The following is a 54982-nucleotide window of genomic DNA, read 5'->3' as shown; positions in this document are numbered from 1 at the left end:
ATCAGCGACGTCCGCGCGTCGTTCTCCAACTTCGGCACCTGCACGGACATCTTCGGCCCCGGCGTCGGCATCACCTCGGCCTGGATGACCAACGACACCGCCACCAACACGATCAGCGGCACCTCGATGGCCACCCCACACGTGGCCGGCGGGGCGGCACTGTGGCTGGCCACCCATCCGAACGACTCGCCGGCCGCCGTGGCCGCCGCACTGGTGGCCAACTCCACCTCGAACAAGATCACCAACCCGGGCACCGGTTCGCCGAACCGGCTGCTGTTCACCAACCCCGGCAATGCCAACCCGGGCGCCCCCGCGGTGACCAACCCGGGCAACCAGACCGGCACCGTCGGATCCCCGGCCAGCCTGCAGCTGACCGCCTCCGGCGGCACCCCGCCGTACACCTGGTCGGCCACCGGGCTGCCCACCGGCCTGTCGATCAACGCCTCGACCGGTCTGATCTCCGGCACGCCGACGACCGCGGGCACGTTCGCCGTGAGCGCCACCGCGACCGACTCGGCCGGCCAGAGCGGGAGCACCTCGTTCTCCTGGACGATCAACAACCCGGGTACCGGATGCGCGCCGGTGACCAACGGCACCGACGTGCAGATTCCGGACCTGGCCACGGTGACCAGCACGATCGTCATCGCGGGTTGCTCGGGCACCGCATCGGCGACGAGCACCATCGAGGTGCACATCGTGCACACCTGGCGGGGCGACCTGGTGGTCGACCTGCTGGCCCCGGACGGCACGGTCTACAACCTGCACAACCGGGCCGGCGGCAGCGCCGACAACATCGACCAGGTCTTCACCCGCAACCTGGCAACCGAGACGGCCAACGGCACCTGGACCCTGCGGGTCCGCGACGCCGCGTTCCTGGACACCGGATTCCTCAACAGTTGGACGCTGGACATCTGACCGGGTAATTCACCAGCTGTGCCGGCCGTCGTCCTCTCCTCCACGGAGGGCGACGGCCGTCACGGTGCTCCGCGCAGGTTCCTGGTGACCGCGGCCCGCGCGGCCAGCTCCGCGTCCGGCGGGTAGTCGACGCCGACCAGAATCAGGCCGTGCGCCGGGGCCACGGCGACCGTGCTCGGCCGTTCGGTCATGGCCAGCAGGGACGCCGGCCAGGCCGGCGGCTTGCGCCCCTCGCCGACCGTGAGCAGCGCGCCGACCAGGCTGCGCACCATGGAGTGGCAGAACGCGTCGGCCGACACGTGCGCCTCGATCACGTCGCCGGCCCGGCGCCAGTCCAGCCGTTGCAGCTCGCGCACGGTGGTGGTGCCCTCGCGCCGCTTGCAGAACGCCACGAAGTCGTGCTCGCCGAGCAGCATGGCCGACGCATCGGTCATCGCCGCCAGGTCCAGCGGGCGCGGCCAGGACACGACGTGCCGGCGCAGCAGCGGCTGCGCCCGCCAGGGGGTGTCGGTCAGCCGGTAGACATAGTGCCGGCGCAGCGCCGCGAACCGGGCGTCGAACTCGGCCGGCACCGGGCGCACGGCGGTGACCCGGACGTCGTCCGGCAGGGCCCGGCCCAGCCGGTTGGTCAGCGGCTCGGGCTCGGTCTCCGCCGGCAGGTCGGCGTGCGCCACCTGGCCGCTGGCGTGCACGCCGGCGTCGGTGCGCCCGGCCACGGTCAGCCGGACGTGCCGGCGCAGCACGTTGGACAGCGCGTACTCGATCACCCCGCAGACCGTGCGCCGGCCGGGCTGTCGGGCCCAGCCGGAGAACTCGGTGCCGTCATAGGCGATGTCCAGCCGGAACCGCGCGAGCCCGCCACCCCCATCCGGGGTGGCGGGCTCGCGGTCAGCGGTGTCGAACGCGCCGGTCAGGACTGGTCCTCGTCCTCCTGCGACGGCGGCAACGAGAACCCGGCCTGTTCCGCGTCCTCCTCGGTGGCGAACCACACCTCGGCCACGGTCCGGTCGTAGTACTCGGTGTCCGGCAGGTGGTAGAGCATCGAGTCGGCGTTGCCCTTGATCGGGAAGCCCTCCGGCTGCGAGCCGTCCTCGAGGGCGGCGTGGCTGCCCTGACCGTACGGGTGCTCGTCGTCGGAGACGCTCTCCTCGACCTCGACCGACTCGTCCACCGCGGCCGGCTCGACCGCGGCGTCGGTGTCCACGTCGGACTCGGCCGGCTGGGCGGCGGTGTCCTTGGCCTTCTTCTCGTCCTTGGCGAACCGGGTCTTGCGGGCCGCCTCGGCCTCGGCCGTGACGGTCTTCTCCTGGACCAGCTCGATGATCGCCATCGGGGCGTTGTCGCCCTTGCGCGGCATCGTCTTCACGATCCGGGTGTAGCCACCGTTGCGGTCGCCGTAGAACGGTCCGATCTCGGTGACCAGGCGGTGCACGACCTCCTTGTCCCGGATCACCCGCATGATCAGCCGGCGGTTGTGCAGGTCACCCCGCTTCGCCTTGGTGATCAGACGTTCGGCGAACGGGCGCAGCCGCTTCGCCTTGGTCTCGGTGGTGTGGATCCGGCCGTGCTGGAACAGCGACGTGGCCAAGTTGGCCAGCATCAGCCGCTCGTGGGCCGGCGACCCGCCGAGACGGGCACCCTTGGTTGGGGTGGGCATCGATACTCCTTGTGGAAATCACCGCTCCGGACCGTCCACTGTGGACAGCGGTCAGAGCTGCTCCGTCTCTGCGTAGTCCTGGCCGTCGTCGTGGTGGGTGTCGGTGCTGACGTCCGACCACCCGTCGCTGCCGTAGTCGGTCGCGGCCGCGGACGGGTCGAACCCGGGCGGGCTGTCCTTGAGCGCGAGGCCGAGGCCGACCAGCTTCATCTTGACCTCGTCGATCGACTTGGCACCGAAGTTGCGGATGTCGAGCAGGTCGGCCTCGCTGCGCGAGACCAGCTCGCCGACCGTGTGGATGCCCTCGCGCTTGAGGCAGTTGTACGAGCGCACGGTGAGGTCGAGGTCCTCGATCGGCATCGCGTAGGCGGCGATGGTGTCCGCCTCCTGCGGCGACGGGCCGATCTCGATGCCCTCGGCGTCCACGTTCAGCTCGCGGGCCAGGCCGAACAGCTCGACCAGGGTCTTGCCGGCGGAGGCGACCGCGTCCCGGGGCGTGATCGACGGTTTGGTCTCCACGTCCAGGATCAGCCGGTCGAAGTCGGTCCGCTGCTCGACTCGGGTGGCCTCGACCTTGTAGGTCACCCGCAGCACCGGCGAGTAGATCGAGTCGACCGGGATCCGGCCGATCTCGGCACCCGCCTGCTTGTTCTGCACGGCCGGCACGTAGCCGCGGCCGCGCTCGACCACCAGCTCGATCTCCAGCTTGCCCTTGCCGTTCAGGGTGGCGATGTGCAGGTCGGGGTTGTGCACGGTGACGCCGGCCGGCGGCACGATGTCGCCCGCGGTCACCTCGCCGGGGCCCTGCTTGCGCAGGTACATGGTGACCGGCTCGTCCTCCTCGGAGCTGACCACCAGCTCCTTGAGGTTGAGGATGATGTCGGTGACGTCCTCCTTGACGCCGGGCACCGTGGTGAACTCGTGCAGCACGCCGTCGATGCGGATGCTGGTCACCGAGGCGCCGGGGATGGAGGACAGCAGCGTGCGCCGCAGGGAGTTGCCCAGCGTGTAACCGAAGCCGGGCTCGAGCGGCTCGATCACGAACCGCGAGCGTGTTTCGTTGACCGGCTCCTCACCGAGGGACGGTCGCTGTGAGATCAGCACTGTGTCGTTCTTCCTTTACCTAGGGGCGCCCGCCATATGACGCCACCGGGATGTGCACCCCGCGTCCGTCCACGGTGGACGGACGCGGGTCGCGACTCACTTCGAGTAGAACTCGACGATGAGCTGCTCCTGCACGGGCACGTCGATCTGCGCCCGCTCGGGAACCTGGTGCACCAGGATCCGCAGGGTGTTCGGGAGGACCTGCAGCCACCCGGGGATCGGGCGGTCGCCGAAGGTCGCCTTGGCGACCTCGAACGGCAGGGTGTTCGCCGACTTCGGCTTCACGTCGATGATGTCGAACTTGGACACCTGGAAGCTCGGGATGTTCACCTTCCTGCCGTTGACCACGAAGTGACCGTGGCTGACCAGCTGGCGCGCCTGCCGCCGGGTGCGGGCCAGGCCCGCCCGGTACACGACGTTGTCCAGCCGGCGCTCCAGCAGCTGCAGCAGGACCTCACCGGTCTTGCCCTTCTGCCGGGTGGCCTCTTCGTAGTAGCGGCGGAACTGGCGCTCGAGCACGCCGTAGGTGTAGCGGGCCTTCTGCTTCTCCTGGAGCTGCAGCAGGTACTCGCTCTCCTTGACCCGGCCGCGGCCGTGCTGGCCGGGCGGGTAGGGGCGGCGCTCGAAGGCCTGGTCGCCGCCGACCAGGTCGACCTTCAGCCGGCGCGAGATCCGGGTCGCGGGGCCGGTGTAACGAGCCATCGTTTGTTCTCCTCCCCGTAGCCCTAGACCCGGCGCCGCTTCGGCGGGCGGCAACCGTTGTGCGGCTGCGGGGTCACGTCCTGGATGGTGCCGACCTCGAGGCCGGCGGCCTGCAACGAACGGATCGCGGTTTCCCGGCCGGAACCGGGGCCCTTGACGAACACGTCGACCTTGCGCATGCCGTGCTCGGCCGCCTTGCGAGCGGCGTTCTCGGCGGCCATCTGCGCGGCGAACGGCGTGGACTTCCGGGACCCCTTGAAGCCGACGTGGCCGCTGGAGGCCCAGCTGATCACGTTGCCGTTCGGGTCCGTGATCGAGACGATCGTGTTGTTGAACGTGCTCTTGATGTGCGCGTGGCCATGCGAGACGTTCTTCTTTTCCTTGCGCCGAACCTTCTTGACGGCGCCAGTGCGTGACTTCGGTGGCATGTTGTGGGTTTCTCTCCTGAGCTTCAGCGCGAGGTGGAAGACGTGGTCTCGTGGTCGGATCCCGACCCGCTGCGCCGGATGCGGGACCCGGCGTCCAGGTAGAGCTCACGAAGTGCCTGCGGACGCGGGCACTTGGGAGCGACCTGCATGGCCACGAAGGGCCGGTTCCGTCGCCGTTGCGTGACGATGGCGACGACACTGCCGCGGGTCTTGCTCACTTCTTCCCGGCCTTCTTCTTTCCGGCGACCGTCTTCTTCGGGCCCTTGCGGGTGCGGGCGTTGGTCTTGGTCCGCTGACCACGGACCGGCAGACCGCGGCGCCACCGCAGGCCCTCGTAACAGCCGATCTCGATCTTGCGTCGAATGTCGGCGTTCACCTCGCGGCGGAGGTCACCCTCTACCTTGAAGTTCTCCTCGATGTAGTCACGCAGCCTGATCACGTCCTCGTCGGAGAGGTCGCGGGCGCGCAAGTCCGGGCTCACCCCGGTGGCGGCCAACAGTTCCTTGGCTCGGGTACGGCCGATGCCGTAGATGTAGGTCAGCGCGATCTCCATCCGCTTCTCGCGGGGGAGGTCGACGCCAGCGAGTCGTGCCATATCTCCTCTAAATGGTTCGTTCCAGGTCTGCTCCCACACCGTCCCGGGCCGACTCTGTTAGCCCGGGCCCCGGCCTGGACTCCGGGGGTGAACCGGACCCGTGTGGTCCGGCAGGTATTGGGAGGTCCTCTGTAGTTGTTTCTGGTGCGTCGGCCGCGACGTGCCGGCGATCAGCCCTGGCGCTGCTTGTGGCGCAGGTTCTCGCAGATCACCATGACCCGCCCGTGACGGCGGATCACCTTGCACTTGTCGCAGATCTTCTTGACGCTTGGCTGGACCTTCACGTCCTTGGTCTCCTGCTTGGGCGCGGGGTCACTTGTAGCGGTAGACGATTCGGCCGCGGGACAGATCGTAGGGCGAAAGCTCCACGACCACCCGGTCCTCGGGCAGGATGCGGATGTAGTGCTGACGCATCTTGCCGCTGATGTGCGCGAGGACCCTGTGCCCGTTCTCCAACTCGACGCGGAACATCGCGTTGGGGAGTGGCTCGACCACGCGACCTTCGACCTCGATGGCCCCGTCCTTCTTGCCCATGTCCTCCGCGTTTCGTGACGTTGTTCAGGTACTGTTCCATGGTGGTCAGCGCGCGCGACGCCCAGCGTTACCCAGTTGGGTGATACGCACGACTGATCCGGCGCAACGGGTGCGCCACCGATCTAGTGTACGCGTGGCGTGCGGGTGACCCCAAATCGGGGGGGTCAGCGACCGGCATCGGCGAAGCAGTGGCCAGCCGTGGTGCCGCCCGGTCCGGACCGCTCAGCAGACCGCGCCGACTCCGGGGTCACTCATCCGGGGCGGTGAGCACCCAGGGGCCGTCCTCGGTGATGCCGACCGTGTGCTCCCAGTGCGCGGCACGAGAGCCGTCGGTGGTGACCACGGTCCAGCCGTCGGCCAGTTCGTCGGTGCTCGGCGAGCCGAGGGTGAGCATCGGCTCGATGGCGACCGCCATGCCGACCCGCAGCCGGGTGCCCTTGCCCGGGCGGCCGTAGTTGGGCAGAAACGGCTCCATGTGCATGGCGGTGCCGATGCCGTGGCCGCCGTACTCCTTCACGATGCCGTACCGGCGGCCGTGTTCACGTCCGGCGGTGCGGGCCGCGGTCTCCACCGCGTGCGAGATGTCGGTGAGCCGGCCGTCCGGGCGGATCGCCGCGATGCCGGCCAGCATGGCCCGCCTGGTCGCCTCGGACAGCTCGAGATCGGCCGGGCCGGCGGTGCCGACCGGGACGGTGACCGCGGCGTCGCCGTGCCAGCCGTCCAGGATCGCGCCGCAGTCGATCGAGATCAGGTCGCCGTCGGCGAGCACCTGGCTCCGGCTCGGGATGCCGTGCACCACCTGCTCGTTCACCGAGGCGCAGATGCTGGCCGGGAAGCCCTGGTAGCCCTTGAACGACGGCACCGCGCCGGCGTCCCGGATGGTCTGCTCGGCCAGCTCGTCCAGCTCGGCCGTGCTCACCCCGGGCCGCACCGCGTCGGTCATCAGGGCCAGCGCCTTGGCCACCACGAGACCGGCGCCGCGCATCGCGGCCAGCTGGTCGGTGGACTTGATCTCGATCATGCGGGCACGCCAGTGCCGGAGCCCGCCGAGCAGTCCACCGCGAGTCACTTCCGGTCGCGCAGCGCGGCCAGGAGCCGGTCGGTGACCTTGTCGACCTCGCCGACGCCGTCCACGGTGACCAGCAGGTCCTGGTAGTAGTCCAGCAGCGGTGCGGTCTCCGACCGGTACACCTGCTGCCGGTGCCGGATGACGTCCTCGGTGTCGTCCGCCCGGCCCCGGGCCATCAGCCGGCTGACCAGGACGTCCTCGTCCACCTGCAGCTCGATCACCGCGTCCAGCACGTCGTCGGTCTCGGCCAGGATCTGCTTGAGCAGGTCGGCCTGGCTGACGTTGCGCGGGAACCCGTCGAGCAGGAAGCCGCGCACGGTGTCCGGCTGGGCCAGCCGCTCCCGGACCAGCTCGTTGGTCAGCTCGTCCGGCACCAGCCGGCCGGCGTCGAGGTACCCCTTCACCCGGTGGCCGAGTTCCGTCTCCTCCCCGATGTGCTGCCGGAACAGCTCTCCGGTGGAGATGTGCGGAACTCCGAGCCTGTCGCTCAACGTCGCTGCCTGAGTGCCCTTGCCTGCCCCAGGCGGACCAACGAGAACGACCCGCGTCATCTGAGGAACCCTTCGTAGTTGCGCTGCATCAGCTGGCTCTCGATCTGCTTGATCGTGTCCAGTCCGACACCGACCATGATCAATACTGCGGTACCCCCGAACGGGAAGTTCTGGTTCTGGCCCTCACCGGTGAGATCCAGGAAGAAGTTGGGCAGGATCGCGATGATGCCCAGGTAGATCGAGCCGGGCAGGGTGATCCGGCTGAGCACGAAGTTCAGGTACTCGGCGGTCGGCCGGCCCGGACGGATGCCCGGGATGAAGCCGCCGAACTTCTTCATCTCGTCGGCCCGCTCGGTCACGTTGAACGTGATCGTGATGTAGAAGTACGTGAAGAAGATGATCAGGCCGAAGTACACCGCGATGTGCACCGGGCTGTCCTGCGGCACCAGGTACGTGTTGATGGTGCGCTGCCACCAGGAGTTCTCCGTGGTGCCGACCAGCCGGGAGATCAGGTCCGGCAGGTACAGCAGCGAGGACGCGAAGATGATCGGGATGACGCCGGCCTGGTTGACCTTCAGCGGCAGGTAGGTCGAGGTCCCGCCGTACATCCGCCGGCCGATCATGCGCTTGGCGTACTGCACCGGGATGCGGCGCTGGCCCTGCTCGACGAACACCACGCTGACGATGATCAGCAGACCGAACGCGCAGACCGCGGTGAAGATCAGGCCACCGGTGGTGTCCTGCTTCCAGATGTTGGCACCCTCGACCGGGATCCGGGCCGCGATGTTGACGAACATCAGCAGCGACATGCCGTTGCCGACGCCCCGCTCGGTGATCAGCTCACCAAGCCACATGATGACCGCGGTGCCGGCGGTCATCGTGATGACGATGATCGTCAGGTCCCAGACGGAGTTGTTGGGGATGATGTCGATCGGCTGGCCGGTGACCGGGTCGGTGCAGTTGCCGAACAGCTGGCCGCGGTCGGCCATCGCCACGATGCCGGTGGCCTGCAGGATGGCCAAGCCGATGGTCAGGTAGCGGGTGTACTGGGTCAGCTTGCCCTGGCCGGCCTGGCCTTCCTTCTTCAGCTGCTCGAACCGCGGGATGACCACGGTGAGCAACTGAATGATGATGCTGGCCGTGATGTAGGGCATGATCCCCAGCGCGAACAGTGACAGCTGCAGCAGCGCGCCACCGCTGAACAGGTTGAGCAGCTGGAACACGCCCTGGTCTTCGACGCTTGCGATGCACTTCTGCACGTTGGGGTAGGAGACCCCGGGCGACGGCAGGGTGGCCCCGATCCGGTACACCGCGATGATCATCAGGGTGAACAGGATCTTGCGGCGCAGATCCGGCGTCGCGAGAGCCGAGCGGAAGGCGCTGAGCACGCGAGACCTCCTCGGCGTCACCGGCATTCGCGCCGGTGAGCGGCTTAGCCGGTTTGGGGCCGGCAGGAACACGGCCTGGCCACCAGGAGCCGGCAAGCCAGGAACGCTTCGGGGGACACTCCACCCGAAGCGTGCTCACGACTCTAACAGGGTCACGCCCCGCAGTTGCACCCCAGGGCAGGTAGAGATTGAGCCGATCCCCTGGATGAGGCCTTGGCTAGCACTGGTCGGGCTGGTTGGCCGGGGCGTCCGGCAGCCGATGTACCACCACCTCGGGGGTCCCCAGCACCGGGGTGTCCGGCTCCACCCGCTCCGCCAGGTTCCGGGATGCCCGCCAGCCCACCACGGCGGCCACGGCGGACAGCCCGGCCGCCATGAGCAGCGTCCACAGGGCCGGCCCCCCGCGCACCCATTGGCCCACCTGGGCGCCCTCGCCCCCGAGCGACCGGTCGAAGGCGGCCAGCCAGAACCGCTGCACAAGGCCGGCCGCACAGACGGTCGCGGCCAGGAACGCGGCGGCCACCACGGCGGCCATCCCGGCCGCCCGGCGCAGCCGCTCGTCGCCCGGCAGCGCCACCGCGAGCAGCGCGGCCAGCAGCACCGCGGCCGCGGCGACCAGCGGCACGCCGAGCAGCGGCGTGCCGGGGCTGCCGGCCAGTTCGAGCCGGGACGGGATCGCCTCCATGAAGTCGTCCCAGCTGGTGATCGTGAGACGGAAGTCGGCCTGCCGCACGTCGGCCAGCACCTGGAACGACCCGATCACGGTCAGGACGGCGGCGGTGAGACCGAACAGCACACCGGCCGCGCCGGCCCGGGTGCCGCGTGGCCACGATTCCATGACCCCGATGGTGACACGAACCGGCTACCGATGGTCGGGCTCGTCCGCCGGGAGATCCGGCAACCGGTGCACCACCGCCGCCCCCTCGTCCGCCGGCAGATCCGGCAACCGGTGCACCACCGCCCCGTCGTCCGCCGGCAGATCCGGCAACCGGTGCACCCCCGCCGCCTCGGGGACGCCCAGGACCGGCGTGTCCGGCTCCACCCGCGCCACCGGGCTCCGCGACATCCGCCAGCCGACCACCGCGGCCAGGGCGGCCAACCCGACCGCCATGAACAGCGTCCACAGCGCCGGTCCGCCCCGCTCCGAGTACTCGGCCGTGCCCGGCACCCGGGACGACAGCGGCGGCTCGAAGGTGTCCAGCCACCAGCGCTGCTCCAGGGCGGCCCCGAACACGGTCGCGGCCAGGAACGCCACGGACAACACGGCGATCATCCCGGCCCTGCGGCGCACCCGTTCACTGCCCGGCAACGCCACCACCAGCAGCGCGGCCAGCAGCACCGCGGCCGCGGCGACCAGCGGCACGCCGTTCAGCGGCTCGGCGAAGCCGGCCTCCACCTCGGCCCCGGACGGCGTGCTGTACGCCCGCACCGCCCAGCTGCTCACCGTGAAATGGATGCTGTTCTGCTGCACGTCGACCAGCAGCTGGAACGATCCGATCACGGTCAGAACGGCGGCGGTGAAACCAAAGAGGACACCGGCCGCGCCGGCCCGGGTGTCACGGGGCGACGGATCCATGAACCGATACTGGCACGAAAAACGGCCGGCAGGGATGCCCCTACCGGCCGTCGCTCGAGAATGCGGTTACAGCGTGGTGGCGGTACCGCCGGCCGCGGTCAGCTTCTCCGTGGCCGTCTTCGAGAAGGCGTGCGCCGTGACGTCCAGCTTGACCGACACGTCGCCGTTGCCGAGCACCTTCACCAGCTTGTTCTTGCGCACCGCGCCGCTGGCCACCAGCTCGTCGACGCCGACCGTGCCGCCCTCGGGGAACAGCTGCGCGATGTCGCCGACGTTCACCGGCTGGTACTCGGTGCGGAAACGGTTGCGGAACCCACGCAACTTGGGCAGCCGCATGTGGATCGGCATCTGGCCGCCCTCGAACGCCACCGGCACGTTCTTGCGGGCCTTGGTGCCCTTCGTGCCGCGACCGGCGGACTTGCCCTTCGAGCCCTCACCGCGGCCCACCCGGGTCTTCTCGGTCTTGGACCCGGGCGCCGGGCGCAGGTGATGGATCTTGATTGCCATCAGTCGATCTCCTCGACGGTCACGAGGTGCCGCACCGTGTGGATCAGGCCGCGGACCTCGGGGGTGTCCTCACGCACCGTCGACTGGCGGATCTTGCGCAGGCCGAGCGTACGCAGCGACTCGCGGTGGTTCCGCTTGGTCCCGATGGTGCTCTTGATCTGGGTCACCTTGAGCTTGGCCATGGCACTCACGCTCCCTGCCCGGCGGCCCGCGCGCGCAGCATTCCGGCCGGGGCCACGTCCTCGAGCGGCAGGCCGCGGCGGGCGGCCACCTCCTCCGGACGCTGCAGGCCCTTCAGCGCGGCCACGGTCGCGTGCACGATGTTGATCGCATTGTCGCTGCCGAGCGACTTGGACAGCACGTCGTGGACACCGGCGCACTCCAGCACCGCGCGGACCGGGCCGCCGGCGATGACACCGGTACCGGCGCTGGCCGGGCGAAGCAGCACCACGCCGGCCGCCTCCTCACCCTGGATGGGGTGCGGAATGGTGCCGCCGATCCGGGGAACGCGGAAGAAATTCTTCTTCGCCTCCTCGACGCCCTTGGCGATCGCGGCCGGCACCTCCTTGGCCTTGCCGTAGCCGACCCCGACCATGCCGTCACCGTCGCCAACCACGACCAGCGCGGTGAAGCTGAACCGGCGACCACCCTTCACGACCTTGGCGACCCGGTTGATCGCCACGACCCGTTCGATGTGCGGGGTCTTCTCCTGGGCCGCCCCGCCACGGCCGCTGTCGCGCCGGTCCCGGCGGTCCCGGCGGTCGCCGCGCTCTCCGCGGTCGCCACCCTGGCCGCCCTGACCGCCGCCGAATTGCCGTGTACGTCCCGGCATCAGGCGTTCCTTCCCGTCTTGTCACTCTGCATGTCAGAACTCCAGCCCGGCTTCGCGGGCCGCGTCGGCCAGCGCCGCGATCCGGCCGTGGTAGTCGTGGCCGCCGCGGTCGAACACGACCCGGCTGATCCCGGCGCTCTTGGCCCGGTCGGCGAGCAGCTGGCCGACCTTGGCCGACCTCGCCTTCTTGTCGCCGTCCACGGCCCGCACGTCGGCCTCCAGGCTGGTCGCCGAGGCGATCGTGTGGCCGGCGAGGTCGTCGACGAGCTGCGCGACGATGTGCCGGGAGGACCGGGTGACCACGAGGCGGGGCCGCTCCGGCGTGCCGCCGACCCGCTTGCGGAGCCGGAAGTGCCGGCGGGTCTTGGCGATCCGGCGCCGGGTGGAGATGTCCTTGCCCACCGGCTTGCGCTTGGTTCGCGCGGCTTGCTTGTCAGAGCCGCGCTGGGCCACAGTTGCTTCAGCCATGATCACTTACCCGTCTTTCCGACCTTGCGGCGGATTTTCTCGCCGGCGTAGCGCACACCCTTGCCCTTGTACGGGTCGGGCTTGCGCAGCTTGCGGATGTTCGCGGCCACCTCGCCGACTCGCTGCTTGTCGATGCCCTGCACGGAGAACCGAGTCGCGGCCTCGACCGTGAACGTGATCCCCTCCGGCGGGCTGACCTTCACCGGGTGGCTGAAGCCGAGCGAGAACTCGAGGTCGCTGCCCCTGAGCACGACGCGGTAACCGACGCCGTAGATCTCCAGCTTCTTCTCGTATCCGTCGGTGACGCCGACGACCAGGTTGTTCACCAGGGACCGGGTCAACCCGTGCAGGGCGCGGTTCTGGCGCTCGTCGTTCGGGCGCGTCACCGCGAGCGTGCCGTCCTCGGCCCGCTCGACCGAGATCGGCTCGGCGACGGTGTGCGACAGGGTGCCCTTGGGCCCCTTCACCGTGACCTGCTGCCCGTCGATCGTCACGTCCACTCCGGACGGAACCGGAATCGGCAGCTTTCCGATGCGCGACATGGGTTCCCCTTACCAGACGTAGGCGAGGACTTCCCCGCCCACACCCTGCTTGCCGGCCTGCCGATCGGTGAGCAGCCCGGACGACGTCGAGATGATCGCCACGCCGAGGCCGCCGAGCACCTTGGGCAAACCGGTCGACTTGGCGTAGACCCGCAACCCGGGCTTGGACACGCGGCGCAAGCCGGCGATGCTCCGCTCCCGGTTGGGGCCGTACTTGAGCTCCACGATCAGGTTCCTGCCCTGCTCGGCGTCCTCGCTGCGGTAACCGGTGATGTAGCCCTCACGCTTGAGGATCTCCGCGATGTTCGCCTTGAGCTTGGAGTGCGGCAGGACGACCTCGTCGTGGTACGCCGAGTTCGCGTTGCGCAGACGAGTCAAGAAGTCTGCGATCGGGTCGGTCATCGTCATGGTGACCTGTCAACCTTTCTCGCCGTGGTTCCCGGCCGGGCCGGGCCTGTGGCGAACCTCTGGAGTCGTGGAGGGGAGCTGGAGCCTCACCAGCTGGACTTGCTCACGCCGGGCAGCTCACCGCGGTGCGCCATCTCCCGCACGCAGATCCGGCACAGGCCGAACTTGCGCAGCACCGCGCGCGGCCGGCCGCAGCGCTGGCAGCGGGTGTACGCCCGCACCTTGAACTTCGGCTTGCGCGCCGCTTTGTGGACCAGAGCCTTCTTCGCCATTGGCTAGTTCTCCCTGAACGGGAAGCCCAGGTGCCGCAGGAGCGCCCGGCCCTCCTCGTCGTTGACCGCGGTGGTGACGAGCGTGATGTCCATGCCGCGCTGCCGGTCGATGCTGTCCGGGTCGATCTCGTGGAACATCGACTGCTCGTTGAGACCGAAGGTGTAGTTGCCGTTGCCGTCGAACTGCTTGGGCGACAGGCCACGGAAGTCGCGGATACGGGGCAGCGCGATGGTCAGCAGCCGGTCCAGGAACTCCCACATCCGGTCGCCGCGCAGGGTGACCTTGGCGCCGATCGGCATGCCCTCGCGCAGCTTGAACTGCGCGATGGACTTGCGCGCCTTGCGGACCTCCGGCCGCTGGCCGGTGATGGTGGCCAGGTCGCGGATCGCACCCTCGATCAGCTTGCCGTCCCGGGCGGCGTCGCCGACGCCCATGTTGACCACGATCTTGACCACCCGGGGGATCTGCATCGCGTTGCCGAACTTGAAGTCGTTCTGCAGCGCCGGCACGATCTCCTTGCGGTAGCGGGTCTTCAGCCGGGGAACGAGCTTCTCTGCGGTACTCATCAGATCTCCTTCCCCTTCCCGTGCGGGCCCTTGGCGATGCGCACCTTGCGGCCGTCATCGTTGATCTTGTAGCCGACCCGGACCGGCTTGCCGTCGTGGACCAGCATCACGTTGCTGACGTGGATCGGCGCTTCCTGCGTGATGATCCCGCCGGACTTCGCGCCGCGCTGGGTCTGGGTGATCCGGGTGTGCTTCTTGACCCGGTTGACGCCCTCCACGAGCACCTTGTCGTCCTTCGGGTAGGCCTGGATGACCTTGCCCCGGGCGCCCTTGTCCTTGCCCGCGATGACGAGCACGGTGTCGCCCTTCTTGATTTTCATGTCAGAGCACCTCCGGTGCCAGCGAGATGATCTTCATGAACTTCTTGTCGCGCAGCTCGCGGCCGACCGGACCGAAGATGCGGGTGCCGCGCGGCTCGTTGTCCGGCTTGATCAGCACCGCGGCGTTCTCGTCGAACCGGATGTAGCTGCCGTCCGGACGGCGCTTCTCCTTCGCGGTGCGGACCACGACCGCCTTGACGATGTCGCCCTTCTTCACGGCGGCACCCGGGATCGCGTCCTTGACCGTCGCGACGATGATGTCGCCGATGCCCGCGTAGCGACGCGCCGAACCGCCGAGCACCCGGATGCACAGGATCTCCTTGGCACCGGTGTTGTCGGCGACCCGCAGTCGGGACTCCTGCTGGATCATTTCGCCTTCTCCACGATCTTCACGAGTCGCCAGCGCTTGGTGGCCGACAGCGGCCGGGTCTCCATCAGCAGCACGCGGTCGCCGATGCCGGCGGTGTTCTCCTCGTCGTGCGCCTTCACCTTGGTGGTGGACCGCATCACCTTGCCGTACAGCGGGTGCTTCTTGCGGTCCTCGAGGGCGACCACGATCGTCTTGTTCATCTTGTCGGACACCACGAGGCCCTCGCGCACCTTGCGGCGGCCACGGCTCTTGTCATGGAAGATCTCGCCGGTGTCGATCGGCTCGGTCATGCCACACCCTCACTGTTCGGCGCCTCGTCGGGGGACACCGAGAGGCCTAGCTCGCGCTCGCGCATCACGGTGTAGATCCGGGCGATGTCGTGCCGGACCGTGCGCAGCCGGCGGTTGTTGTCCATCTGACCGGTGGCCATCTGGAACCGGAGGTTGAACAGCTCCGCCTTCGACTCGCGCAACCGCAGCACCAGCTCCTCGTCGTTGAGCTCGCGCAGCTCGGCGGCCTGGATACCGGATGCCATCAGAAGTCACCACCCTCGCGCGTGACGATGCGGCACTTCATCGGAAGCTTGTGCATGGCCCGGCGCAGTGCCTCACGCGCCACGGTCTCGTTCGGGAAGCTCAGCTCGAACATGACCCGGCCCGGCTTGACGTTGGCGATCCAGTACTCCGGCGAGCCCTTGCCGGAACCCATCCGGGTCTCGGCCGGCTTCTTGGTCAGCGGCCGGTCCGGGAAGATGTTGATCCACACCTTGCCGCCACGGCGGATGTGCCGGTTGATGGCGATACGTGCGGACTCGATCTGCCGGTTCGTCACGTACGCAGGCGACAGCGCCTGGATGCCGTACTCGCCGAAGTTGACCCGGGTACCGCCCTTGGCCGCACCCGCCCGCTTCGGGTGGTGCTGCTTGCGGTGCCTCACCTTGCGTGGGATGAGCACGACTCAGCCCTCCCCGTTCTCCGTGTCGGCCTGGTTGGCTGCCCGCGGCGCCTCGCCGACACCGTTGGTCGCCGCGTTGTTGGTCTCGGCCGCCGCCTGCTCGGCGGACGCTGCCGCGGCCGCGTCCGCACGACCCGCATCGGTGCCGGTGGGGGTGGTGCCGGTCGCGCCGGACCGGCGAGCCCTGGTCGGCCGCTCGCGCCGCGGGGCGCGCTGCTCGGGCGCGTGCGCCGCGGTGTCCCGCTCGCGCCGGCCGCCGACCACGTCACCCTTGAAGATCCACACCTTGACGCCGATCCGGCCGAAGGTGGTGCGGGCCTCGAAGAAGCCGTAGTCGATGTCGGCGCGCAGCGTGTGCAGCGGCACCCGGCCCTCGCGGTAGTGCTCGGAGCGGGACATCTCGGCACCGCCGAGCCGGCCGCTGCACTGCACCCGGATGCCCTTGACCTGCGGCGAGCGCATGGCCGACTGGATGGCCTTGCGCATCGCGCGGCGGAACGACACCCGGTTGGACAGCTGCTCGGCGGTCACCTGGGCGACCAGCTGCGCGTCCGCCTCGGGGTTCTTCACCTCGAGGATGTTCAGCTGCACCTGCTTGCGGGTCAGCTTCTCCAGCTCGCCGCGGATCCGGTCGGCCTCGGCGCCGCGCCGGCCGATCACGATGCCCGGCCGGGCGGTGTGGATGTCGACCCGCACCCGGTCCCGGGTGCGCTCGATCTCCACCTTGGAGATGCCGGCCCGCTCCATGCCCTTGGAGAGCAGACGGCGGATCTTGACGTCCTCCGCCACGTACTCCGCGTACTGCTTGTCGGCGTACCAGCGGGACTTCCAGTCGGTGGTGATCCCCAGCCGGAAGCCATGCGGGTTGATCTTCTGTCCCACTAGCTGGCACTCCTCTTCGCACTGGACTTGCGGCCGCCGCTCTTGGCGGTCGCAGCCTTCGCGGGCTTCTTCTCGATCTTGATCGACTCGAGCTCGATGGTGATGTGGCTGGTGCGCTTGCGGATCCGGTAGGCGCGACCTTGCGCGCGCGGCCGGAACCGCTTGAGGGTCGGGCCCTCGTCCACGTAGGCCGCGCTCACCCAGAGCGTGTCCGGGTCGAGGTCGAGGTTGTTCTCGGCGTTGGCCACGGCGCTGGCGAGCACCTTGGCCACCGGCTCACTTGCGGCCTGCGGGGCGAACTGGAGCACGGCCAGGGCATCGCTGGCGCTGCGACCCCGGATGAGGTCGACGACCCGGCGCACCTTCATCGGGGTGGCCCGGACGTAGCGAGCCCGAGCGATGGCGCGCGGGAGCTCCTCCTGCGCCACCTCTGCGTTGCGGGCGTTCATCGCGTTGCTTTCCCTTACTTGTCTGGCCTAGCGCCTGCGCGCCTTGCGGTCGTCCTTGACGTGGCCCCGGAACGTGCGGGTGGGGGCGAACTCCCCCAGCTTGTGCCCGACCATGGACTCGGTGATGAAGACCGGGACGTGCTTGCGGCCGTCGTGCACCGCGATGGTGTGGCCCAGCATGTCCGGGATGATCGTGGACCGGCGGGACCAGGTCTTGATCACGGTCTTCTTGCCCGACTCGTTGAGCACGTCCACCTTCTTGAGCAGGTGGTCGTCGACGAACGGGCCCTTCTTCAAGCTGCGCGGCATGTCTTACTCCTCCCTGCTCAGCGCTTCTTGCCGGTACGGCGGCGGCGGACGATCATGCGGTCGCTCGGCTTGCCCTTGCGACGGGTGCGGCCCTCGGGCTTGCCCTTCGGGTTCACCGGGTGCCGACCGCCGGAGGTCTTGCCCTCACCACCGCCGTGCGGGTGGTCCACCGGGTTCATGGCCACGCCGCGCACGGTCGGGCGCTTGCCCTTCCACCGCATCCGGCCGGCCTTGCCCCAGTTGATGTTGGCCTGCTCGGAGTTGCCGACCTCGCCGACCGTCGCCCTGCAGCGCACGTCCACGTTGCGGATCTCGCCGGACGGCATCCGCAGTTGGGCGTACGGGCCCTCCTTGGCGACCAGCTGCACGCTGGCACCGGCCGAACGGGCGATCTTGGCCCCGCCGCCCGGCCGCAGCTCGATCGCGTGCACCACGGTGCCGACCGGGATGTTGCGCAGCGGCAGGCTGTTGCCCGGCTTGATGTCGGCCCGCGGACCGTTCTCGATCCTGTCCCCCTGGCGCAGCTTCTCCGGCGCGAGGATGTAGCGCTTCTCGCCGTCGGCGTAGTGCAGCAGCGCGATCCGGGCGGTGCGGTTCGGGTCGTACTCGATGTGCGCGACTTTGGCCGGAACGCCGTCCTTGTCGTGCCGCCGGAAGTCGATCAGCCGGTAGGCCCGCTTGTGGCCGCCGCCCTTGTGCCGCGTGGTGATCTTGCCGTGCACGTTGCGGCCGCCCTTGCCGTGCAGCGGGCGGACCAGCGACTTCTCCGGGTGGTCCCGGGTGATCTCGGCGAAGTCCGAGACGCTGGAACCACGACGGCCCGGCGTCGTCGGCTTGTACTTGCGAATACCCATGTGTACTCAGTCCTTACGAGGCCGGTCCGCCGAAGATCTCGATCGGCTTGCTGTCCGCGGTCAGCGTGACGATCGCGCGCTTCGTGTCCTTGCGCTTGCCGTACCCGGTGCGGGTGCGCTTGCGTTTGCCCTGCCGGTTGAGCGTGTTCACGCTGACCACCTGGACGCCGAACACCTTCTCGACCGCGATCTTGATCTCGGTCTTGTTCGCGTGCGGGGCGACCACGAAGGTGTACTTGTTCTCCTCGAGCAGCCCGTAGGACTTCTCGGAGATCACCGGCGCCAGCAGGATGTCGCGGGGGTCGGGAATCATTCCTTGTCCTCCTTGGCCTTCCGCTGCGACGGCGGCAGCTGGAAGCCCGCCTTCTCGGCGTCCTCCTCGGTGGCGAACCACACCTCGGCGGCGGTCCGGTTGTAGTGCGAGCTACCCGGCACGTGGTACAGCTTCGAGGAGGTGTTGCCCTTGATCGGGTAGCCCTCCGGCTCCGAGCCGTCCTCGAGCGGGGCGTGGCTGCCCGGACCGAAGTCGGTCTCCGCCGCGGCCGGCTCGGCGTCCGCCTTCTTGGCGGACTCCTTCTTGGCCGGCTCCTTCTTCGCGGGCTCCTTCTTCGCGGTGTCCGCCTTGGCGGTTTCCGCCTTGGCCTTCTTGGCCGGCTTGGCCTTCGGCTCCTCGGCGACCTCGCTCTCCCGCGCGTAGCCCCTGGCCTTCGGCAGGGTCGCCGAGACCGGGCCGGCCAGGAACGCGTCCAGCGCCGTCCGGGAGAACACCACGTCGTCGTTGACCAGCACGTCGTAGGTGTTGAGCTGGTCGGGCGAGAGGATGTGCACGTTCGGCAGGTTGCGCGCGGACACCCAGTTGACGTCCTCGTCCTTGGTCAGCACCAGCAGCAGGCGCTTGGCCGCCGTGACCGCCTCGAGCGCCTTGCGGGCCGCCTTGGTGGACGGGATGTCCCCGTCGACCAGGCCGCTGATCACGTGCAGCTGACCCGCCCTCGCCCGGTCGGACAGCGCGCCGCGCAGGGCCGCCGCCTTCATCTTCTTCGGCGTGCGCTGGCTGTAGTCGCGCGGCGTGGGGCCGTGCACGACACCACCGCCGGCGAACTGCGGCGCCCTGGTCGAACCCTGGCGGGCCCGGCCGGTGCCCTTCTGCCGGTACGGCTTCTTGCCACCGCCGCGAACCTCGCCGCGGGTCTTGGTGTCGTGCGTGCCCTGCCGGGCCGCGGCCTGCTGAGCGACCACGACCTGATGCATCAGCGCGATGTTGGCCTGGGCGTCGAAGATCTCGTCGGGCAGCTCGACGGTGCCGTCGGTCTTGCCGTCCGGGGTCTTGACCTCAACGCTGGTGGTCACTACGCATCACCCTTCGCGGCGCTCTTGAGGAACACCAGGCCACCCTTGGGGCCGGGGACTGCGCCCTTGATCAGGATCAGGCCGGCGTCGGCGTCCACCTGGTGCACGGTCAGGTTCTGCGTGGTGACCCGGACGTGGCCCATCCGGCCGGCCATGCGCAGGCCCTTGAACACCCGGCCGGGCGTGGCGCAGCCGCCGATCGAGCCCGGGCTGCGGTGCTTGCGCTGGGTGCCGTGGCTAGCGCCGAGACCCTTGAACCCGTGCCGCTTCATCACGCCGGCGGTGCCCTTGCCCTTGCTGGTGCCGGTCACGTCGATCACGGTGCCCGGCTCGAACACCTCGGCGGTGATCTCCTGGCCCACCTCGTAGCTGTCCGCGTCGGTGGTGCGCAGCTCCGCGAGGAACCGGCGCGGCGTGACCTTCGCCTTGTCGAAGTGCCCGGTGCGCGGCTTGTTCACCTTGCGCGGGTCGATGGCGCCGAACGCCAGCTGCACGGCCGCGTAGCCGTCGCTGTCCTTGGTCCGGATCTGGGTGACCACGTTCGGCCCGGCCTTGATGACGGTCACCGGCACGATCCGGTTGTTCTCGTCGAAGACCTGGGTCATCCCGAGCTTGGTGCCCAGGATCCCCTTCATCTGCCTGTCAGACATAACTACTCAGGCCTCACTGAATGTTGACGTCGACGCTGGCCGGCAGGTCGATGCGCATCAGCGCGTCGACCGTCTTCGGCGTCGGGTCGAGGATGTCGATCAGACGCTTGTGCGTGCGCATCTCGAAGTGCTCGCGCGAGTCCTTGTACTTGTGCGGCGAGCGGATGACGCAGTAGACGTTCTTCTCGGTGGGCAGCGGCACCGGCCCGACGACCCGAGCACCGGTGCGTGTCACGGTCTCGACGATCTTGCGCGCGGACGCGTCGATCGCCTCGTGGTCGTAGGCCTTGAGCCTGATGCGGATCTTCTGTCCCGCCATGGTGGCTTGCCGTCCTTCTTGAGTGCCGCTCCGGTCCACGCGGTCGGGTGTGTCGCGCCCGTCGCGCAGACCGACCCCTTGGCCGTGCCGTTGGGGGTGGTCATTGGGAGGGCCCGCCGGAGACGGGCCGAACTCGCGTCAGGGCGGCCGGCTGGTGAACCGACCGGCCGCCCGACAACGAGCAACCTGTCAAGGATGCCACATGGAAAGATGGCGTCCCAAACTGGGGTGGTTACTTGATGATCTTGGTGACCCGGCCGGCGCCCACGGTGCGGCCACCCTCGCGGATGGCGAACCGCAGACCCTCTTCCATCGCGATCGGCTGGATGAGGTCGACCTTCATCTCGGTGTTGTCGCCCGGCATGACCATCTCGGTGCCCTCGGGGAGGGTCACCACGCCGGTCACGTCCGTGGTCCGGAAGTAGAACTGCGGGCGGTAGTTGTTGAAGAACGGCGTGTGCCGCCCGCCCTCGTCCTTGGACAGGATGACCACGTTGGCCTCGAACTCCACGTGCGGGGTGTTCGTGCCCGGCTTCACCACGACCTGGCCGCGCTCGACCTCTTCGCGCTTGATACCGCGCAGCAGCAGACCGACGTTGTCCCCGGCCTGGCCCTGGTCGAGCAGCTTGCGGAACATCTCGACGCCGGTGACCGTGGTCTTCTGGGACTTCTCCTTGATGCCGACGATCTCGACTTCCTCGCCGACCTTGACGATGCCGCGCTCGACCCGGCCGGTCACCACGGTGCCGCGGCCGGTGATCGTGAACACGTCCTCGATCGGCATCAGGAACGGCTTCTCGGTCTCGCGGACCGGCTCCGGCACGTTCTCGTCCACCGCGTCCAGCAGCTCCATGAGCTTGGCGCCCCACTCGGCGTCGCCCTCAAGCGCCTTCAGCGCGGAGACGCGGACCACCGGCAGGTCGTCGCCCGGGAAGTCCTGGCTGGACAGCAGCTCGCGGACCTCCAGCTCGACCAGCTCGAGGATCTCCTCGTCGTCCACCATGTCGGCCTTGTTCAGCGCCACCACGATGTAGGGCACACCGACCTGGCGGGCCAGCAGCACGTGCTCACGGGTCTGCGGCATCGGGCCGTCGGTCGCCGCCACCACCAGGATCGCGCCGTCCATCTGCGCCGCACCGGTGATCATGTTCTTGATGTAGTCGGCGTGACCCGGGCAGTCCACGTGCGCGTAGTGCCGCTTCTCGGTCTGGTACTCGATGTGCGCGATGGAGATGGTGATGCCGCGGGCCTTCTCCTCGGGCGCCTTGTCGATCTCGTCGAACGGCGTGAACGGGTTGAGGTCCGGGTGCCTGTCGTGCAGGACCTTCGAGATCGCCGCGGTCAGCGTCGTCTTGCCGTGGTCGATGTGACCGATGGTCCCGATGTTGACGTGCGGCTTGGTCCGCTCGAACTTCGCCTTCGCCACTTTCTTCGTCCTCCTGGACTTGTTCTTACGCTGCCGTGGCCGACCGCGTTGTCAGGTTCGGTAGTGCGGAACCATAGAGGCAAGCCCCGTCCGGCTCCGCACCGGATCTGTATTACTCGCCAGTCGCCTTGGCGATGATCTCCTTCGCGACGTTCGTCGGAACCTCCGCGTAGGAGTCGAACTGCATCGAGTAGTTCGCCCGACCCTGGGTCTTGGACCGCAGGTCGCCGACGTACCCGAACATCTCGGACAGCGGCACCAGCGCTCGGACGACGCGGGTCCCGCTGCGCTCCTCCATGGCCTGGATGTGCCCACGCCGGGAGTTCAGGTCACCGATGACGTCGCCCATGTAGTCCTCGGGCGTGGTCACCTCGACCGCCATCATCGGCTCGAGCAGCACCGGGGAGGACTGCCTGGCGGCATCCTTGAGCGCCATCGAACCGGCGATCTTGAACGCCATCTCGGAGGAGTCCACCTCGTGGTAGGACCCGTCGAGCAGCGTGACCTTGATGCCCACCAGCGGGTATCCGGCCAGCACGCCGTACTGCATGGCGTCCTGGGCGCCGGCGTCCACCGACGGGATGTACTCCTTCGGAACCCGGCCACCGGTGACCTTGTTCTCGAACTCGTACAGCGCACCGTCCAAAGTGGGCAACGGCTCCAGCTTGATGATGACCTTCGCGTACTGGCCCGAGCCACCGGTCTGCTTCTTGTGCACGTACTCGAACTTCTCGACCGTCTTGCGGATGGTCTCGCGGTACGACACCTGCGGCTTGCCGATGTTGGCCTCGACCTTGAACTCCCGCCGCATCCGGTCGACCAGGATGTCGAGGTGCAGTTCCCCCATGCCCTCGATGATCGTCTGGCCGGTGTCCTCGTTCAGGCTGACCCGGAAGGTCGGGTCCTCCTCGGCGAGCTTCTGGATGGCGGTGGACAGCTTGTCCTGGTCGGCCTTGGTCTTCGGCTCGATGGCCACCGAGATGACCGGCTCCGGGAACGTCATCGACTCCAGCACGATCGGGTTGGCCGGGTCGGACAGCGTGTCGCCGGTGGTCGTCTCCTTCAGACCGATCATCGCGTAGATGTGGCCGGCGCGGGCCTCGTCGACCGGGTTCTCCTTGTTGGCGTGCATCTGGAAGAGCTTCCCGATGCGCTCCTTGCGCTCCTTGGTGGAGTTCATCACCTGGGAGCCCGGAGTGACCTTGCCGGAGTAGACCCGGACATAGGTCAGCTTGCCGAAGAACGGGTGCGCGGCGATCTTGTAGGCCAGCGCCGAGAACGGCTCCTCGACACTCGGCTTGCGGGTGCGGGTGGTGACGCCGTCCGGCAGCAGGCCCTCGACGTCCGGCACGTCCGCGGGGGACGGCAGGTAGTCGATGACCGCGTCCAGCATCGGCTGCACGCCCTTGTTCTTGAACGCCGAGCCGCACAGCACCGGGTAGGCCTCGCGGGCGATGGTGAGCTTGCGGATGCCGGCCTTGATGTGATCGACGGTGAGCTCCTCACCGGCGACGTAGAGCTCCATCAGATCGTCGTCGGCCTCCGCGACCGCCTCGATCAGCCGCTCGCGGTACTCCTGAGCCTGCTCGAGCAACTCGGCCGGGATCTCCTCGACCGTGTAGTCCTCGCCCTTCTTGACCTCGCCGTGCCAGTACAGCGCGCGCATCTCGACCAGGTCGATGACGCCCTCGAACGCGCTCTCCGCGCCGATCGGCAACTGGATGGGCAGCGGGCGGGCACCGAGGCGCTCGGAGATCGTGCGCACGGTGAAGAAGAAGTCGGCGCCCAGCTTGTCCATCTTGTTGACGAAGCAGATCCGCGGCACGTCGTACTTGGTGGCCTGCCGCCAGACCTGCTCGGACTGCGGCTCGACGCCCTCCTTGCCATCGAAGACGGCAACGGCCCCGTCCAGCACCCGCAGCGAGCGCTCCACCTCGACGGTGAAGTCGACGTGGCCAGGCGTGTCGATGATGTTGATCTGGTGGCCGTCCCAGAAGCACGTGGTCGCGGCGGACGTGATCGTGATGCCGCGCTCCTGCTCCTGCTCCATCCAGTCCATCGTCGCGGCGCCTTCGTGCACCTCGCCGATCTTGTAGTTGATCCCGGTGTAGAAGAGGATCCGCTCGGTCGTGGTGGTCTTGCCCGCGTCGATGTGAGCCATGATCCCGATGTTGCGGACCTTGGCCAGGTCGTTGAGCACGTCGAGTGCCACGGGTCTGTTCCCCTGTCTTGTACAGCGTCAGCGCCGGCCGGTGGGCCGGCACCGAATCACCAGCGGTAGTGGGCGAAGGCCTTGTTGGACTCCGCCATCTTGTGGGTGTCCTCGCGGCGCTTCACGCTCGCCCCGAGTCCGTTGCTCGCGTCGAGCAGCTCGTTCATGAGCCGCTCCACCATGGTCTTCTCCCGGCGCTGCCGCGAGAAGTTGACCAGCCAGCGCAGCGCGAGGGTGGTGCTGCGGCCGGGCTTGACCTCGATCGGCACCTGGTAGGTGGCACCACCGACCCGCCGGCTCTTCACCTCGATGGTCGGCTTGACATTGTCCAGCGCGCGCTTGAGCGTGACCACCGGGTCGGTGCCGGTCTTGTCGCGGGCACCCTCGAGCGCCCCGTACACGATGCGCTCCGCGACGGAGCGCTTGCCGTCCCGCAGCACCTTGTTCACCAGCTGGGTGACCAGCGGAGAGCTGTACACCGGGTCGGAGATCAGCGGCCGCTTGGGGGCCGGACCCTTGCGTGGCATATCAGCTCTTCTCCTTCTTCGCTCCATACCGGCTGCGGGCTTGCTTGCGGTTCTTGACGCCCTGCGTGTCCAGCGAGCCGCGGATGATCTTGTAACGCACGCCAGGCAGGTCCTTCACCCGGCCACCGCGGACCAGGACCATCGAGTGCTCCTGGAGATTGTGGCCCTCCCCCGGGATGTACGCCGTGACCTCGATGCCACTGGTCAGCTTGACACGCGCGACCTTGCGCAGCGCGGAGTTCGGCTTCTTCGGGGTAGTGGTGTACACGCGGGTGCACACGCCACGCCGCTGCGGGCTCCCCTTGAGAGCCGCAGTCTTCTGCTTGGCGACCTTGTCCTGGCGGCCCTTGCGGACCAGCTGCTGGATCGTGGGCATAGACCGGCTTTCTCTTCTCAACGTCGCATGTTTGCCTTGTGTGTTCCCCGGTCCCCCCGTACCCCGAGGTCGGGCGTGTCGCCCTAGTCAGGCACCCGTTCGGGTGAATAATCCTCTGGGGTTCGCGAGGAACTCGACATGCCCAGCGTCACGCCCAGGCACACCGACCGACCCGACAAGAGTCGGGCACAAGTAGGTAAGATACCTTCCCCCGCCAACCGAGGTCAAAGCGGGGTCCCCTCACACCGCCCCGGGTGCCACCACGGTCAACCCCGACTCCGCCGCCGCTGTTCCCAGCCGCTTGTCGTAGGTCACGAACGCGCTGATCCGCATGCCGGACGCGGTGAGATTCTCGGCGGTCGCCAGGTGGATGGCGTCCAGCGAACGCAGGGTGGAATCCATGTACGCGGCGGCCGTAGCCCGGACCGGCGCGTCGACCTCGAACCGGGCCATTCTAGACAGCACGCCCGACATGATGCCGAGCCGACGTGGGGCGGCCCGGCGCAGTGCCCGCGGTACCTCGATCTCGGACAGCGCCGAGGTCACCCGCTCGCCAGGGTGGTCATCAAGCCAGCCGACCAGCGCCGGGGTCTCAGTCTCCGGGGCGATCAACTTGACGATCGCGCAGCTGTCCAGATAGATCACCAACGCTCCTCTTCCCGCATGGCGATGAGCGCGGCCGACGCGGAGCCGGTCTCATCGACGTCGCCGGGCGGCATCGGGAACGGGGTGCGGTCGGTGGCCGGGATCAGGCGCCCGGCGGCGACCAGGCCTTCGATCTCCCGAGGGACGATCGGGATGATCCGGGCGATCGGCTTGCCGCGGCTGGTGATCTCGACCACCTCACCGTTCTCCACCCGGGCCAGTACGCCGGCGGTGTCCTGGTTCAGCACGCGTACGGGGACCTGCTCCATGACCGCAGGATAGTACGGCGGTACTACGTTGTCCTGCTGGAGAGCATGAACTCGCCAACGCTCGCCTCCTCCAGGGGATTGAGGGCGGTGGCCTGGGCGAACAGGTCGGAGTCGCCGGTGCCGATGGCGCAGGGGGCGAGGTTCATCGCGGTGGCGACCAGGTACATGGTCTGCAGCAGGGCGCCGAGGTCCTTGAGGATCAGGGCATAGGCCATGCTCTGGTACTTCCACATCACCCGGCCGAACCGGGCGGTGCAGACCAGCAGCACGTGCGGCGAGCGGCCGCCGCCGGCCGCCTCGGCGGCCCGCCAGACCAGCTGGCGCACGGCGGGCTCGGCGGCCGGAACCGGTTCGAGCCGGTGACCGAACGGGTCGTAGTGGTACATGCCGGACGCCAGGCCCGTCACCTGCGTGACCACCGGATAGATCTCCAGGCCGTGCAGCGCACCGCCGGACGGGCTCGGCCTCAGCGACACCTCGTTCCGGTCGTCCCGGAGCACCCGGCGGACCCCGGCCGCCTGGTGCAGAAACTCACCCAGTTGGGCGACGGTGAGCGGGTGCTCGTCGTCCGGCTCCCGGACCGACCGCCTGGCCTCCAGCACGGCCGCGAACGGCATCCCGGCTCGCTCGGCACCGTCCGGCACCGGCAGCGGCAGCGCGGCCTCCACCGCCCAGGGTGCCCGCCGGGCCGGCAGCGGCGCGTGCCGCCCGTCGGCCCACCGCGTGAGGCCGAACGGCTCGTCGTGGTACCCGGCTCGGCTGCGCGCGTGGAACCACAGCTCGTGCGGGCTCCACTGCTCGGTGGTCAGATCGGCGCGCATGTCCTCCTCGGCGTCCCGGACGAAGCCGTACCAGGCCAGCTCGCCGACCAGCTCCGCGACCACGCCGGCGGTCAGCCCGGCCGGAACACACGGCTCCGCCGAGCCCGCCATCCGGTGCAGCACGGTCAGGACGTCCAGGTCGTGAATCTCCACCGAGGCCCGGCACCGCGGCGACTCCAACACCAACTCGTCGCCGGCGCGCCGCATGAGCGCGAACCTGGACAACCGCGGCGCCCGCAGCGGAGCGGCCCGGGGCTCCAGGTGCGGTCCAAGGGGCCGGACGGTGATCAGCGACCGGTTCCGAAAGGAGAGCCGGGCGGTCAGCCACCCGCCGGCCCGCAACCGGTCCAGCAGTGCCGCCGTCCCGGGCCCGAACCGGTCGAGCAGTGCCGCCTCCGGGTGCTCATCCGCCGCGAGCTCCCCGAGCAGTTCCCGCTGGCCCGCGCTCAGCACCCCGATGTGCTCCCCCCACCCGGCTCCGCGCAGCAGCGCGACCTGCCCATCCGCCCCGGTGGCCACGAACACCGCCGGGCGGAGCCGAAGGTGCCGAGCGCAGTTCCCCTCGCTCACCAAGGTCCCACCGCACGCACCTCCTCGACCGAGTTGGCGCGAGGAGGCCCAACCTGGTCTGCTGACGGTAAGACAGGTCATGCGGCAACCGAAACCGCCGTTGAGACGGCTAATTCCGCCCAGAAGGGCGGCCAGATCCGTCAGCTGCCGCCATTCCGGCGATTCCCGGCGAATCGCCGGGGGCAACCGCATGCTGCCATTCCCGATCCGCGATTTGCTATCTGCAAGTCCGCAAGCCACGAAATCGGCACTCGGAGGCCGGAGCCCGGAACTCACCGGACCGAAGAGGGACCTCGGATGCCGGACCCGTTTTCCGCATGGCGAAGGCCGCCCTGGGGAGGGCGGCCTTCGTCGGGGTGGGGTGGTTAGCGGTAGTCGCGGCCGAAGTCGTAGTCGTCCAACGGGACGGCCGGACCTGTGCCGGTGCCGAAGACGTCCGGGGTGTAGTAGCCGTCGTCGTAGGACGGGATCGCGTATGCGGCGACCCGGGCCTCCTCGGTCGGCTGCACCTGGATGTTCCGGTACTTGTTGATGCCGGTGCCGGCGGGGATGAGCTTGCCGATGATCACGTTCTCCTTGAGGCCGACGAGCTGGTCCGAGCGGCCGTTGATGGCGGCGTCGGTGAGCACGCGGGTGGTCTCCTGGAAGGACGCGGCGGACAGCCACGAGTCGGTGGCCAGCGAGGCCTTCGTGATGCCCATCAGCACCGGGCGGCCGGAGGCGGGCTCGCCGCCACCGGCGACGACCCTGCGGTTCTCCCGCTCGAACTCGGACCGCTCGATGAGCGCACCGGGAAGGAACTCGGCCGCACCGGAGTCGAGGATGGTCACCCGGCGCAGCATCTGCCGGACGATCACCTCGATGTGCTTGTCGTGGATGGACACACCCTGGGCCCGGTAGACCTTCTGCACCTCGTCGACGAGGTGCAGCTGGGCCTCGCGGGGACCCATGACCCGCAGCACCTCGTGCGGGTCGGGGGTGCCCTCGAGCAGCTGCTGCCCGACGCGCACGTGATCGCCGTCGGCCAGCGGAGCACCGTCCGGCGTGAGCGCCAGCCGCTGCCGCTTGGACAGCTTGTCCAGGACGATCTCCTCGCTGCCGTCGTCCGGGATCAGCGTGATCTTCCAGTACCGGTCGCCGTCCTCGATCCGCACCCGGCCGTCGACGTCGGCGATCGGCGCCTTGCCCTTCGGCACGCGGGCCTCGAACAGCTCCTGGACACGCGGCAGACCGGTGGTGATGTCCTCACCGGCGACACCGCCCTGGTGGAAGGTACGCATGGTCAGCTGCGTGCCCGGCTCACCGATCGACTGCGCGGCCACGATGCCCACCGCCTCGCCGACGTCCACCAGCTGCCCGGTGGCCATCGACCGACCGTAGCAGGTGGCGCACACCCCGACCGCCGACTCGCAGGTCAGCACGCTGCGCACCTTGGCCTTGGTGACGCCCGCGTTGGCCAGCTTCTCGATCGCCGGGTCGCCGAGGTCGTCGCCCCGGTTGAGCAGCACGTTGCCGGCCTCGTCGGTGATGTCCTCGGCCAGCGTGCGCGCGTAGACACTGGTCTCCACGTGCTGGTCGCGCACGATCCCGCCGTCCGCGCCGGCCTCGCCGATGGTCATCACGATGCCGCGGCTGGTGCCGCAGTCGACCTCGCGGACGATGACGTCCTGCGACACGTCCACCAGACGCCGGGTCAGGTAACCCGAGTCGGCGGTCCGCAGCGCGGTGTCGGCCAGACCCTTCCGGGCACCGTGCGTGGCGATGAAGTACTCCAGCACGGACAGGCCCTCGCGGAAGTTGTTCTTGATCGGCCGCGGGATGTACTCACCCTTCGGGTTGGACACCAGACCACGCATCCCGGCCAGCGACCGGACCTGGGTCATGTTGCCCGCCGCACCCGACTTCACGATCATCGGGATCGGGTTGTCCTCGGGGAAGTTGTCCTCCATGGCCCGAGCGACCTCCTCGGTCGCCTGGCCCCACACCTTGACCAGCTCGTTGTTGCGCTCGGAGTGGGACAGCTGCCCGCGCTGGTAGCGCTTCTCGACCGCGTCGGCCTTGAGCTCGTAGGAGTCCAGGATCTCCTGCTTGTTCGGCGGCACCACGATGTCCGAGATGGCGATCGTGACCCCGGACCGGGTGGCCCAGAAGAAGCCCGCGTCCTTGAGCTTGTCCAGCGTCCGGGCCACGGTGACCATCGGGTACCGCTCGGCCAGGTCGTTCACGATCGCGGCCTGCCGCTTCTTCGGCATCGCCTCGTTGATGAACGGGTAGTCCTCCGGCAGCAGGTCGTTGAACAGCACCCGGCCCAGCGTGGTCTCGGCCAGCCATGCGGTGCCCGGTTCCCAGGTCTCCGGCCGGTCGGTGCCGGCCGGGGTGCGGTCGTGGATCCGGACCTTGATCGGCGACTGCAGCTCGATCGACTTGCGGTCGAAGGCCATGATCGCCTCGGCCGGTGAGGAGAACGCCTGTCCGGCCCCGATGCCCTCGTCCTTGAGCCGGGTCAGGTGGAACAGGCCGGTGACCATGTCCAGTCGGGGCATGGCCAGCGGACGCCCGGACGCCGGCGACAGGATGTTGTTCGACGACAGCATCAGGATTCGCGCCTCGGCCTGGGCCTCGGCGGAAAGCGGCAGGTGCACCGCCATCTGGTCGCCGTCGAAGTCGGCGTTGAACGCCTCGCAGACCAGCGGGTGCAGCTGGATCGCCTTGCCCTCGACCAACTGCGGCTCGAAGGCCTGGATGCCCAGGCGGTGCAGCGTCGGCGCCCGGTTGAGCATCACCGGGTGCTCGGTGATGACCTCCTCGAGCACGTCCCACACCGCCGGCCGGGCCCGCTCCACCATCCGCTTGGCGGACTTGATGTTCTGCGCGTGGTTGAGGTCGACCAGCCGCTTCATCACGAACGGCTTGAACAGCTCGAGTGCCATGGCCTTGGGCAGGCCGCACTGGTGCAGCTTGAGCTGCGGACCGACCACGATGACCGACCGGCCGGAGTAGTCGACCCGCTTGCCGAGCAGGTTCTGACGGAACCGGCCCTGCTTGCCCTTGAGCAGGTCGGACAGCGACTTCAGCGGCCGGTTGCCCGGGCCGGTGACCGGACGGCCGCGCCGGCCGTTGTCGAACAGCGCGTCGACGGCCTCCTGCAGCATCCGCTTCTCGTTGTTGACGATGATCTCGGGCGCACCCAGGTCGATCAGCCGCTTCAACCGGTTGTTCCGGTTGATCACCCGGCGGTACAGGTCGTTCAGGTCCGAGGTGGCGAACCGGCCACCGTCGAGCTGAACCATCGGCCGCAGGTCCGGCGGGATCACCGGGATGCAGTCCAGCACCATGCCCATCGGCGAGTTGCTGGTCTGCGAGAACGCGGCGACCACCTTGAGCCGCTTGAGGGCGCGGAGCTTCTTCTGCCCCTTGCCGTTGCGGATCGTGTCGCGCAGGTTGTCGGCCTCGGCTTCGACGTCGAAGTCGTGGGCCAGCTTCTGGATCGCCTCGGCGCCCATCGAGCCGGTGAAGTGGTCGCCGTAGCGGTCGGTCAGCTCGCGGTAGAGCTGCTCGTCGGCGATCAGCTGCTTCGGCTCGAGCTTGGTGAAGGTGGTCCAGATCTCCTCGAGCCGGTCCAGCTCGCGCTGCGCCCGGTCGCGGAGCTGGCGCATCTCCCGCTCGCCGCCCTCCTTGACCTTGCGGCGGACGTCGCTCTTGGCGCCCTCGGCCTCGAGCTGGGCCAGGTCGGCCTCCAGCTTCTGCGCGCGCGCCTCGATGTCGGCGTCCCGCTTGGCCTCGACCTGCTTGCGCTCGACACCGATGTCGGCTTCCATGCTGGGCAGGTCGGCGTGCCGCTGCTCGGTGTTCACCGTCGTGATCACGTACGCGGCGAAGTAGATGATCTTCTCGAGATCCTTCGGCGCGAGGTCGAGCAGGTAGCCGAGCCGGCTCGGCACGCCCTTGAAGTACCAGATGTGGGTGACCGGCGCGGCCAGCTCGATGTGGCCCATCCGCTCCCGGCGGACCTTGGCACGGGTCACCTCGACGCCACACCGCTCACAGATGATGCCCTTGAAGCGGACGCGCTTGTACTTGCCGCAGTAGCACTCCCAGTCCCGGGTCGGGCCGAAGATCTTCTCGCAGAAGAGCCCGTCCTTCTCCGGCTTCAGGGTGCGGTAGTTGATGGTTTCGGGCTTCTTCACCTCGCCGTAGGACCACTGGCGGATGTCGTCAGCGGTCGCCAGGCCGATGCGGAGCTCATCGAAGAAGTTGACGTCTAGCACGTCGGTTCTTTCCCCTTTTGTTGGTATGTCTGACGGGGATCGGGCCTGCGCCGGGTGCACGGAGCACCCGGCGCGGCGCGGTACTAGTTCACGACGTCATCCACTGACGGCGATTCGTTGCGGGACAGGTTGATGCCGAGGTTGGCCGCGGCGCGCTCGAGGTCCTCGTCGTCGGAGTCGCGCATCTCGATGGCGGCACCGTCGCTGGAGAGCACCTCGACGTTGAGGCACAGCGACTGCAGCTCCTTGAGCAGCACCTTGAACGACTCGGGGATCCCGGGCTCCGGAATGTTCTCGCCCTTGACGATCGCCTCGTACACCTTGACCCGGCCGAGCACGTCGTCGGACTTGATCGTGAGCAGTTCCTGCAGCGTGTACGCGGCGCCGTAGGCCTGCATCGCCCAGCACTCCATCTCACCGAAGCGCTGGCCACCGAACTGCGCCTTACCACCGAGCGGCTGCTGGGTGATCATCGAGTACGGGCCGGTGGACCGGGCGTGGATCTTGTCGTCGACCAGGTGCAGCAGCTTGAGGATGTACATGTAGCCGACCGCGACCGGGAACGGGAACGGCTCGCCGGAGCGGCCGTCGAACAGCGTCGCCTTGCCGTCCTCGCCGACCAGCCGCTCGCCGTCCCGGTTCGGGAGCGTCGAGCCGAGCAGACCGGTGATCTCGTCCTCCTTGGCCCCATCGAACACCGGCGTCGCGGTGTTCGTGCCGGGCTCGGCCGAGTAGAGCTCCTCCGGCAGCCGGTTCGCCCAGCCGGGGTCGCCGTCGATCTGCCATCCCTGCTTGGCGATCCAGCCGAGGTGCGTCTCCAGCACCTGGCCGATGTTCATCCGGCGCGGCACGCCGTGCGTGTTCAGCACGACGTCCACCGGCGTGCCGTCCGGCAGGAACGGCATGTCCTCGACCGGGAGGATCTTGCCGATCACGCCCTTGTTGCCGTGCCGGCCGGCGAGCTTGTCCCCGTCCTGGATCTTGCGCTTCTGCGCCACGTACACCCGGACCAGCTCGTTGACGCCCGGGGGCAGTTCGTCCTCGTCCTCCCGGCTGAACACCCGGATGCCGATGACCTTGCCGGTCTCGCCGTGCGGCACCTTCAGCGAGGTGTCGCGGACCTCGCGGGCCTTCTCGCCGAAGATCGCGCGGAGCAGCCGCTCCTCCGGGGTCAGCTCGGTCTCGCCCTTCGGGGTGACCTTGCCGACCAGGATGTCGCCGGCGCCGACCTCGGCGCCGATCCGGATGATGCCGCGCTCGTCGAGGTCGGCGAGCACCTCCTCGGAGACGTTCGGGATGTCCCGGGTGATCTCCTCGGCGCCGAGCTTGGTGTCCCGGGCGTCGATCTCGTGCTCCTCGATGTGGATCGAGGTGAGCACGTCCTCCTCCACCAGGCGCTGGGAGAGGATGATCGCGTCCTCGTAGTTGTGGCCCTCCCACGGCATGATCGCGACCAGCAGGTTCTTGCCGAGCGCCATCTCGCCGTTCTCGGTGCACGGACCGTCGGCGATCACCTGACCCGCCTCGACCCGGTCACCCTCGGCCACGATCGGCTTCTGGTTGATGCAGGTGCCCTGGTTCGACCGGCGGAACTTGTGCAGGCCGTAGGTGCGCCGGGTGCCGTCGTCGGCCATCACCGAGATGAAGTCCGCGGACAGCTCCTCGACCACACCGGACTTCGTGGCCACCACCAGGTCGCCGGCGTCCACCGCGGCGCGCAGCTCCATGCCGGTGCCGACCAGCGGCGACTCACTGCGCAGCAGCGGGACCGCCTGACGCTGCATGTTCGCACCCATCAGGGCGCGGTTGGCGTCGTCGTGCTCGAGGAACGGGATCATCGCGGTGGCCACCGAGACCATCTGCCGCGGCGAGACGTCCATGTAGTCCACGTCGAACGGCTCGATGAACTCGACCTCGCCGCCCTTCTTGCGGACCAGGACGCGCTCCTCGGCGAAGTGGTTCTGGTCGTCGAGCGGCGCGTTGGCCTGCGCGATGACGTGCCGGTCCTCCTCGTCCGCGGTCAGGTAGTCGATCTGGTCGGTGACCTGGCCCTCGACCACCTTGCGGTAGGGCGTCTCGATGAAGCCGAACGGGTTGACCCGCCCGTAGGAGGACAGCGAGCCGATCAGCCCGATGTTCGGGCCTTCCGGGGTCTCGATCGGGCACATCCGGCCGTAGTGCGAGTGGTGGACGTCGCGGACCTCCATGCCGGCCCGCTCCCGGGACAGGCCGCCGGGACCCAGCGCGGAGAGCCGGCGCTTGTGCGTCAGCCCGGCGATCGGGTTGGTCTGGTCCATGAACTGGGACAGCTGCGAGGTGCCGAAGAACTCCTTGATCGCGGCCACGACCGGCCGGATGTTGATCAGGGTCTGCGGCGTGATCGCCTCGACGTCCTGGGTGGTCATCCGCTCCCGGACGACCCGCTCCATCCGGGACAGACCGACCCGGATCTGGTTCTGGATCAGCTCGCCGACGGTGCGCAGCCGCCGGTTGCCGAAGTGGTCGATGTCGTCCACCTCGACCGGGACGGTCTCGTTGTCGCCACCGGCGGCCGGCATCGTGGTCTCGCCGGCGTGCAGCCGGACCAGGTACTCGATCGCGGTGACGATGTCGTCCTCGCTGAGCACGCCGGTCTCGACCGGCACGGCAAGGCCGAGCTTCTTGTTGACCTTGTACCGGCCCACCTTGGCCAGGTCGTACCGCTTCTCCTTGAAGAACAGGTTCTCCAGCAGGGTCTGCGCGCTCTCCTTGGTCGGCGGCTCACCCGGGCGCAGCTTGCGGTAGATGTCCAGCAGCGCCTCGTCGGTGCCGGCCGTGTGGTCCTTGTCCAGCGTGGCGATCAGCGTCTCGGAGAAGTGGAAGCGTTCACGGATCTGCTCGGTGCTCCAGCCGAGCGCCTTGAGCAGCACGGTCACCGGCTGACGGCGCTTGCGGTCGATCCGGACCCCGACGGTGTCGCGCTTGTCGACGTCGAACTCGAGCCACGCACCGCGGCTCGGGATGACCTTGACGCTGAACACGTCCTTGTCGGTCGTCTTGTCCACGCTGGTGTCGAAGTAGACGCCGGGGGAACGGACGAGCTGGGAGACCACGACCCGCTCGGTGCCGTTGATGATGAACGTGCCCTTGTCGGTCATCACCGGGAAATCGCCCATGAACACCGTCTGGCTCTTGATCTCGCCGGTGGTGTGGTTGGTGAACTCCGCGGTGACGAACAGCGGCGCCGCGTAGGTCATGTCCTTGTCCTTGCACTCCTCGACGGAGGCCTTGACCTCATCGAAGCGCGGGTCGGAGAAGGAAAGGGACATCGAGCCGGAGAAGTCCTCGATGGGGGAGATCTCGTTCAGGACCTCCTCGAGGCCCCCGATAGGGTTGTCGTCACCGGCGTCGATGCGTCGCTGAAACCAGGACTCGGCTCCGGTGAACCACTCGAACGACTGAATCTGCAGGTCCAGCAGGTTGGGTGTACCCAGCGGCTCGCGGATCTTCGCGAACGACACACGCCGGGGCGCGCCGGGGATTCCTGAGTTCGATGCAGTGGAATTGGTCGCAGTGGCCTTGGTCGCGCGGGAGACTGCCAAGATGCGTCCTTCCAGGGACTATGAGCGGTCTGCGCAGCCGCGCTAGCGGGAGGTAGCGCGTCTGGCACAGGGTGCGGTGGTACCCACCAGTCTAGGGCATGCGAAAGTGGGCAGCGCAAAGGGGCAGTCTAGCCATCAAACCGGCGACTGTCCAGGCCCGCCGCTCAAGGGAATCCTCTCGCTGGAGTGCGCGCTGACAAACAGCGTGACCCTGCGGCGCCGCCGAGTCAAGATGCCGCACCATGATCCCTACCTCTAGTCGAGGTATTGGCTACTCTCCGTGCATGCCGACCTGGGGAAACGCCGCGGGTCGCGGTCGATTGGAGCGATTCCAGCCCCGGGACACCAGCGGTGCTCTAGCACTGCGGCGCGGCCTTCCCGTCCGCTAGGGGCTGCCCGAGCAGGTCGAAGCCGGTGATCTTCCACCGGCCGTCCTGGCGCTCGGCGTTGACGTTGAACTGCGCCCCGCTGACCGCGGTCTGGTTCTGGTCGGCCCGGGTGGACCGCTGGTCGACGAAGGCCAGCAGCACCGCCCGGTCGCCCTCAAGCCGGACCAGCCCGATCTCCCGCACCTGGGCGCTGACCACGATCTTCTGCTCCGGCGCGAGCTTGCGCACCTCGCCGAACAGCTGCTCGTACTCGCACGGCGCCTTGCCGGCCAGGTGCTCCCGCGCCGCGTTCGCCGTGCGCTCCAGGTCGGTGTAGTTGTAGGACAGCACCTGCTCCAGCGCACCGCGCAGCTGCGCGACCAGCTCGCTGGCGGCCGCCGGATCGGTCAGCGCCGCGTTGTTCACGTCGGCCGACTCGCGGGCGCTGTTCGCCTCGCCGCGGAACCAGACCGCAAGGCCGGCCGCCAGCACCGCCACCACGACCAGCACGATCGCGAGGGCGTACGGGCTGGCCCGGCGCGGCACCGGCTCGGCGAGGTCCTGGTAGGCGGTCCCGGCCTCGGCCTCCGCCTCGGCCAGGTCGTCGGGCTGGGTGGTGCCGGCGTCCCGGCGCTTGCCGGCCGGGCGGGGCCGGGGTTTCGGCGCGGCGAGGTCGTCGTCCTCTGGCTCCCGGTCGTCGGTGTCGTCGCCGATCACCGACCCGACGACCAGGGTTTCCTCGATCGCCGGATCGGCGGCGTCAACCGGGTCCGGGGTGGCCGGCTCGGCCGGGTCCGGGGCGTCGGCCGGCGCGGTCCGCTGCGGGTCGGCCGGCCGGCGCAGACCGGCCACCCGGGGGCGCCGGGGCGGTGGGGTCGGGGTTCTGGGGTGGCGACGGGTGGGAGGCAACGCGGATCCTCTCGATCAGGTCAGGAGCGGGCGGGATCGACATAGCCGACGGCGGACAACTTCCAGCCGTCGGCGGTGCGCTGCAGCGCACCCTGGATCCGCATGTACTTCTTGGCCGGCTGCTGGCCCTCGGTCGCCACGTCCACAACGGCGGCGGCGATCACCGAGGCCTTGCCCTCGAACTCGTTCAGATCGGTCACCGCGAGCGAGAGCACCTGGGCCGTGGTCACCGTCTTCGCGTCCACGATCGCCTGCCTGCTGGACTCCTTGCGGCCGGCCACGTCGTTGTGCAGGTCGCCGGTGGACGCCGCCTCCCAGTTGGCCAGGCTCTCGTCCACCTTGCGGTAGTCCAGCGTCTGGAACGTCATGATCGCCTGCCGGGCCACCCGGTCCACCTCGTCCCGAGCCGTGGCCCTTGCCAGGGTGTCGTCGTTGCTGGCCCGCAACCAGGAAACGCCGAACCAGACGGCGACCACCACGGCCGCGACGGCCAGGGCGACCGCGCCGAGCAGCAGTGGGTTCGCCCAGCGCCGGTGTGCGCCCGGTTCCACGCCGTCGTCCACACTTGTCATTGCTACTCCAGGGTAGTCAGGCTGGTACGGAAAATTCTGGTCGTCATGTCAACTGGTCAGGCCGAGCATCTGCGCGAGGCTGCGCAACCCCTCGATGCCCGGCTGGGTCACGGTGCCCGGCAGGCTGCCTCTGGCCAGCCCGGCGACCTGTTCCTGGGGCCGGCCGGCATTGGCCGCGATGTCGGCCTGGCTCGGTGTCTTCGGCACCCCGTTGAACGGGGCGTTCTGCGACCCGCGCACGCTGATCGGGCTGCCGGCCGGCTCCGCGCAGTAGGTCTGCGCCGGCAGCGGGGCCGGCGGGCCGGTCTGGTTCCCGTCCCGCCGGACGGTCTGCTCGTAGCCCCGGGTGCACGGCGGCGGGTCGAACAGGTTCAGCGCGAGGCCCAGGTGCACGGTGCCGTCCCCGGAGGCCAGTACGCCCTGCGCGGCCGCGGACAGCACCGGGTAGGCGACCAGCGTGTACTCCAGCCCCTCGCCCCGGACCCGCAGGATGTTCGACGTGGTCAGCAGGTTCGCGATCAGGAAGCTCAGCCCGGAGCCGGACTCGGACAGCAGCCGGGTGACCGCGGTGGCCGCCGGCGGCGCGTTGGCGATCAGCCGGCGCAGGTCCGGATCGGAGGTGCGCAACTGCTCGGCCAGCAGCCGAAGGTCGTTGCCGAACGCGGTCAGGTTGGCCGACTCGGCGTTCTGGGTGTCCAGCACGGTGCCGCCGGTGTCGATCAGCGAGATGGTCTGCGGCAGGTAGACCGTGGCCCGGTCGGTGAGGTCGCGGGTGCTGTCCAGCAGCACCTGGAGGTCCTGGCCGGTGCCCTTGAACGCCAGGTACAGCTCGTCGACCACCGTGCGCAGCGCGTCGGTCGGCACCGATGCGGCCAGGCTGTCCAGATCGCGCAGCACGGTGTCGGTGCCGATCGGGGTCCTGGTCCGGTCGGCCGGGATCACCGAATCCCCGGTCAGGTAAGGCGCTTCGTCGTCGCGCGGCCGCAGATCGACGTACTGCTCGCCGACCGCGGACCGGTTGGCCACCACCGCGTCCAGGTCGGCCGGGATCTGCGGGGCGTCCGGGTCGATCTCGAGATCGACCTGCAGCCCCTCGCGGGTCAGCCGGATCTCCCCCACCCGCCCGACGTTCACCCCGCGGTAGGACACCTCCGCGTTGCTGAAGATCCCGCCCGACTCGGTCAGGTTCATCCGGACCGTGTACCCCTCGTCGCCGAACACCGCGCCAAGCCCGGTGAACCGGAACAGCGCGTACACCACGGCCAGGACCGCGATCACGAGGAACGCGATCAGCTGGAGGCGGACGGTGCGGGTGAGCATCAGCACCACCCCGAACGGACCGAGCATGCCGGCCGGGTCACGGCCGGCATGCCGGACCGCGCCGGCCGCGCTGCCGGCACGTCGATGCGGGTGCGGTGGGTCCCGGTCGGGATCACGGGGCGCACCTCCCGAGCAGGGCGTCGAGGAAACCGCAGGTGGCGCCCGGGCTCGGCGGGGCAGGGGCACCCGGCAGCGGGCCGATCGGGGGCAGCGGGAACGGAACCGCGGGAGCGGCGGGCGGGGCCTGGGCCCCGGGGACCGCCAGGTTTCCCAGCGGGTTGTTCCGGGACCGGCTCAGGTTGTCGATCACCGACTGCAGGTTGAGATCGATCTTGGCGAACAGGTTGAAGTAGTCGCCGCGCACGTCGTTCACCGCCTCGTCCGGGAACGGGATGGTGAGCAGCAGCTCGAGCGCCTTGGGCAGGTCGTTGCCGGCCTCGCCGAGCTTGGCCAGGGCCGGCATCAGGGCCTTTAGGTCGGCGACGATGTCGGCCTGGGCGCGGTCGACGGTGTCCACCGCGACCGCGGACAGCGAGTCCAGCGCCTGCAGCATGGTGACCAACTGCTCGCGCTGGTCGGCCAGAACCCGCAGGCCCGGGCCGAGGTTGTCGATCGCGCCGGCGATCTGGTCGCGTTGGGCGGCCAGGGTGCCGGCCAGCCGGTTGAGGCCGTCGATCGCACGGGTGATCTCGGCCCGGCTCGCGTCCAAAGTGGACACGAATACCGTCACATTGTCCAGTGCCGCCCGGATGTTCTGCTCGTTGCCCTCCAGCGCGGCGTTCAACTCCCGGGAGATGTTCTGCAGCTGTTCCACTCCCCCACCGTTGAGCAACATGGACAGCGCGCCGAGCACCTCCTCGACCTCGGTGTTGCGGTTGGTGCGGTTGACCGGGATCAGCGCGCCGTCGGCCAGCCGGCCGGTGGCCGCCGCGGGCGGCGGCGGGGACAGCTCGACGTACTTCTCGCCGAGCAGGCTGGACTGGCGCAGCTTGGCCAGCGCGTTGGCCGGCAGCGCCACGTCGCCGTTGACCAGCATGGTCACCTCGGCGGTCCAGCCGTCTGCGGCCAGCGCGATGTCCTCGACCCGGCCGACCGCCACCTCGTTGACCTTGACCCCGGACTGCGGCACCAGGTCCAGCACGTCCCGGAACTGCGCCCGGACCCGGTACGGGTGGTCGCCGACGTCGGCGCCGCCGGGCAGCGGGATGTCGTAGATCCCGGTGAAGGCGCAGCCGCCGACGGCGAGCAGGGCGGTGCAGGCGAGGACGAGGCGGCGGATCATCGGATCGCCCCCGGTGTCCCGTACACCGTGCCGGCCAGCGGCAACGGCAGCGGCGGCAGCTTGCCCTGCTGCAGCGCCACGAGCACCTCGGCCACCGACGGCAGCGGCACCAGCCCCTGGACCACCGGGGTGAGCGAGTCACAGGTGTCGGCAAGCAGCGGCGGCAGCTGGCTCGGGCTGAGCTGCCGCACCAGGTTGCACACCAGCACGATCGGCGGCTCGGTCAGCTCGTTGAGGTTGGACCGGCTGTCCAGCGTGCCGGACGAGCCGTTGTACGAGTTGATGATGTTGGACAGCGCCAGCGGTGCCACGTCGAGCACCTCGGCCAGCGCGGCCCGCTGGTCCACCAGCACCTGGGTCACCCCGGCCAGCTTGTCCACATTGGACTTGATCCGGCCCCGGTTGTCGTCGATGAACTTCTGCACCATGCCCAGTGCGATGCCGAGCTGGTTCACGGTCGCCGCCAGGTTGGCCCGCTCGTCGGCCAGGAAGCCGGTCACCCCGGCCACCCGCTGGGAGAACTCGTGCACCGCGGCGTCGCTGTCGGCCAGCGTGCTGGTGAACCGCTGCAGGTTGTCCACCGTCGCGAACAGGTCCTCGGAGTTGCCGGACAGCGTGCTGGACAGCTGGGACAGCTGGGTGACCGTGTCGTTGATCGCCTGCCCGTTGCCCTCGGTGTTGGCCGCCAGCGTGTTCAGCAGGTCGGACAGTGCGCCGTTCTTGTTGACCCCGTTGGGGCCCAGCGTGGTGCTGACCCGGTTGAGGCTCGCGTACAGGTCGTCCACCTCGAGCGGGGTGGAGGTGCGCTCGCGCGGCAGGATCGTGCCGCCGGCCAGCTCCGGGCCGCCGGCGTAGGCCGGGGTGAACTGCACGTACCGGTCGCTGACCAGGGACGGGGCGACGATCACCGCGTTCGCACCGGCCGGGATGCGCACGTCCGGGTCGACCGACATCTCCACCCGCACGGTGTCGCCCTGCGGAATCACCGCGTCCACGGTGCCCACCTTCACCCCGAGCACCCGGACGTCGTTGTCCTCGTAGAGCCCGACGACGCCGTCGAACACCGCGCTGTACTTCTTGGCGTCGGCCGTCCGCAGCACCCACCACAGGAACCCGGCCACCAGCACGGCCAGCACCGCGACGATGGCGATGGTGCGCATGGCGCCGCGCCGGCGCGGCGGGAGGATCGTCATCCGTTGACCCTCCCCAGACAGCCCTGCGCGTTGATGCCGGGAAGCGGCGTTGCCGGGGGCAGCAGGCCGCAGATGTAGTTGTCGAACCAGTGCCCGTTGCCGACGGCGTTGTTGAACAGCCGCACGAACGGCGCCATGTTCTTGATCCCGTTGGCCAGCGCGTCCTGGTTGCGCTGCAGCATCGTGGTCAGCGTGTCCAGGCTGGCCAGCACCGGCCCGAGCTGCTCGGCGTTGTCGGTGACCAGGCCCTGCAGTTCGGTGGACAGCCGGACCGTGCCGTCCAGCAGGGTGGCGATCGCCTGTCGCCGCCGGTCGATCTCGGCGAGCAGCAGGTTGCCGTCCTCGAGCAGCCGGGCCACCTCGGCGTCCCGCTCGGCCAGGGTCTGGCTGATCTGCCGGGTGTTGGACAGCAGCCGGGCCAGCTCCTCGTCCCGCGCGGCCACCGTCCTGGACAGCGACTGCAGCCCGGTCAGCGCGCCACGCACCTCGTCCGGAGTATCGGCGAAGGTTTCGGTGATCACCTCGAAGCTGCGCGCAAGCTGGTCGGTGTCCACCTCGTCGACGGTCTCGGCCAACCCGCGGAACGCCTCGAGCACGTCGTAGGGCGCCACCGTGCGGCCGAGCGGGATCCGCTCGTCCGGGTCGAGCACGGTCACCCCGTTCGGCTCGAGCGCGAGGTACTTCTGCCCGAGCAGGGTCTTGATCTTGATGGCCGCCGAGGTCTGGTCACCAAGCCAGGCGTCCTTCACCTTGAACGTGACCACCACCCGATCGCCGTCCAGCTCGATCTCGCGGACCTTGCCGACCTTCACGCCGGCGATGCGCACCTCGTCGTCCGGCTCGAGGCCGGCCGCCTCGCTGAACTCCGCGCTGTAGGTGGTGCCGCCGCCGATGATCGGCAGGTCGTCGGAGAACACCGCGGCGATCAGCGCCAGGGCGATGACGGCGATCCCGATGACGGCGATCGGGATCGGGTTGCGGGCGCCGAAGGACTTCATCATGAGCACCTCGCGGCGGTGGCGTCGACGACCGGGACGTCGATCGGCCGGGTGATCAGGCCGGGGATGCTGACCGAGCCGGATGCCGAGCACAGGAAGAAGTTGAACCAGGAGCCGTAGCTCACCGTCCGGCTCAGCGTGGCGGTCTTGACCGGCAGAAACTGGATGAAGTGCTCGACCTCCGGCTGGTGCTCGTTCAGCCGGCCGACCAGCAGGCCGAGGTTGGCGATGTCCTGCTTGAGCGGGGCCCGCGCCTGCTCGAGCAGGCCCGAGGTGGACCGGGCCAGGCCGCCGAGCGCGTCCACCGCCTGCCCGATCGGCTCGCGGTCGGCGGCGAGCCCGGAGACCAGCTGCTGCAGCGTCACGATCAGCTCGGACAGCTGTGGCCCGCGGGCGTTGACCGTGTCGAGCACGGTGTTCAGGTTGGTGATCAGCTCGCCGATCACCTGGTCCTTGTCGGCCAGTGCCGAGGTCAGCGAGGCGGTGTGGGCCAGCAGCGTCTCCACCGTGCCGCCCTCGCCCTGCAGCACCTGGATCAGCTCGTAGGACAGCTTGTTCACCTGGTCCGGGTTGAGCGCCTGGAACAGCGGCTTGAACCCGTTGAACAGCTCGGTCAGATCCAGCGCCGGCCGGGTGCGCTCCACCGGGATGTTGCCGCCCGGCGCCAGCACGTCGTTCGGGTTGCCGCCGCCGGTGCCCTGGCCCAGCGCCAGGTAGCGCTGGCCGACGATGTTGCGGAACTTGATCTGTGCGGTCGCCCCGGCCGGGAGCTTGCGCCCGGAGCTGACCGAGAACCGCACCTCGGCCTGGGTGCGATCGGCGATCGTGACGTCCTCCACCTGGCCGACCCGCACGCCCGCGATCCGCACGTCGTCGCCGGGCAGCAGCAGCGTCGCGTCGGTGAACCGAGCGGTGTAGCTGTCGGTCGAGCTGAGGTCGGTGTTGGCGATGCTGATCGCCAGCACGGCGGTCGCGGTGACCGTGACCACCGCGAAGATCACCAGCTTGACCAGGGCGGCGGTCAGACCCCGCAGGCCCGATTGTTCGCGAACAGGCTCGCTCACCGGAAGCTCACCTCCGCCCCGCGCAGCAGCGGTCCGACCAACAGGCTGCTCCAGCCCGGCACCCGCTCCGGATCGGTGCCCAGCTCCGGTGCCAGCAGGTGGGCGAGCAGGTCCCGCTCGCCCGGAGAGTTGGCCAGACCCAGCCCGTCCGCCGCCGCCGGGATCGTGCCCGACGGCGGCTGCTTGGCACACGCCGGTCGGGGCGGCGGGGTCGGCGCGGTGCCGTCCCGCAGCGGTCCGCCGGGCGGCTGCTCCGGGAACGGGTTGCAGAAGTCGGCCGGGTCGTAGCAGCGCGGACCCCGGTGCTCGTCGAACCGCGGGGTGTCCCGGCCCGGTTCGTACGGCCCGCGGTTGATCACCACCTCGATGGTCGCGCTCAGTCCGGGCGGGGAGTCGCCGCGGCCAAGCACCTCGTTGGCCGGGTCGACCAGATCGGCCATCTGCTTGAAGAAGCAGGGGAACTCGGGCGAGTACCGGCCGAGCAGCTCGAGCGTCGGCCGGGAGCTGTCCGCGAGCTGGATCAGGTTGCCCTGGTTGGCGCGCAGGAACCCGTCCAGGTTGCGGGTGGCGGTGGTGACCCCGGCATAGACGGCGTCCAGGTTCGCCCGCTGCTCGGCAACGGTCTGCGCGGTGACCGACAGGTCGTTCAGCGCGGTCACGATGTCCGGCAGCGCCTCGGTGTAGGTGTCGGACAGGTCGGCCAGCGCGGTGATGTCGTGCTGCAGTTGCGGCAGGTGCGGGTTGAGCTCGCCGACCAGCGCGCCGATGTCGGCGATGGTCTCGCCGAGCGCCTTGCCGCGACCGTCCAGCGCGGTGGAGATCGCCCAGAGCGTGGTGGCCAGCTTCTCCGGCTGCACCGCCTGCAGCACCGGCAGCAGATGCTCGAGCGCGGCCTCCAGCTCGACCGCCCGGGTGGACTTGTCCTGCTGGATCACGTCGCCCTCGGCGAGCGACCGCGGCGCCGGGTCGTCCGGGATCTGCAACGCCACGTACCGGTCACCGAACAGCGTCTTCGGGATGAACTGCGCGGTGACGTTGCTCGGGATCAACCCGACCTTGTCCGGGTCGAGGGCCAGGTCCAGCTCGGCGCCCTGCGCGGTCGGCGAGATCGCCCGGATCTGCCCGACCAGCAGCCCGCGCACCTTCACGTCGCCGAGCACGCCCAGCTGGTTGCCCAGCTTGTCGGTCTGCAGCTTGACCGTCACCACCGGCGTGAACACCTTGTTGTACAACGCGATCGACAGTCCGATCAGCGCGACGACCAGCACGATGAAGCCCAGGCCGAGGAGCCGCCTGCGGATCGTGGCACCCCGTCTCATCTGACCACCACCTCGCAAGCTCGGTGCTGGCGAGCCATCCGCAGTGCCCATGATTCGCTCGCAAGCTCGCTCATCCGGCGATCCTCACCGTGGTCGTGGTGCCCCAGATGGCGAAGCCGATGAAGAAGTTGAGCAGCGCCGCGGTGACGATCGTGGTGCGCACCGAACGACCCACCGCCACCCCGACCCCGGCCGGGCCGCCGCTGGCCCGGTACCCGTAGTAGCAGTGCACCAGGATGATCACCACGCTGAAGATCAGCACCTTGCCGAACGACCAGAACACGTCCTCCGGCGGGAGGAACAGGTTGAAGTAGTGGTCGTAGGTGCCGGCCGACTGGCCGTAGAAGTACACCGTGATCGTCCGGGAGGCCAGGTACGAGCACAGCAGGCCGATCACGTACAGCGGGATGATCGCGATGAACCCGGCGATGATCCGGGTGGTGACCAGGAACGGCAGGCTGGGCACGGCCATGACCTCGAGCGCGTCGATCTCCTCGGAGATCCGCATGGCACCCAGTTGGGCGGTGAACCCGGCGCCGACCGTGGCGGACAGCGCCAGCCCGGCCACCAGTGGCGCGATCTCCCTGGTGTTGAAGTAGGCCGAGGCGAACCCGGTGAACGCGGCGGTGCCGATCTGGTCCAGCGCGGCGTAGCCCTGCAGGCCGACGACCGTGCCGGTGAACACGGTCATGCCGACCATCACGCCGATCGTCCCGCCGATCACCGCGAGCGCCCCGCTGCCGAAGCTCACCTCGGCCAGGATGCGCAGGATCTCCCGGGTGTAGCGGTGCAGCGTGCGCGGGATCCAGGCCAGCGCCCGCAGGTAGAAGGAGAGCTGGTCGCCGAGCTGGTCGAGCGTGGCGAGCGGGCGCATCGTCAGCTTCCCTTCTGCGGCACCACGGTCAGGTACACCGCGGTCAGCACGAAGTTGACGAAGAACAGCAACAGGAAGGTGATCACGACGGACTGGTTGACCGCCTCACCCACGCCCTTCGGCCCGCCCCTCGGGTTGAGCCCGCGGTAGGCCGCGACCACGCCGGCGATGAACCCGAAGATGACCGCCTTGATCTCGCTGATCCACAGGTCGGGCAACTGGGCGAGGGCGGAGAAGCTGGCCAGGTAGGCGCCCGGCGTGCCGCCCTGCAACACGACGTTGAAGAAGTAGCCGCCCATCACGCCGACCACGCTGACCAGGCCGTTGAGCAGCAGGGCGACCACCATCATGGCCAGCACCCGGGGAACGACCAGGCGCTGGATCGGGTTGACGCCCAGCACCCGCATCGCGTCGATCTCCTCGCGGATCGTGCGCGCGCCCAGGTCGGCGCAGATCGCCGAGCCGCCGGCACCGGCCACCATCAGCGCGGTGACCACCGGGGCGGCCTGCTGGATGATCGCCAGCACGCTCGCCGCGCCGGTGAACGACTGCGCGCCGAGCTGGATGATCAGCGTGCCCAGCTGCATGGCGATCACCGCGCCGAACGGGATGGCGATCAGCGCGGTGGGCAGGATGGTGACGCTGGCGATGAACCAGCACTGCTGGATGAACTCCCGGACCTGGAACGGCCGCCGGAAGGTCAGCACGATGACGTCGAGGCCGAGGGCGAACAGCCGGCCGGTCTCGCGCAGTGCGCCCGCGCCCGGGAACCTGGCCGGCGCCGAGGTGGTGCGGGCGGTCATCCGGCCTCACCGGATCCGGTCCGCGGCCGCGGGTACGGCGTCGGCCGGGACGGCTGGTCCGGCGGCGGGGTGCCCGGGTCGGGCGGGGCCGTGTGCCGGCCGCCGGACCGGGCCAGCAGGTGCGGATGCACGTTGTACCGGCGCCGCTCCTCCGGCGTGAGCGACTCGATGATCCCCTCCTGGGCGGCCCGCGGCAGCGAGTGCAGGATGCGCATCACCCGGTCCTTGCGGCGGCGCACGGCGGTCCGCTCCGGCAGGCCGGGGGTCGGTTGCAGCTGCGGCACGATGCCGCGCACATCCTCGTCCGGCGAGCCGTCGGCGTGCCCGGCCGCGGCGTGCGCCGCCTCGGCGGCCGCGGTGGCCTCGTCCTTCTCCTCGGACATGCCGATCGGGCCGATCCGCCGGCCGTTGAGGAACTGCTCGACCACCGGTTCGTTCGAGGTGAGCAGCACCTCCCGGGGGCCGAACATGATCAGCTCGCGGCGGAACAGCATGCCGAGGTTGTCCGGCACGGTCCGGGCCACGTTGATGTTGTGCGTGACGATCAGGATGGTGGCGTCGATCTGCGCGTTCAGGTCGATCAGCAGCTGGGACAGGTAGGCGGTGCGCACCGGGTCCAGCCCGGAGTCCGGCTCGTCGCACAGGATGATCTCGGGGTCCAGGACCAGCGCCCGGGCCAGTCCGGCGCGCTTGCGCATCCCACCGGAGATCTCGCCGGGTAACTTCTTCTCGGCACCCTGCAGGCCGGTCAGCTCCAGCTTCTCGAAGACGATCCGGCGGATCTCGGTCTCGCTCTTCTTGGTGTGCTCGCGCAGCGGGAACGCGACGTTGTCGTAGAGGTTCATCGAGCCGAACAGCGCGCCGTCCTGGAACAGCACGCCGAACAGCTTGCGCACCTGGTAGAGCTGGTGCTCGGAGCAGGTGACGATGTCCACCCCGTTGACCACGCACCGGCCGCGGTCCGGCTTGAGCAGCCCGATGATCGACTTGAGGAAGACCGACTTGCCGGTGCCGGACGGGCCGAGCATGACACTGACCTCGCCGGGCGGCAGCGTGAGCGTTACGTCGCGCCAGATGGCCTGCTTGCCGAAGGACTTCGTCAGGCCCTCGACCACCACCTCGGCGCCCATCCAACCTCCCGGTCCATGCGGCCTCACCCAGGTGCAACGAGTGCGAAGCGCAGAGGTTACTCGCCAGTTGGCCTGCCTGATACCCCCGTCGTCGGCCTGGCAAACCCGGTCCGGACAAGCAAAACGGGGCCGGTGCCGACAGTTCGGCACCGGCCCCGTGGCCAGCTGTGTTCAGCCGCTCACTTGAGCGAGATGGTCGCCCCCGCGGCTTCCAGCTTCTCCTTGGCGGCGTCGGCCGCCTCCTTGTTGACCTTCTCAAGGACCGCCTTGGGCGCCGCCTCGACGAGTTCCTTGGCCTCCTTCAGGCCAAGGCCGGAGACGACCTCCCGGACCACCTTGATGACCTGGATCTTCTTGTCGCCCGCGGCCTCGAGGACCACGTCGAACTCGTCCTTCTCCTCGGGGGCCTCGGCAGCGGCGCCGGGGCCGGCCGGGCCGGCCGCCATCATCATCGGGGCGGCGGCGGTGACGTCGAAGGTCTCCTCGAACTGCTTCTTGAACTCGGTCAGCTCGAGCAGCGTCATCTCCTTGAACGCGTCGAGCAGCTCCGCGGTGCTGAGCTTCGCCATGCTGGCGGATCCTCTCTGTCTGTGCTGGTGTGTTCGTTCAGCTCTCGGCCGGAGCGTCGGCCGCGGGGGTGTCCCCGCCCGACCTCTTCTCCTCCAGCGCGGCGACCAGGCGAGCCGTCTCCGACGCGGGCGCGGCCAGCAGGCCGGCCATGTTCGCGAGGACGGCGTTCATGGCGCCCGCCAGCTTGGCGAGCGTCGTCTCCCGCGAGTCGAGGTCGGCGATCTGGGTGACCTCTTCGATGGAGAGCGGGCGGCCGTCCATGTAGCCGCCCTTGATGACCAGGCCCTTGTTGTCCTTGGCGAAGTCCCGCAGTGCCTTCGCGGCGTCCACCGGCTCGCCCGTGACGAAGGCGATCGCGGTGGGACCGACGAACAGGCTCTCGAGACCCTCCACCCCTGCGTCCGCGGCTGCCCGCTTGACCAGGGTGTTCTTCGCAACGCGGTAGGTCGCGCCGGTGCCGAGAGAGCGACGGAGGTTGGTGATCTGAGACACGGTGAGGCCGCTGTACTCGGTGATGACGGCCGCCGAGCTGGTGCGGAACCGGTCCGCGATCTCGGCGACAGCCGTCACCTTGTCCGGCTTCGCCATGAGCGTCGCCTCCTCTCTGGTGACTGGTGACCGCGGCACACCAGGCCCGGAGACGACGAACGCCCCGGCGCAGCAGCACGGGGCGTTGCGGGCACACAGGTGCCCGATCGATCCGCGTCCTCCTGCGCGGGCCGCCCGCTCGTTCGCGGGACCTTCGCCGCCGCACCCGAGGGCGAAGCGGGACCAGCGGTCTTCGGTAGAACCTCGAACAGGTTACGTGACCGGGTGTCGGGTCTTCAAATCACCCTGCATGATGTAAGTCGTGCCCGATTACGAGCAGCGCGGAAGGCCACCCGCACTGCGACCGAATGAGCCCGCGCCGGTCGATCCCGAGCAGGTTCGTCAGTTCCAGCAGTTCCAACAGTTTCAGGAGCTGATCCGCCAGCACGGCGGGGTCCCGCCCGGTGCTGGCCCGCCGCCGTCGAAACCGTTGTGGAAACGGGTGCTCACCAGCAAGGCGGTCCGCAAGCTGGCCCTGCTGCTGGTCGTCGCGCTCGGCCTGCTCTTCGCTTTCGACTACTACTTCGGCAACAAGAACGATGACCTGCCCGCCTCGGAGACCGGCGGCGGCACCAACCAGACCAACAAGATCAGCGCCAGGACGCCGAAAGAGGCCGTCCGGCTGGTCTATGCGCACATCGCCCAGTTCGACAAGGCCAACAACGCGGACGAGGCCCGCAGGGAGGCTGCCTTCGTCTGCGGTCAGTTCGGCAGCGGCAAGGAGCAGGACTTCGCGAAGCACTTCGGAGCCGCCACCTGCGAGCTGGCCGTGGCCAAGCTAAACGGGGAGATCGACAAGCCACCGAACACCAACTGGCGCAACGCCTACGGAGACCCGTTCATCGGCGCCCGGGACCCGGTGTTGTCGCAGACGGAAACCGAGGCCGTGGTGACTTCCTGCACGATCCAGGTGCGGCCCCGGCTGGGTGAGTTCACCCTCGAGCAGGTCCGCGACCAGAACGGGAAGCTCAACGGCACGTGGGTGATCATCGGACACCGGCTGGAGACCTGCTGATCGCGCCGTCAGAGGTCGTGGTCCATGAACGTGCGTAACAACTCAGGGCTCCAGGTGAGCGCTCCGGACCGCAGGTCCCGGACCACCCCGCGCAGCCAGGCCACTTCGGTCCGGATCAGCGTGAACCGGTACTCGTCGTCGATCAGGAACATCCGGGGTAGTGCACCCGAGGCGGCCAGGGCGTCGTGGTCGGTGAGGCCGACCTCGATGGCGTCCGCCCGCTGCTCGAGCAGCCGGGCCACCTCGCGCGGCTCGAGCAGGACCATGTTGGACAGTGCGGCGGGGAACATCGGGAACTCCCGGGCCGGCGTGGACAGCGTCGTGCGCATCCACTCGAGGAAGGCCTCCCGGCCGGCGTCGGTGATCTCGTAGACCGTGCGCTCCGGCCGGTTCTCGGCTCGGGTGGTCTCCCGCACGGCGATCAGGCCGTCCCGCTGGAGGCGGGAGATCGTCTGGTAGACGCTGTTGCGCTGGGCCACGTTGGCGACCTGATCCTTCTGCCGCTCCTTGATCAGGTGCTGCATCCGGTACGGGTGCATCGGCGCCTCGAACAGCAACGCGAGCAGGATCGCCGCGAGCGGCGAGCGCCCGCCGGCACTACTCGTCATGCGCACACCCTAACCGCCTCGCGGAAACCGCTTGTGGCTTATAGTCATGATATGTATAGTCATCGTATGACTTACGAGGCAATGATCGTCGGCGGTGGGGTGGCCGGCCCGGTGACCGCCATGGCGCTGCGGGACGCGGGCATCGACGCCACCGTCTACGAGGCGTACCCGAGCGACGCGGCCGGCGTCGGCTCGTTCCTGTCGCTGGCGGTCAACGGGCTGGACGTGCTGCGCGCGCTCGACCTGCACACCGCGGTACGGGAGCGCGGGTTCGACACCCCGCGCATGGTGCTGCGGACCGCCCGCGGCAACCGGCTGGCCGGGTTCGACCTCGGCGAACTGCCGGACGGCACCCGGACCCAGACGGTCATGCGGGAGGCGCTCTACGGCACGCTGCGAGCCGAGGCGGTGCGCCGCGGCATCCGGGTCGAACACGGCAAGCGGCTGGTGCACGCCGAGCGCACCGCGGACGGGGTGCGCGCGCGCTTCGCCGACGGCACCGAGGCGCGCGGCGACCTGCTGATCGGCGCCGACGGGATCCGGTCGGTGACCCGCAGGCTGATCGACCCGACCGCGCCCGATGCGCACTACGTTCCGCTGCTCAACACCGGCGGGATCGCCCGGGGCGTGCCGGTCGACGGTGCGCCCGGCGAGTATCAGATGATCTTCGGACGGCGCTGCTTCTTCGGCTACGTCCCGCACCCGGACGGCAGCGTCTGGTGGTTCGCCAACCCGCCCCAGCCGATCGAGCTGAGCCGGGCGGACCTGGCCGCGATCACCCCGGAGCAGTGGCGGGCCCGGCTGACGACGCTGGTCGCCGGGGACGCCGTCGCGGCCCGGCTGGTCGAGGCCACCGCGGACATCGCGCCGCCGTGGAACACCTACGACTTCCCCACCGTGCCGACCTGGCACCGGGACCGGATGATCATCATCGGTGACGCCGCGCACGCCATGTCCCCCTCCGCCGGGCAGGGTGCGGCGATGGCCATGGAGGACGCGCTGACGCTGGCCCACTGCCTGCGCGAACTGCCCGGCATCGACGCCGCGTTCGCCGGCTACGAGCGGCTGCGCCGCGCCCGCGTCGAGCGGGCCGTCGCCCAGGGCAGGCGCAACGGCAACGGCAAGGTGCCGGGACCGGTCCGGCTGATGCTGCCGCTGATCTTCAAGCTGGGGATCGGCGGGCGGGAGGATCTCACCTGGCTGTGGAACCACCACATCGAGTGGACGGATTCCATGATCGGGTGAGCTAGGCCGGAGCGCGGGGGATCATGCACCTACTGGGGGTGTCCCACGCGCTCCGGCCGCCTCGTGCTGGGTTGCCCCGCTCAGACCGCCGGCTCGTCGGCCAGCATGTTGCGGGTGCGCTGCGGGTCGACCGGGATACCCGGGCCCATCGTGGTGCTGAACGTGACCTTCTTCAGGTACCGGCCCTTCGCCGCGGACGGCTTGGCCCTGAGCACCTCGTCCAGCGCGGCGGCGTAGTTCTCCACCAGCTTCTCCGGGTCGAACGACGCCTTGCCGATCACCAGGTGCAGGTTGGCCTGCTTGTCCACCTTGAAGTTGATCTTGCCGCCCTTGATGTCCTGGACCGCCTTGGCGACGTCCATGGTGACCGTGCCGGTCTTCGGGTTCGGCATCAGGCCGCGCGGGCCCAGGATGCGGGCGATCCGGCCCACCTTGGCCATCTGGTCCGGGGTGGCGATCGCGGCGTCGAAGTCGGTCCAGCCGCCCTGCACCCGCTCGATCAGTTCCTCGACGCCCACCACGTCGGCGCCCGCCGCCTCGGCCTCGGTCGCCTTGTCACCGGTGGCGAACACCACGACGCGAGCGGTCTTGCCGGTGCCGTGCGGCAGGTTCACCGTGCCCCGCACCATCTGGTCGGCCTTGCGCGGGTCGACGCCCAGCCGGATGGCGACCTCAACGGTCGCGTCCAGCTTCACCTTGTTGGTCTCCTTGGCGAGCCTGGCGGCCTCCAGCGGCGAGTACAGCCGCTCCCGGTCCACCAACTCGCTGGCCGCGCGATAAGCCTTGCTGCGCTTTGCCATTGCTGTTCCTCACTTATGGATCAGTTGTGGTCAGGACCAGCGCCGGTCCTCCCACACGTTCTCGGGGAATTACTCGACTGCGTCCACAGGCCGTGCTCTGCGGTTGGCGCTCACTCGACCGTGATGCCCATCGACCGGGCGGTGCCAGCGATGATCTTGGCGGCCTGGTCGACGTCGTTGGCGTTGAGATCGGTCTTCTTCTGCTCGGCGATCTCCCGCACCTGGTCCCAGGTGACCTTGCCGACCTTGTTCCGGTGCGGCTCGCCGCTGCCCTTCTCCACACCGGCGGCCTTGAGCAGCAACTTCGCCGCGGGCGGGGTCTTGAGCTTGAAGTCGAACGACCGGTCCTCGTACACCGAGATCTCGACCGGCACCACGGTGCCGCGCTGCGCCTCGGTGGCGGCGTTGTAAGCCCGGCAGAACTCCATGATGTTCACGCCGTGCTGGCCGAGCGCCGGACCGACCGGCGGCGCCGGGTTGGCCTGGCCGGCCGTGATCTGCAGCTTGATGATCGCCGCAAGCTTCTTCTTCTTGGGTGGCATTCCGTTGTCCTTGGTTGATGTTCACCCGGCCGAATGGCGGCGGCCGGATGCCTGCCGATCCCCGATCGGGAACCGGTCAGATCTTGGAGACCTGGCTGAACGACAGCTCGACCGGCGTCTCCCGGCCGAAGATCGACACCAGCACCTTCAGTTTCTGCCCGTCCGCGTTGACCTCGCTGATCGTGGCGGGCAGCGTGGCGAACGGGCCGTCCATGACGGTGACCGACTCGCCGATCTCGAAGTCCACCTCCACGACCGGGCCCTTCGGCGTGGCGGCCGCGGTCTTGCCCGCGCCAGCCGGCTTGGCCTGCTGCGCCTGCGGGACCAGGAACTTCAGCACTTCCTCAAGGGACAGCGGGGACGGCCGCGAGGTCGCCCCGACGAACCCGGTCACGCCCGGCGTGTTCCGCACGGCCGACCAGGACGGGTCGTTCAGTTCCATCCGGACGAGGATGTAGCCGGGCAGCACCTTGCGCTGGACCTGCTTGCGCTGCCCGTTCTTGATCTCGGTGACCTCCTCGGTCGGCACCTCGACCTGGAAGATGTACTCCTCCATGTCCAGGGAGTGGATCCGGGTCTCGAGGTTGGCCTTGACCTTGTTCTCGTAGCCGGCGTAGGAGTGCACCACGTACCACTCGCCCGGGGCGTTGCGCAGCACCTCGCGCATCTCCGCCGCCGGGTCGAACTCTTCCTCGGCGGCCTCCGCGGTGTCCTGGGACTCGGCAGGCTCCTCGGCGTCCGCCGGCGCGGCCGGTTCGGCGCCGTCGGTCAGGTCGACGTCGCCGGGCAGGCTGGTCAGCTCCTCGCTGCCAACGGTGCCGTTGTCGGAGCTCACGATGGCTCTCGCTTCCTTTCTGCGTACGGCCTCAGCCGAACAGCCACAACACGCCCTTTTGCAGGACGATGTCCAGCCCGAAGATCAATGCGGTCATGACTGCGAGGAACACCAGCACGACGGCCGTGTAGGTGATCATCTGTTTGCGGGTCGGCCAGATGACCTTGCGCAGCTCGGCGACCACCTCGCGGAGGAAGCGCACGATCCGGCCGAAGAAGCCGACCTTGGTCGCCTTGCTGTCGTCCCGGGACCGGGTCGGCCGGCCCTTGGCATCGGCCGACTTGGGCTCCGGTTCGGCCTTGCCCCTGCGCCGCGGCCGCTCTTTGGCGTCCGCGCTGGACTTGCCCTTCGGGCTCACCTTCGTCTCGGTGGTCTCGGTCTCCGCACCGGCCGCGTCCTTGCGCGCCGCCGGCCGCGGGGCGGCACGGCGTTCCCGCCGGGCAGCGGCGGTGACCGGACGCGACGGGCGCTTCTGCCCGTCCTCCCGTTCCGTGTTCCGGTCCTCGGCCACGCCAGTTCCTCCGCTCACGATCATGGTTCTGGTGCAGGGGCGACAGGACTTGAACCTGCAACCTGCGGTTTTGGAGACCGCTGCTCTGCCAGTTGAGCTACGCCCCTACGCGGCCGCCGGAGGATCTTCGAGAGCCGCGTTTGGTGGACGTCATCGACCCTCCCCACTGTGACCATGGGGCTGACCGTGACGTTCCAAGTTCCGCAGTCTACGGCAACACCTGTGGAACTCCCCAACCGAGTCGTCTGACACGATGAGCACATGGCAGCACGGCGTGTGTCAGCGCGCATCGGCGGCATCAGCGAGTCGGCGACACTCGCGGTGGACGCGAAGGCCAAGGCGCTCAAGGCGGCCGGCCGGCCGGTGATCGGGTTCGGCGCGGGCGAGCCCGATTTCCCGACCCCCGCGCCGATCGTCGAGGCCGCCGCGGCGGCGACCAGGGACCCGCGCAACCACCGGTACACCCCGGCGGCCGGGTTACCGGAGCTGCGCGAGGCGATCGCCGCGAAAACCGCGCGGGACAGCGGGTATCAGGTGACCGCCGGTCAGGTGCTGGTCACCAACGGTGGCAAGCAGGCCGTGTACCAGGCGTTCGCCACGCTGATCGACCCGGGCGACGAGGTGCTGCTACCGGCGCCGTACTGGACCACCTACCCGGAGGCGATCACGCTGGCCGGCGGGGTGCCCGTGCCGGTGGTGACCGACGAGTCGGCCGGCTACCTGGCCACCGTCGAGCAACTGGAGGCGGCCCGCACCGAGCGGACCAAGGCGCTGCTGTTCTGCTCGCCGTCGAACCCGACCGGGGCGGTGTACCCGCCGGAGGCGGTCGAGGCGATCGGCCGGTGGGCGCTCGAGCACGGCGTCTGGGTGATCACCGACGAGATCTACGAGCACCTGGTCTACGACGGCGTGCGGGCGGTGTCCATGCCGGTGGCCGTGCCCGAGTTGGCCGACACCTGCGTGGTGGTCAACGGGGTGGCCAAGACCTACGCGATGACCGGCTGGCGGGTGGGCTGGCTGATCGGCCCCAAGGACGTCGTCAAGGCCGCCACAAACCTGCAGTCCCACCTCACCTCGAACGTCAACAACGTGGCGCAGCGGGCGGCCATCGCGGCGCTCAGCGGCGACCTGAGCGCGGTCGCGGAGATGCGCGAGGCCTTCGACCGTCGCCGGCTCACCATCGTCCGGATGCTCAACGAGGTCCCCGGCGTGGAGTGCCCCGAGCCGAC

General features: G+C 69.1%; 64 protein-coding genes, 1 tRNA gene and 1 pseudogene (1 of these 66 cut by a window edge). 4 read left to right on the top strand and 62 right to left on the bottom strand.

Annotated features, from left to right (window positions below; genetic code table 11):
• Nucleotides 1–915: the 3' portion of a S8 family peptidase gene (locus tag VFV67_RS03170; RefSeq protein WP_326467036.1), read on the top strand. It extends 924 nt beyond the left edge of the window; 915 of the gene's 1839 nt are visible here — the last part of the coding sequence; its start codon lies off the left edge, out of view; the stop codon is at nt 913–915.
• Between the two features lie 59 nt (nt 916–974).
• Here the strand turns inward: VFV67_RS03170 and truA are convergent, their stop codons facing one another.
• The 56 genes and pseudogenes from truA to rplJ form a co-directional block, all read right to left on the bottom strand.
• Nucleotides 975–1754: a tRNA pseudouridine(38-40) synthase TruA gene (truA, locus tag VFV67_RS03165; RefSeq protein ID WP_326467072.1), complete on the bottom strand. Its 780-nt coding sequence runs from the start codon at nt 1752–1754 to the stop codon at nt 975–977.
• Nucleotides 1755–1825: 71 nt separating this feature from the next.
• Nucleotides 1826–2572 carry a 50S ribosomal protein L17 gene (rplQ, locus tag VFV67_RS36720; RefSeq protein ID WP_414636158.1) on the bottom strand — a complete coding sequence of 249 codons (747 nt, stop codon included), beginning with the start codon at nt 2570–2572 and terminating at the stop codon, nt 1826–1828.
• Nucleotides 2573–2623: 51 nt separating this feature from the next.
• Nucleotides 2624–3676: a DNA-directed RNA polymerase subunit alpha gene (locus tag VFV67_RS03155; protein WP_326467034.1), complete on the bottom strand. Its 1053-nt coding sequence runs from the start codon at nt 3674–3676 to the stop codon at nt 2624–2626.
• A 96-nt stretch (nt 3677–3772) separates the two neighbouring features.
• Nucleotides 3773–4378: a 30S ribosomal protein S4 gene (gene rpsD, locus VFV67_RS03150; RefSeq protein WP_326467032.1), complete on the bottom strand. Its 606-nt coding sequence runs from the start codon at nt 4376–4378 to the stop codon at nt 3773–3775.
• Between the two features lie 23 nt (nt 4379–4401).
• Complete coding sequence (gene rpsK / locus VFV67_RS03145; protein ID WP_326467031.1) at nt 4402–4806, bottom strand: 30S ribosomal protein S11; 405 nt, start codon at nt 4804–4806, stop codon at nt 4402–4404.
• Nucleotides 4807–5020: 214 nt separating this feature from the next.
• Nucleotides 5021–5401 carry a 30S ribosomal protein S13 gene (gene rpsM / locus VFV67_RS03140; RefSeq protein ID WP_326467029.1) on the bottom strand — a complete coding sequence of 127 codons (381 nt, stop codon included), beginning with the start codon at nt 5399–5401 and terminating at the stop codon, nt 5021–5023.
• A gap of 170 nt (nt 5402–5571) precedes the next feature.
• The gene (gene rpmJ, locus VFV67_RS03135; protein WP_010148647.1) at nt 5572–5685 is read right to left on the bottom strand and encodes a 50S ribosomal protein L36; all 114 of its coding nucleotides are present in this window, start codon (nt 5683–5685) and stop codon (nt 5572–5574) included.
• A 28-nt stretch (nt 5686–5713) separates the two neighbouring features.
• Nucleotides 5714–5935, bottom strand: a complete 222-nt coding sequence (gene infA, locus VFV67_RS03130) for a translation initiation factor IF-1 (protein WP_029136093.1) — start codon at nt 5933–5935, stop codon at nt 5714–5716.
• Between the two features lie 247 nt (nt 5936–6182).
• Nucleotides 6183–6956 carry a type I methionyl aminopeptidase gene (map, locus tag VFV67_RS03125; RefSeq protein WP_326467027.1) on the bottom strand — a complete coding sequence of 258 codons (774 nt, stop codon included), beginning with the start codon at nt 6954–6956 and terminating at the stop codon, nt 6183–6185.
• A gap of 44 nt (nt 6957–7000) precedes the next feature.
• Nucleotides 7001–7555, bottom strand: coding sequence for an adenylate kinase (locus VFV67_RS03120; RefSeq protein WP_326467025.1), 555 nt, complete (start codon nt 7553–7555; stop codon nt 7001–7003).
• On the bottom strand, nt 7552–8883 hold the full coding sequence (gene secY, locus VFV67_RS03115) for a preprotein translocase subunit SecY (RefSeq protein WP_326467023.1): 1332 nt from the start codon (nt 8881–8883) through the stop codon (nt 7552–7554). Before secY ends, VFV67_RS03120 begins: the two co-directional genes overlap by 4 nt.
• Nucleotides 8884–9100: 217 nt before the next feature.
• Nucleotides 9101–9721 (bottom strand): hypothetical protein, encoded by a 621-nt coding sequence (locus tag VFV67_RS03110; protein WP_326467022.1) that lies wholly within the window; start codon nt 9719–9721, stop codon nt 9101–9103.
• A gap of 24 nt (nt 9722–9745) precedes the next feature.
• Nucleotides 9746–10459 (bottom strand): hypothetical protein, encoded by a 714-nt coding sequence (locus VFV67_RS03105; RefSeq protein WP_326467021.1) that lies wholly within the window; start codon nt 10457–10459, stop codon nt 9746–9748.
• Between the two features lie 66 nt (nt 10460–10525).
• Nucleotides 10526–10966: a 50S ribosomal protein L15 gene (gene rplO, locus VFV67_RS03100; protein WP_326467020.1), complete on the bottom strand. Its 441-nt coding sequence runs from the start codon at nt 10964–10966 to the stop codon at nt 10526–10528.
• Entirely contained in the window at nt 10966–11148 is a 183-nt protein-coding gene (gene rpmD / locus VFV67_RS03095; protein ID WP_326467018.1) for a 50S ribosomal protein L30, read from the bottom strand. Before rpmD ends, rplO begins: the two co-directional genes overlap by 1 nt.
• Before the next feature lie 5 nt (nt 11149–11153).
• A complete protein-coding gene (gene rpsE / locus VFV67_RS03090; protein ID WP_326467016.1) occupies nt 11154–11798 on the bottom strand; it encodes a 30S ribosomal protein S5 in 645 nt (214 codons plus the stop codon).
• Nucleotides 11799–11831: 33 nt separating this feature from the next.
• On the bottom strand, nt 11832–12266 hold the full coding sequence (gene rplR, locus VFV67_RS03085) for a 50S ribosomal protein L18 (protein ID WP_326467014.1): 435 nt from the start codon (nt 12264–12266) through the stop codon (nt 11832–11834).
• A 2-nt stretch (nt 12267–12268) separates the two neighbouring features.
• Nucleotides 12269–12808, bottom strand: coding sequence for a 50S ribosomal protein L6 (rplF, locus tag VFV67_RS03080; protein ID WP_326467013.1), 540 nt, complete (start codon nt 12806–12808; stop codon nt 12269–12271).
• A 9-nt stretch (nt 12809–12817) separates the two neighbouring features.
• Entirely contained in the window at nt 12818–13216 is a 399-nt protein-coding gene (gene rpsH, locus VFV67_RS03075; RefSeq protein WP_326467012.1) for a 30S ribosomal protein S8, read from the bottom strand.
• Between the two features lie 86 nt (nt 13217–13302).
• Nucleotides 13303–13488 carry a type Z 30S ribosomal protein S14 gene (locus VFV67_RS03070; RefSeq protein ID WP_326467010.1) on the bottom strand — a complete coding sequence of 62 codons (186 nt, stop codon included), beginning with the start codon at nt 13486–13488 and terminating at the stop codon, nt 13303–13305.
• A 3-nt stretch (nt 13489–13491) separates the two neighbouring features.
• Nucleotides 13492–14055, bottom strand: coding sequence for a 50S ribosomal protein L5 (gene rplE / locus VFV67_RS03065; RefSeq protein ID WP_326467008.1), 564 nt, complete (start codon nt 14053–14055; stop codon nt 13492–13494).
• Entirely contained in the window at nt 14055–14375 is a 321-nt protein-coding gene (gene rplX / locus VFV67_RS03060; RefSeq protein WP_326467006.1) for a 50S ribosomal protein L24, read from the bottom strand. Before rplX ends, rplE begins: the two co-directional genes overlap by 1 nt.
• A gap of 1 nt (nt 14376) precedes the next feature.
• On the bottom strand, nt 14377–14745 hold the full coding sequence (gene rplN, locus VFV67_RS03055) for a 50S ribosomal protein L14 (RefSeq protein WP_325162124.1): 369 nt from the start codon (nt 14743–14745) through the stop codon (nt 14377–14379).
• Complete coding sequence (gene rpsQ, locus VFV67_RS03050) at nt 14742–15035, bottom strand: 30S ribosomal protein S17 (RefSeq protein WP_326467004.1); 294 nt, start codon at nt 15033–15035, stop codon at nt 14742–14744. Before rpsQ ends, rplN begins: the two co-directional genes overlap by 4 nt.
• Nucleotides 15032–15280: a 50S ribosomal protein L29 gene (rpmC, locus tag VFV67_RS03045; RefSeq protein WP_326467003.1), complete on the bottom strand. Its 249-nt coding sequence runs from the start codon at nt 15278–15280 to the stop codon at nt 15032–15034. The genes rpsQ and rpmC overlap by 4 nt, the downstream gene beginning before the upstream one ends.
• Nucleotides 15280–15699: a 50S ribosomal protein L16 gene (gene rplP, locus VFV67_RS03040; RefSeq protein ID WP_326467001.1), complete on the bottom strand. Its 420-nt coding sequence runs from the start codon at nt 15697–15699 to the stop codon at nt 15280–15282. The genes rpmC and rplP overlap by 1 nt, the downstream gene beginning before the upstream one ends.
• Before the next feature lie 3 nt (nt 15700–15702).
• Nucleotides 15703–16581, bottom strand: a complete 879-nt coding sequence (gene rpsC, locus VFV67_RS03035; RefSeq protein ID WP_326466999.1) for a 30S ribosomal protein S3 — start codon at nt 16579–16581, stop codon at nt 15703–15705.
• Nucleotides 16581–17030, bottom strand: coding sequence for a 50S ribosomal protein L22 (gene rplV, locus VFV67_RS03030; protein ID WP_326466998.1), 450 nt, complete (start codon nt 17028–17030; stop codon nt 16581–16583). Before rplV ends, rpsC begins: the two co-directional genes overlap by 1 nt.
• 27 nt (nt 17031–17057) lie before the next feature.
• Entirely contained in the window at nt 17058–17339 is a 282-nt protein-coding gene (rpsS, locus tag VFV67_RS03025) for a 30S ribosomal protein S19 (protein WP_325162118.1), read from the bottom strand.
• 17 nt (nt 17340–17356) lie between these two features.
• Nucleotides 17357–18193 carry a 50S ribosomal protein L2 gene (gene rplB / locus VFV67_RS03020; RefSeq protein WP_326466997.1) on the bottom strand — a complete coding sequence of 279 codons (837 nt, stop codon included), beginning with the start codon at nt 18191–18193 and terminating at the stop codon, nt 17357–17359.
• A 13-nt stretch (nt 18194–18206) separates the two neighbouring features.
• Nucleotides 18207–18506 (bottom strand): 50S ribosomal protein L23, encoded by a 300-nt coding sequence (gene rplW / locus VFV67_RS03015; protein ID WP_326466996.1) that lies wholly within the window; start codon nt 18504–18506, stop codon nt 18207–18209.
• A 356-nt stretch (nt 18507–18862) separates the two neighbouring features.
• A pseudogene (gene rplD / locus VFV67_RS03010) lies at nt 18863–19543 on the bottom strand (50S ribosomal protein L4); the annotation flags it as partial.
• Nucleotides 19543–20193, bottom strand: coding sequence for a 50S ribosomal protein L3 (gene rplC / locus VFV67_RS03005; protein WP_326466995.1), 651 nt, complete (start codon nt 20191–20193; stop codon nt 19543–19545). The gene rplC and the pseudogene rplD, both read right to left, overlap by 1 nt.
• 13 nt (nt 20194–20206) lie before the next feature.
• Nucleotides 20207–20512, bottom strand: a complete 306-nt coding sequence (rpsJ, locus tag VFV67_RS03000) for a 30S ribosomal protein S10 (RefSeq protein ID WP_003938093.1) — start codon at nt 20510–20512, stop codon at nt 20207–20209.
• 232 nt (nt 20513–20744) lie between these two features.
• Nucleotides 20745–21938 (bottom strand): elongation factor Tu, encoded by a 1194-nt coding sequence (tuf, locus tag VFV67_RS02995; protein WP_326466994.1) that lies wholly within the window; start codon nt 21936–21938, stop codon nt 20745–20747.
• 112 nt (nt 21939–22050) lie between these two features.
• Nucleotides 22051–24150 carry an elongation factor G gene (gene fusA / locus VFV67_RS02990; RefSeq protein WP_326466993.1) on the bottom strand — a complete coding sequence of 700 codons (2100 nt, stop codon included), beginning with the start codon at nt 24148–24150 and terminating at the stop codon, nt 22051–22053.
• Nucleotides 24151–24206: 56 nt separating this feature from the next.
• Nucleotides 24207–24677 carry a 30S ribosomal protein S7 gene (gene rpsG / locus VFV67_RS02985; RefSeq protein ID WP_325162112.1) on the bottom strand — a complete coding sequence of 157 codons (471 nt, stop codon included), beginning with the start codon at nt 24675–24677 and terminating at the stop codon, nt 24207–24209.
• A gap of 1 nt (nt 24678) precedes the next feature.
• Nucleotides 24679–25053 (bottom strand): 30S ribosomal protein S12, encoded by a 375-nt coding sequence (rpsL, locus tag VFV67_RS02980; RefSeq protein ID WP_030473471.1) that lies wholly within the window; start codon nt 25051–25053, stop codon nt 24679–24681.
• Nucleotides 25054–25293: 240 nt separating this feature from the next.
• Entirely contained in the window at nt 25294–25698 is a 405-nt protein-coding gene (locus VFV67_RS02975; protein ID WP_326466991.1) for a type II toxin-antitoxin system VapC family toxin, read from the bottom strand.
• Complete coding sequence (locus VFV67_RS02970; protein ID WP_326466989.1) at nt 25695–25967, bottom strand: type II toxin-antitoxin system prevent-host-death family antitoxin; 273 nt, start codon at nt 25965–25967, stop codon at nt 25695–25697. Before VFV67_RS02970 ends, VFV67_RS02975 begins: the two co-directional genes overlap by 4 nt.
• Nucleotides 25968–25990: 23 nt before the next feature.
• Nucleotides 25991–27358 (bottom strand): SagB family peptide dehydrogenase, encoded by a 1368-nt coding sequence (locus VFV67_RS02965; protein ID WP_326466988.1) that lies wholly within the window; start codon nt 27356–27358, stop codon nt 25991–25993.
• Between the two features lie 365 nt (nt 27359–27723).
• On the bottom strand, nt 27724–31626 hold the full coding sequence (locus tag VFV67_RS02960) for a DNA-directed RNA polymerase subunit beta' (protein ID WP_326466986.1): 3903 nt from the start codon (nt 31624–31626) through the stop codon (nt 27724–27726).
• Nucleotides 31627–31709: 83 nt separating this feature from the next.
• Entirely contained in the window at nt 31710–35207 is a 3498-nt protein-coding gene (rpoB, locus tag VFV67_RS02955) for a DNA-directed RNA polymerase subunit beta (RefSeq protein WP_326466985.1), read from the bottom strand.
• Nucleotides 35208–35563: 356 nt separating this feature from the next.
• The gene (locus VFV67_RS02950) at nt 35564–36484 is read right to left on the bottom strand and encodes a hypothetical protein (protein ID WP_326466983.1); all 921 of its coding nucleotides are present in this window, start codon (nt 36482–36484) and stop codon (nt 35564–35566) included.
• A 20-nt stretch (nt 36485–36504) separates the two neighbouring features.
• On the bottom strand, nt 36505–37056 hold the full coding sequence (locus tag VFV67_RS02945; protein WP_326466981.1) for a hypothetical protein: 552 nt from the start codon (nt 37054–37056) through the stop codon (nt 36505–36507).
• Between the two features lie 48 nt (nt 37057–37104).
• Nucleotides 37105–38376, bottom strand: coding sequence for an MlaD family protein (locus VFV67_RS02940; RefSeq protein WP_326467071.1), 1272 nt, complete (start codon nt 38374–38376; stop codon nt 37105–37107).
• 112 nt (nt 38377–38488) lie between these two features.
• Complete coding sequence (locus tag VFV67_RS02935) at nt 38489–39658, bottom strand: MCE family protein (RefSeq protein ID WP_326466979.1); 1170 nt, start codon at nt 39656–39658, stop codon at nt 38489–38491.
• Entirely contained in the window at nt 39655–40851 is a 1197-nt protein-coding gene (locus tag VFV67_RS02930; RefSeq protein WP_326466977.1) for an MCE family protein, read from the bottom strand. Before VFV67_RS02930 ends, VFV67_RS02935 begins: the two co-directional genes overlap by 4 nt.
• Nucleotides 40848–41849, bottom strand: coding sequence for an MCE family protein (locus VFV67_RS02925; protein ID WP_326466975.1), 1002 nt, complete (start codon nt 41847–41849; stop codon nt 40848–40850). Before VFV67_RS02925 ends, VFV67_RS02930 begins: the two co-directional genes overlap by 4 nt.
• Nucleotides 41849–42883 carry an MCE family protein gene (locus tag VFV67_RS02920; RefSeq protein WP_326467069.1) on the bottom strand — a complete coding sequence of 345 codons (1035 nt, stop codon included), beginning with the start codon at nt 42881–42883 and terminating at the stop codon, nt 41849–41851. Before VFV67_RS02920 ends, VFV67_RS02925 begins: the two co-directional genes overlap by 1 nt.
• A 26-nt stretch (nt 42884–42909) precedes the next feature.
• Nucleotides 42910–44232, bottom strand: a complete 1323-nt coding sequence (locus VFV67_RS02915) for an MCE family protein (RefSeq protein WP_326466974.1) — start codon at nt 44230–44232, stop codon at nt 42910–42912.
• A gap of 70 nt (nt 44233–44302) precedes the next feature.
• Nucleotides 44303–45106: an ABC transporter permease gene (locus VFV67_RS02910; protein ID WP_326466972.1), complete on the bottom strand. Its 804-nt coding sequence runs from the start codon at nt 45104–45106 to the stop codon at nt 44303–44305.
• Between the two features lie 2 nt (nt 45107–45108).
• A complete protein-coding gene (locus VFV67_RS02905; RefSeq protein WP_326466970.1) occupies nt 45109–45909 on the bottom strand; it encodes an ABC transporter permease in 801 nt (266 codons plus the stop codon).
• The gene (locus VFV67_RS02900) at nt 45906–47039 is read right to left on the bottom strand and encodes an ABC transporter ATP-binding protein (protein WP_326466969.1); all 1134 of its coding nucleotides are present in this window, start codon (nt 47037–47039) and stop codon (nt 45906–45908) included. Before VFV67_RS02900 ends, VFV67_RS02905 begins: the two co-directional genes overlap by 4 nt.
• Nucleotides 47040–47218: 179 nt before the next feature.
• The gene (gene rplL / locus VFV67_RS02895) at nt 47219–47608 is read right to left on the bottom strand and encodes a 50S ribosomal protein L7/L12 (RefSeq protein WP_326466968.1); all 390 of its coding nucleotides are present in this window, start codon (nt 47606–47608) and stop codon (nt 47219–47221) included.
• 37 nt (nt 47609–47645) lie between these two features.
• The gene (gene rplJ / locus VFV67_RS02890) at nt 47646–48197 is read right to left on the bottom strand and encodes a 50S ribosomal protein L10 (RefSeq protein ID WP_326466967.1); all 552 of its coding nucleotides are present in this window, start codon (nt 48195–48197) and stop codon (nt 47646–47648) included.
• Nucleotides 48198–48459: 262 nt separating this feature from the next.
• Here rplJ and VFV67_RS02885 point away from each other — a divergent pair, with 262 nt between their 5' ends.
• Complete coding sequence (locus VFV67_RS02885) at nt 48460–49212, top strand: hypothetical protein (RefSeq protein WP_326466966.1); 753 nt, start codon at nt 48460–48462, stop codon at nt 49210–49212.
• 8 nt (nt 49213–49220) lie between these two features.
• On the opposite strand, the gene VFV67_RS02880 is transcribed toward VFV67_RS02885, so the two are convergent.
• The gene (locus VFV67_RS02880) at nt 49221–49820 is read right to left on the bottom strand and encodes a PadR family transcriptional regulator (RefSeq protein ID WP_326466965.1); all 600 of its coding nucleotides are present in this window, start codon (nt 49818–49820) and stop codon (nt 49221–49223) included.
• 66 nt (nt 49821–49886) lie between these two features.
• Here VFV67_RS02880 and VFV67_RS02875 point away from each other — a divergent pair, with 66 nt between their 5' ends.
• On the top strand, nt 49887–51065 hold the full coding sequence (locus VFV67_RS02875; protein ID WP_326466964.1) for an NAD(P)/FAD-dependent oxidoreductase: 1179 nt from the start codon (nt 49887–49889) through the stop codon (nt 51063–51065).
• A gap of 80 nt (nt 51066–51145) precedes the next feature.
• On the opposite strand, the gene rplA is transcribed toward VFV67_RS02875, so the two are convergent.
• The 5 genes from rplA to VFV67_RS02850 form a co-directional block, all read right to left on the bottom strand.
• Nucleotides 51146–51865, bottom strand: coding sequence for a 50S ribosomal protein L1 (rplA, locus tag VFV67_RS02870; protein ID WP_326466962.1), 720 nt, complete (start codon nt 51863–51865; stop codon nt 51146–51148).
• Between the two features lie 110 nt (nt 51866–51975).
• Nucleotides 51976–52407, bottom strand: a complete 432-nt coding sequence (gene rplK / locus VFV67_RS02865; RefSeq protein WP_326466961.1) for a 50S ribosomal protein L11 — start codon at nt 52405–52407, stop codon at nt 51976–51978.
• A gap of 76 nt (nt 52408–52483) precedes the next feature.
• Nucleotides 52484–53242 (bottom strand): transcription termination/antitermination protein NusG, encoded by a 759-nt coding sequence (gene nusG, locus VFV67_RS02860; protein WP_326466960.1) that lies wholly within the window; start codon nt 53240–53242, stop codon nt 52484–52486.
• Nucleotides 53243–53273: 31 nt separating this feature from the next.
• On the bottom strand, nt 53274–53771 hold the full coding sequence (gene secE, locus VFV67_RS02855; protein WP_326466959.1) for a preprotein translocase subunit SecE: 498 nt from the start codon (nt 53769–53771) through the stop codon (nt 53274–53276).
• Nucleotides 53772–53787: 16 nt separating this feature from the next.
• A tRNA-Trp gene (locus tag VFV67_RS02850) sits at nt 53788–53860 on the bottom strand.
• Nucleotides 53861–54014: 154 nt separating this feature from the next.
• Here VFV67_RS02850 and VFV67_RS02845 point away from each other — a divergent pair.
• The coding region (locus VFV67_RS02845) for a pyridoxal phosphate-dependent aminotransferase (RefSeq protein WP_326466957.1) at nt 54015–54982 on the top strand (968 nt) is incomplete at its 3' end.

It is taken from the genome of Actinophytocola sp. (genome assembly GCF_035762905.1).
In the GTDB taxonomy this organism is placed as follows: domain Bacteria; phylum Actinomycetota; class Actinomycetes; order Mycobacteriales; family Pseudonocardiaceae; genus DASYTH01.
Note: the sequence above shows the minus strand (reverse complement) of the source record. Positions and strands in the feature narration are given on the sequence as shown.

What these genes read in the sequence shown, in the direction of transcription:
- rplQ (WP_414636158.1), bottom strand. Translation starts at nt 2,572, where the DNA reads ATGCCCACCCCAACCAAGGGTGCCCGTCTCGGCGGGTCGCCGGCCCAC.
- rpsD (WP_326467032.1), bottom strand. Translation starts at nt 4,378, where the DNA reads ATGGCTCGTTACACCGGCCCCGCGACCCGGATCTCGCGCCGGCTGAAG.
- rpsK (WP_326467031.1), bottom strand. Translation starts at nt 4,806, where the DNA reads ATGCCACCGAAGTCACGCACTGGCGCCGTCAAGAAGGTTCGGCGCAAG.
- rpsM (WP_326467029.1), bottom strand. Translation starts at nt 5,401, where the DNA reads ATGGCACGACTCGCTGGCGTCGACCTCCCCCGCGAGAAGCGGATGGAG.
- infA (WP_029136093.1), bottom strand. Translation starts at nt 5,935, where the DNA reads ATGGGCAAGAAGGACGGGGCCATCGAGGTCGAAGGTCGCGTGGTCGAG.
- map (WP_326467027.1), bottom strand. Translation starts at nt 6,956, where the DNA reads ATGATCGAGATCAAGTCCACCGACCAGCTGGCCGCGATGCGCGGCGCC.
- VFV67_RS03120 (WP_326467025.1), bottom strand. Translation starts at nt 7,555, where the DNA reads ATGACGCGGGTCGTTCTCGTTGGTCCGCCTGGGGCAGGCAAGGGCACT.
- VFV67_RS03110 (WP_326467022.1), bottom strand. Translation starts at nt 9,721, where the DNA reads ATGGAATCGTGGCCACGCGGCACCCGGGCCGGCGCGGCCGGTGTGCTG.
- VFV67_RS03105 (WP_326467021.1), bottom strand. Translation starts at nt 10,459, where the DNA reads ATGGATCCGTCGCCCCGTGACACCCGGGCCGGCGCGGCCGGTGTCCTC.
- rplO (WP_326467020.1), bottom strand. Translation starts at nt 10,966, where the DNA reads ATGGCAATCAAGATCCATCACCTGCGCCCGGCGCCCGGGTCCAAGACC.
- rpmD (WP_326467018.1), bottom strand. Translation starts at nt 11,148, where the DNA reads ATGGCCAAGCTCAAGGTGACCCAGATCAAGAGCACCATCGGGACCAAG.
- rpsE (WP_326467016.1), bottom strand. Translation starts at nt 11,798, where the DNA reads ATGCCGGGACGTACACGGCAATTCGGCGGCGGTCAGGGCGGCCAGGGT.
- rplR (WP_326467014.1), bottom strand. Translation starts at nt 12,266, where the DNA reads ATGGCTGAAGCAACTGTGGCCCAGCGCGGCTCTGACAAGCAAGCCGCG.
- rplF (WP_326467013.1), bottom strand. Translation starts at nt 12,808, where the DNA reads ATGTCGCGCATCGGAAAGCTGCCGATTCCGGTTCCGTCCGGAGTGGAC.
- rpsH (WP_326467012.1), bottom strand. Translation starts at nt 13,216, where the DNA reads ATGACGATGACCGACCCGATCGCAGACTTCTTGACTCGTCTGCGCAAC.
- VFV67_RS03070 (WP_326467010.1), bottom strand. Translation starts at nt 13,488, where the DNA reads ATGGCGAAGAAGGCTCTGGTCCACAAAGCGGCGCGCAAGCCGAAGTTC.
- rplE (WP_326467008.1), bottom strand. Translation starts at nt 14,055, where the DNA reads ATGAGTACCGCAGAGAAGCTCGTTCCCCGGCTGAAGACCCGCTACCGC.
- rplX (WP_326467006.1), bottom strand. Translation starts at nt 14,375, where the DNA reads ATGAAAATCAAGAAGGGCGACACCGTGCTCGTCATCGCGGGCAAGGAC.
- rplN (WP_325162124.1), bottom strand. Translation starts at nt 14,745, where the DNA reads ATGATCCAGCAGGAGTCCCGACTGCGGGTCGCCGACAACACCGGTGCC.
- rpsQ (WP_326467004.1), bottom strand. Translation starts at nt 15,035, where the DNA reads ATGACCGAGCCGATCGACACCGGCGAGATCTTCCATGACAAGAGCCGT.
- rpmC (WP_326467003.1), bottom strand. Translation starts at nt 15,280, where the DNA reads ATGGCATCCGGTATCCAGGCCGCCGAGCTGCGCGAGCTCAACGACGAG.
- rplV (WP_326466998.1), bottom strand. Translation starts at nt 17,030, where the DNA reads ATGAACGCCCGCAACGCAGAGGTGGCGCAGGAGGAGCTCCCGCGCGCC.
- rpsS (WP_325162118.1), bottom strand. Translation starts at nt 17,339, where the DNA reads ATGCCGCGCAGCTTGAAGAAGGGCCCGTTCGTCGACGACCACCTGCTC.
- rplB (WP_326466997.1), bottom strand. Translation starts at nt 18,193, where the DNA reads ATGGGTATTCGCAAGTACAAGCCGACGACGCCGGGCCGTCGTGGTTCC.
- rplW (WP_326466996.1), bottom strand. Translation starts at nt 18,506, where the DNA reads ATGATTCCCGACCCCCGCGACATCCTGCTGGCGCCGGTGATCTCCGAG.
- rplC (WP_326466995.1), bottom strand. Translation starts at nt 20,193, where the DNA reads ATGTCTGACAGGCAGATGAAGGGGATCCTGGGCACCAAGCTCGGGATG.
- rpsJ (WP_003938093.1), bottom strand. Translation starts at nt 20,512, where the DNA reads ATGGCGGGACAGAAGATCCGCATCAGGCTCAAGGCCTACGACCACGAG.
- rpsG (WP_325162112.1), bottom strand. Translation starts at nt 24,677, where the DNA reads ATGCCACGCAAGGGTCCGGCCCCCAAGCGGCCGCTGATCTCCGACCCG.
- rpsL (WP_030473471.1), bottom strand. Translation starts at nt 25,053, where the DNA reads ATGCCCACGATCCAGCAGCTGGTCCGCAAGGGCCGCCAGGACAAGGTC.
- VFV67_RS02970 (WP_326466989.1), bottom strand. Translation starts at nt 25,967, where the DNA reads ATGGAGCAGGTCCCCGTACGCGTGCTGAACCAGGACACCGCCGGCGTA.
- VFV67_RS02945 (WP_326466981.1), bottom strand. Translation starts at nt 37,056, where the DNA reads ATGACAAGTGTGGACGACGGCGTGGAACCGGGCGCACACCGGCGCTGG.
- VFV67_RS02940 (WP_326467071.1), bottom strand. Translation starts at nt 38,376, where the DNA reads ATGCTCACCCGCACCGTCCGCCTCCAGCTGATCGCGTTCCTCGTGATC.
- VFV67_RS02935 (WP_326466979.1), bottom strand. Translation starts at nt 39,658, where the DNA reads ATGATCCGCCGCCTCGTCCTCGCCTGCACCGCCCTGCTCGCCGTCGGC.
- VFV67_RS02930 (WP_326466977.1), bottom strand. Translation starts at nt 40,851, where the DNA reads ATGACGATCCTCCCGCCGCGCCGGCGCGGCGCCATGCGCACCATCGCC.
- VFV67_RS02925 (WP_326466975.1), bottom strand. Translation starts at nt 41,849, where the DNA reads ATGAAGTCCTTCGGCGCCCGCAACCCGATCCCGATCGCCGTCATCGGG.
- VFV67_RS02915 (WP_326466974.1), bottom strand. Translation starts at nt 44,232, where the DNA reads ATGAGACGGGGTGCCACGATCCGCAGGCGGCTCCTCGGCCTGGGCTTC.
- VFV67_RS02910 (WP_326466972.1), bottom strand. Translation starts at nt 45,106, where the DNA reads ATGCGCCCGCTCGCCACGCTCGACCAGCTCGGCGACCAGCTCTCCTTC.
- VFV67_RS02905 (WP_326466970.1), bottom strand. Translation starts at nt 45,909, where the DNA reads ATGACCGCCCGCACCACCTCGGCGCCGGCCAGGTTCCCGGGCGCGGGC.
- VFV67_RS02900 (WP_326466969.1), bottom strand. Translation starts at nt 47,039, where the DNA reads ATGGGCGCCGAGGTGGTGGTCGAGGGCCTGACGAAGTCCTTCGGCAAG.
- rplL (WP_326466968.1), bottom strand. Translation starts at nt 47,608, where the DNA reads ATGGCGAAGCTCAGCACCGCGGAGCTGCTCGACGCGTTCAAGGAGATG.
- rplJ (WP_326466967.1), bottom strand. Translation starts at nt 48,197, where the DNA reads ATGGCGAAGCCGGACAAGGTGACGGCTGTCGCCGAGATCGCGGACCGG.
- VFV67_RS02880 (WP_326466965.1), bottom strand. Translation starts at nt 49,820, where the DNA reads ATGACGAGTAGTGCCGGCGGGCGCTCGCCGCTCGCGGCGATCCTGCTC.
- VFV67_RS02875 (WP_326466964.1), top strand. Translation starts at nt 49,887, where the DNA reads ATGACTTACGAGGCAATGATCGTCGGCGGTGGGGTGGCCGGCCCGGTG.
- rplA (WP_326466962.1), bottom strand. Translation starts at nt 51,865, where the DNA reads ATGGCAAAGCGCAGCAAGGCTTATCGCGCGGCCAGCGAGTTGGTGGAC.
- rplK (WP_326466961.1), bottom strand. Translation starts at nt 52,407, where the DNA reads ATGCCACCCAAGAAGAAGAAGCTTGCGGCGATCATCAAGCTGCAGATC.